Origin of the sequence: Burkholderia sp. HAN2018, from assembly GCF_024704855.1 — a bacterium.
Classification (GTDB): Bacteria; Pseudomonadota; Gammaproteobacteria; order Burkholderiales; family Burkholderiaceae; genus Burkholderia; species Burkholderia cepacia.
This window is the reverse complement of the sequence record NZ_QOBB01000023.1, coordinates 1-57,671: the sequence shown is the minus strand read 5'-3', so window position 1 is coordinate 57,671 and position 57,671 is coordinate 1. Positions and strand designations below refer to the sequence as shown.

Below are 57,671 nucleotides of genomic sequence, written 5' to 3'. Positions count from 1 at the left end.
CGTGCGCGAGCGGTTCCTCGCCGCGCAGCCGCGACACGAGTTGCGCGATCAGCAGCGAATCGCCGCCCGCGGCGAAGAAGTCCTGATCGGGCGTGACGTTGCGCGTATCGAGCACGGCTTCCCACAAGCCGATCAGCCGCGCCAGCAGCGGATCGGCGGCGGCCTGCGCGTGAGCCTGTCGAGCAGCCGCCGGCTCCGGTTCGCGGAGGTCGGCGATGCCGGCCAGCGTGCGGCGATCGATCTTGCCGTTCGCGGTCACGGGCAGGCGGTCGAGCACGCGCAATTGCGACGGCACCATGTAGCCCGGCACGCGCTCCGCGACGCATGCCAGCAGCGCGTCCGGCGCGATGCGCGCCGCACCGCGCTTCACGTGCGCGAGCAGGATGTCGTAGCCGAGTGCGTCGAGCGGCGTGCCGGGTGCCACGCAACCGAGCGCGCGATCGCCGCCCGTCTCTTGCAGCCATTCGAGCCACTGCGCGCGCGGCACGAACAGACGCGCCGATTCGACGCGCGCGTCGTGCGGCGTTTCCATCATCAACCCCTGGCTGATGCTGATCTCCGGATGCTCAGTCGTCAGTTCCTGGATCACCCACCACGCATCGGCCGCCGACAGCGCACGCAATCCGGCGACCAGCGCGACCGTGTCGCGTGCATTGTTCAGCGCGCCGGAGCTGATCGTGATGTCGATCGAATGCGGCGCAATACCCTGCGCGTCGAGCGCCGCGTTCATGTCGAACCGCTCGAACCGCATCCACGGATACGCGGCGAAGCGCTCGCGTGCCGCCGCGAGGAAATAGCTCGACACGTCGCTGAACAGGTAGTCGATCCGCGCGCCCACTTCGACCAGCGGCGCGAGCGCGTCGACGATCGCCCGCGTCGCCGCGGCCGTGCCCGCGCCGATCTCGAGGATGCGCCACGGGCGCTGCGGCTCGCGCGCGACGATCGCACGCACCGCCTGTGCCATTCCGTCATGTAGCGCCCGCGCATGTTCGCCGTCGCTGTACATCGCGTCGGCGATGTGCGACGCGCCTTCCGGGAACATCAGGCCGGCGGGCGACACGGTGCCGTCCACCTGCACGTCGATGCATCCCGCGCTGTCGCGGAAGTAGTCGACGAGGACAGCCGGCCACAGATCGGGCGACGCATCCTGCGCAAACGCGTCCCAGCAGGCATGCGCATCGGCATGGCCGGCATCGGGCCGCCTGCGCCAGCCGCCTTCGGCATCCGCGTGCAGCACGCCGTGCCGGTCAAGCATCGCCAGCCAGTGACGCAGCAGATGCTGTCGCGCCGCCGGCACGCGCAACCGTTCGCACAACGTCGCGAAGTCCGTCGCCGCCTCCTCGGTCAGCGCCCCTGCCGGCACGATCCACGCTGCCAGCGATGCAACGCAGGCCGCTTCGAGCCGGGCAACCGACCGCGCCACGTCCGCATGCGCGGGCCAGCGCGCGGCGTCGAACGCCGTGCGCACGTGCGCCGCGATCTCGTGCAGCGCGTCGTCTTGCTGCGGCGGCTCCGCGCCGTGCAGCGACACGAAGCTCGCGAGCCGGCGCTCCGTGCCGTCGCCGAGCACGATCGTCGCGGCCGCGCCGACGAGCGGATGCGCGGTCAGCGCCGCATCGATCTCGGCCAGCTCGATCCGGTAGCCGCGGATCTTCACCTGATCGTCCTGCCGCCCGAGGAATTCGAGCGAACCGTCGGCGCGCACGCGGCCGAGATCGCCGGTGCGGTAGAGTCGCCGCCCGTCGCCATGACGGATGAAGCGTTCCGCCGTTCGCACGGGATCGTTCGCGTAACCCGTCGCCAGCCCGACGCCGCCGATATGGATCTCGCCGCGCACGCCCGGCGGGCACGGCCGGCCGAGCGCGTCGAGCACCTCCATCGTCTGCCCGGTCAGCGCGCGGCCGTAAGGAATGCTGGCCAGCTGCGTGTCCGACGGACGGATCGGATGCTCGATCGACCAGATCGACGCCTCGGTCGCGCCGCCGAGGCTGAACAGCGCGCTGTCGGGCCAGCGCCGCCACCAGCGGGTGGGCAGCGTCACCGGAATCCAGTCGCCCGACCACAGGACGCGGCGCGGGCCCGGCACATCGAGCGCCGGTTCGCTTTCGACGTAGTCGATCAGCATCTGCCCTTGCGCGGGAACCGAATTCCACAGCGTCACGCGATGGCGCGCCATCAGCGCGGCCCAATGCGACGGATCGTTGCCGCGCGCCGGATCGGGCAGCACGATGCACGCGCCGCGCGCGGTCGCACCGAAGAAGTCGTAGACGGACAGGTCGAAGCTCAACTCGGCCAGGCCGAGCACCACGTCGCCGTCGCCGACTTCATGGCGCGCGCTGATGTCGGCCAGCGTGTTGCACACGGCCGCGTGGCTCAGCATCACGCCCTTGGGTTCGCCGGTGGAGCCCGACGTATAGATCACGTACGCGAGTGCGTCGCCGGCGATATCGCGCGCGGCGCGCGGCGGCCATTGCGGATCGACCGGCACTGCATCGACATCGATGCGCACGCACCCGTCGTGTTCGAACTCGAGCGCCTGCACGCTGACGACCGCACGCACCCGCGCATTGCGCAGGATCGCCTGTTGCCGCAGCGCCGGCTGGCGGCTGTCGACCGGCACGTACGCGGCGCCCGCCTGGACGATCGCGAGCACGGCCACGAGCTGGTGCGCGCACTTCGGCATCAGCACCGCGACGGTATCGCCCGCGGCGACGCCGGCCTGCTCGAGCGCCGACCGCAGCGCCGCCGCGTGCTGCGCGACGTCGCGATACGTGCGCGCCCCCTGCGCATCGATCACCACCGGCGCGTCGGGCGTACGCAACGCCTGCGCGGCGAAGCCGGCCGCGATGTGCGTATCCGCATCCGGATGGATCCCGGCGGCGGGCGCAGCGGACGGCAGCACGATGTCGCCCGCGCGCGACCACCACGCCGCGTCGGCGGCGAGCCGGCCCAGCAGGGCGACGTACGCGTCGAACATCGCCGCGGGCATCCCGTCCGGAAACAGGTCGTCACGCACGTCCCAGCCGATTTCCAGGCCGCCGAACTGATCGGTCACCTGGCAGTCGAGCCACACCTGCGGCGTCTGGCTGATCATGTAGCGCGGCGGCTCGGCGCGGGCCGCGTGCTCGCCGAGCAGCCGGCCGACACTGCCGATGCCGCTCGTGAACACCACCGGCATCAGCGCCGCATCCTTGCCGCGCCGTCGCGCGAGTTCGCGCATCACGTCGACACCGGTAAACGCACGATGGTCGAGGTCGTCGAACATCCGCGCGCCGATCGTGCGGGCACGCTCGACGAAATCGCGCCCGTGCGTCGCGTCGACCGCGAGCAGGCTCAGCGCGGTGAAATCGCCGAGCACCGCGTCGATGCGCGGATGCACGGGCGGCCGGTTCAGCACCGTCAGGTTCAGGCAGAACGCGGGCGACTGGCTCCAGCGGCCGACGACTTCGGCGAACGCAGCCAGCGCGACACTCGCCGCGCTCAAGCCGAAGCGGCTCGCGTGGCCGCTCAGCGCGGCCCATTGCGCACGATCGAGCCGCGCATGCCGGTGCGTGAAGCGCGGCCGTGCGCCGGACGGCATCGCGGGCACCACCGGCAGATCGGGGCGCGGCGGCAGATCGTCGATGCGCGCAAGCCACCACGCCTTGTCGCGTGCATGATCCGCGCGCGTGCCGGCATGGGCTTCATTGACGACGTAGTCGCGGAACGTCGCGTCGAGCGGCTCGGGCTGCCACTGCGGGTCGTCGTAGCGGCGCCGCCATTCGGCGAGCAGCAATTGCAGGCTCGCATAATCGATCAGCGTGAAATCGACCGACAGGTGCAGCACCGCACCGTCCGGCCCGAGGCTCACTTCCGGCTGCAGCACCGGCCAGCGGTCGAGCGCGTGCACCGCATGGTCGAGACGCTCGCGCACGCGCTTCACGTGCGCGTCGAATGCATTCGCGTCGGCATCACGCAGGTCGTGCACCGTGAGCGGCTGCCACGGCACGTCGGGCAGCACGCGTTGCCATGCGTTGTCCTCGACGATCGCGCGCAGCATCGGATGCCGCGCGACGCACGCGTTCCACGCCGCCTCGAAGCGCACGCAGTCGAGATTCGCGGGCTCGCCGTATTCGACGTACAGATGGCACGCATTGCCGCCGAACTCGAACGATTCGTGGCGGCCGAGCACGTACGCGGCCTGCACCGGCGTCAGTGCGAACCGCTCGTGCCGGCGCACCGGATCGCAGCGCCATGCGCCGTCCTGCAGGAAGCGGACGAACGCGTCGCGTTCGGCCTTGATGCGCGCGGCGAGGTCCGCATCGAGCGCACCGGCCGGCGCGCGATAGCGCAACTGGCCGCCGTCGTCGCACCACAGTTCGATCTGGCGTTCGCGGCAAAGATCGAGCACGTCATCGAAGCTCACAGCACGCCCTCCTCGATCGTCGCAACCGGCGTGTCGCCGTCGGCCTGCGAGGCTTGCAGGGCCGGCGCGGCCGGTGCGGCCTCGTCGAGCTGCGCGGCGAGACCCGCGAGCGTCGGCTGCCGGTAGAACGCCGCCATCCCGACCCGCACGCCGAGCCGCTCGCGCAGTTGCGCGAGCAGGCGCGTCGCGAGCAGGCTGTCGCCGCCGAGCGCGAAGAACGTCGCGTCGCGCGCGTTCGCCGGGCGGCCGAGCGCGTGCTCCCAGCATGCGAGCAGCGTCGCCTGCCGTTCGTCGGCCGGCACGAATGCATCGTGGGCGGCCGGTGCGTCGCCGAGCGCGCGCGCGAGTGCCTCGCCCACCGCCCGCCGGTCGATCTTGCCGTTCGCGTTGAGCGGCCAGCGCGCGATGCACCACAGCGCATCGGGGCGCATCGCGTCGGGCAAGCGGTCGCGCAGCCAGTCGGCCAGCGCCGCTTGCGCGGCCGGTTCGCCGGTACGGCGCGCGTCGATGCACGCGAATGCGTTCGAACGCCAGCTTCGGGAGTCGAGCGCAAAACCGCACGCATGCGCGGCGGCGGCGATCGCATCGGGCGTGAACGGCCGCGGCAACGACGCATCACCCGCCACGCTCGCGACGAGTTCACGCAGCGGCGAGTCGCGCAGCACGTCGGCGAACAGCAGGCGGCCATCCTGCGCCAGCAACGCTGCCGCGATCCGGAATGTATCGCGCGGGTCGTCGCGCAGATGCGCGGCCGCGCAACTGATCACGCAATCGAATTCGCCGAGATGCCGCGCGGGCAACAAGCCGTCCTGCATCGCCTGAAGCGCGGGCCTCGTAAGTGTGAAGCGTGCCTGTGCGGTATGCAGCAGCCCCGGCGACACGTCGAACAGCGTCACGTCGAAACGTGGATCGTCGAGCACGCCGAGGCCCGCTTCGAACCATTGCCCGGCGCGGGCGTCGACCACCGCGACCCGCAGCACACCCGTGCGTGCAGCGGCCTGTGCCTCCAGCGCGCCGGCAAACTCGCGCAGCGCGCGGGCGCCGTCCGGCAAACGCGTCGCGAACGCAAGCGGTGCCACGCACGGGTCCAGCGGGACGCGCTGCGCGGCGGTATCCGGATCGGCTGCGAGCGCGCGCAGCGACGCCATCAGATCGTCGAGATCGGTTGCATACCAGTCGAGCCGATCCAGCGCACCGTCGATGGAGATCGACGCATCGCCTTTCGCGTGCCGGTGCGCACGCAACGACGGCGGCAGGCCCGCGCCGCCATCGAGCAGCCGATCGGCGACGGCGCGCGCAACGGCCGCTTCCGCCTGAACCGTATCGGCCAGGTCCGCCTCCGCGAGCGACGACGGCGCTGCATCGGCAACGCAAGCGGCAACGCAATCGGCCGGCACGAACGCGGCGACGATGCGCGCAACTTCGCCATTCACGACACTCGCGCACGCACCGTCGATCTGCGGATGCGCGGCCAGCGCGACCTCGATCTCGCCCAGTTCGATCCGGTGCCCGCGCACCTTCACCTGGCGATCCTCGCGCCCCAGGAATTCGAGCGTGCCGTCGGGCCAGTAGCGGCCACGGTCGCCCGTGCGATACCAGCGGCCCGACGCGTACTGCACGAAGCGCTGCGTGGTCAGCTCGGGATCGTTGCGGTAGCCGCGCGCGAGACTGTCGCCGCCGATCAGCAGTTCGCCCGGCACGTAATCCGGCACATCGCGGCCGTCGGTATCGACGACGCGATAGGCCTGCCCCGGCAACGGCCGGCCATACGGAATCGAACGCCAGTGCGGCGGCACGTCGCGCACCGTCTGCACGTTCGACCAGATGCCGGCCTCGGTCGCGCCGCCGAGCGCATGGAACGCACATGCGTCGCCGCACCGTTCGCGCAGGCGCGCCGGCAGGTCGAGCGCGATCCAGTCGCCGGACAGCAGCGCCGCGCGCACGCTGCGGCATGCGTCGGCCGCGGCGGGCACCGCCAGCGCCATTTCGAGCAGCGCGGGCGCCGAATTCCACAGCGTCACGCGATGCTGCGCGATCAGGTCGATCCAGCGCGCCGCGTCGCGCGCATCGTCCTGGGTCGGCAGCACGAGCTCGGCGCCGGCACCGAGCACGCCGAACAGGTCGTACACCGACAGGTCGAAATCGAGCGCCGATACCGCGAGCAGCCGGTCTTGCGCATGCACGCCGAGCAGTGCATCGATCGCGTCGATCGTGTTGAGCGCCGCCGCGTGCGTCATCTCGACACCCTTCGGCACGCCCGTCGAACCGGACGTGTAGATCACGTACGCGGTGGCCTGCGGCGCCACCGCGAGCGGCGCGGCCAGCGGCGCATGTTTCATCAGCGATGCAACATCGAAACGCGGCAGCGGCGCATCCGCGTGCGCCGTGTCGCCGATCGCGGCCTTCACGCCGGCCGCGCGTTCGATCAGCGTCTTGCGCGCGGCCGGCTGCGCAATGTCGAGCGGCACGTAACACGCGCCGGCGGCCAGTACGCCGAACACCGCGGCCACCTGTTCCGGCCCGCGCGGCAGACTGATCTCGACGGCATCGCCGTGACCGATGCCGGCGGCACGCAGGCCACCCGCGATCGCCAGCGCCTGCGCGGCCAGTTCGCCGCGCGTCACCACGCGCTCGGCGCACCGCAATGCGACGGCCGCCGGCTCGCGCGCGGCCGATGCAAAGAAGTCGGCATGCAGCGTGCGCGGCCGCGCGGGAGCGGGCACCGCGTTGAGCGCATCGCGCACGCGTCGCTGCGCGGACGGCAGCTCGACCGCGATCGGCAGCCGCCAGTCGCGATCGCACAGCGCCTGCACGAGCGCGACATACGCGCCGAACATCGCATCGACCATCCCGTCGGGAAACAGGCCGTCGACGCTGTCCCATGCGAGCAACGCGCCGTCCGGCACGCGATAGAGCTGGTGATCGAGCCACACCTGCGGCGTCTGCGAAATCATGTCGTGCAGATCGCCGAACACGCGCGCGAATGCGTCGGGCACGAACGGCGCGTCGCCGAGATTGCACGAGAACACGACCGGCGCCGCGCGCGGCGCACCCTGCCTGCGCGCATCGCGCAGCACGTCGAGCGCCGGATACGCAGCCTGCGCGATCGCGCCGTGCAGCCGCTGCTGGAACGCGCGTATCGTGTCGGCCGCGCTCGCGTCGGCGCGCACGTCGCATTCGACGAGCAGCAGCGTCGTGAAATCGGCGATCACGCGGCCGAGATCGGGCGCATCGCCGTGCCGGTCGAACAGCGGCACGTTGAGCAGGAACGCCTGCCGGCCGCTCCAGCGCGCGAGCACCGCGGCGAACGCCGCACCGAACACCGACGACAGCGTGACGCCATGCTGCGCGGCCCGCGCCTGCAGGCGCGTCAGTTCGGCCGTGCTCAGCGTATGCGTGACGCGGCTGAAACGCGGCGCGCGGATCGTTTCCGGCGCACGGGCGAGCGGCAGCGCCGGCCCTTCCGGCAGTGTCGCGAGCCGCGCCTGCCATGCGTCGCGCGCCGCGGCCCGCGCATCGCGCGTATCGGCCGCGCGACGCGCGAGCCAGGTCGGAAACCACGTCGACGGCGCGTCGGGCAACGCCGACGGCTCGGCATACGCGGCACCGATCTCCTGCATCAGCAGCCGCACGCTGTCCACGTCGGCCGCGAGCAGGTCGACGCTCAGCCACACGCGATCCTCGCCGCCGGGCATCTGCGCGAGGCCCATCATGAAGACCTGCGCGTGCTCGACGTCGAGACATTCGTGCGACCGGAACGCGCGCAGCGACACCCATTCGGTTTCCGCTTCGGCGAGCGTCCGGTCGCGCCAGTCCGCATGCGCGAACACCGGCGCCTCGGGTGCCGCGACGATCTGCTGGCGGCCGCCGGCAAAGCGCGCACGCAGCATCGGATGGCGTTCGCGCACGAGTCGGCATGCCGCGTCGAGACGAACGGGATCGATCGCGCGGCTGCGAAACTCGAGGAATGCGTGGCAGCTCACGTTGCCGAGCACTTCACCGTCGCCGCGGCCGAGCCAGTACGCCTGCTGCACCGCGGACAGGTCGAACGGCGCATGCACGTCGACATCGCCCCCCTCGGCGGCCTCGACGTCGGGCGCCGCGGATGCGCCGCGCGGCGCATTCGCGAGCAGCTCGGCCCACGCGCCGAGCGTCGGCGTACGCGCGAGCGCATCGAACGTCAGCGCGTAGCCGAGCCGGTTCACGCGCGTCTGCAGATACATCAGCCGGATCGAATCGAGGCCGCAGCTCAGCAGGTCCTCGTCATCGTCGAGCGAGGCGATTTCGTCGACGGGCTCGTCGAGCAGCGCCGCGATCATCGCGACGAGCTGCGAGCGAAAGGCAATGGGAGAAAAACAGGAGGGATCGGAATGATCGATGGTTGAATCGACAGCGGTCTGGCTCATGGGCACGCCTTGTATGGGTCGTTCGATGGCGGATCCGCGCGGCGGCGGCCACCCGTGAATGAGAATCTATCTCATTCACGCCCATGAGCCAGGTCGATTGCTTTAGGCGGCCGGTCAGTTGTTTTAGATTGCCGCGCTCTCCAGTTCGGCATCGTCGATCGCGTTCGACGATGCGCGAATGTCGCTCGGCGAAATGCCGTAGCGCTTGCGGAACGCGATCGAGAAATGCGCGGGGCTGTAGCCGACGCGGTACGCCACGGTCGACACGTTCGCGTCCTCCGCGCACAGCATCGCGTGCGCGGTCCGCAGCCGGTATTCCTGCAGGTACGCATACACGCTCGTGCCGAACACCTTGCGGAAGCCGGCCGTCAGCTTGCGCGAATTCATCCCCACCCGGCCCGCGAGCGCATCGAGCGTCGGCGGCTGCTGGAGTTCGCGCGTGAGGATGTCGCTCGCCGCGTACACGCGCTCGACGTCCGACGACGTGACGCGCACGTCGGCCGGCGCGAACTGCCGCTGCGTCGCCAGCAGCTGCGCACTCAGCGCGGTCAGCTCGAATGCCTTGGCCTTCAGGTAGTACTCGCGCACCGCGCCCTCGAACGGGCACGTCGCGATCTGCACCGCGAGCGCCTGCAGCGCCTTCGATGCCGGGCAACTGACGATGCGCGGATCGCCGCCCGTCGGCGCGAGCATCTTCTCCGGCAACAGGCTCAGGTTGCGGTCGAGCGCATCGAGGCCGAGCTGCACGATCGTGTAGCGCAGCGGCACGTCGCGGTCGTAGATCTGGTGCGTCGTGAATTCGCCGTCGTTGGCGATCACGCACAGGCCCGGCCCCTTGATGCACTGCTCGGGCTGGCCCGGCACGCGGCAGCGCAACTGCCCGCTCTGCACGAGGACGAGCTTCAGCCCTTTTTCGAGCGGCTCCTCGTACCAGTCGCGGCTGTCCGAGCACAGCGTGCCGCTCATGAGTTTCATGCCCGCGTCGATGTGCACCACGCCCGGATGATTGCCGGGCACGAGCACCGGCGGGTGACGTCGTGACGAAGCGAAGGAGGTCGAGCTCATCGGAGGTCCGTTGGTTAGGCGGCACGCGCGGCCCGGCGCGCGCCGGCGGCAACCGGCCGATTCTCCGGCCGGGCCGGGCGGGCGCCGCGCGACAGGCGCCCGATCGAATGAAATTGCCGCGATATCGAAAGAAACGACGTTATCGCGGCACTTGTTACAAATGATAATACCTCTCATTTACATTTTTTGACAACTTGCCGGAACCCAAGGTCAGCGCATGCACTCCTCCCTTCCCTCCGTGGCGCCGGCCATCCCGGCCGACGCGCCCGACTGGCCCGACGACTTCGCGCACCGCTATCGCGACGCCGGCTACTGGCAGGACACGACGTTCTTCGAGGCGCTCGACGCGCAAGCGCAGCGCGCCCCCGACGCGCTCGCGGTCGTTGACGGCACCTGCCGGCTCGGCTATCGCGACCTGCTGGCGCGCATCCGCCAGCTTGCGGGCGGCCTCGCGCGTCTGGGCCTGGCGCGCGGCGACGCGGTCGTCGTCCATCTGCCGAACGGCGCACGCTTCATCGAGACCTGCTTCGCGCTGTTCCAGCTCGGGGTGCGGCCGGTGCTCGCGTTGCCTGCCCACCGGCACTACGAGATCGGCGCGTTCTGCCGCTTCGCCGGCGCGCGCGCGTATCTGTGCGCGGCACAACTCGGCGAGTTCGACTGCCGGCCGCTCGCGGCCGCGTTGCAGGCCGACTGCCCGACGCTCGAGCACGTCGTGATGGACGGCGACGATCACGCGTTCACACCATTCGACGCGCTGTACGACGCGCCGCCGCTGCGCGAATGCGCGGCACGCGCCGACGACATCGCGTGCTTCCAGCTGTCGGGCGGCACGACCGGCACGCCGAAGCTGATCCCGCGCCGCCATCGCGAATACCTGTACAACGTGCGTGCGTGCAGCGTCGCGAGCGGATTCGACGCCGACACCGTCTATCTCGCCGCGCTGCCGATGGCGCACAACTTCACGCTGTGCTGCCCCGGCACGATCGGTGCGCTGCTCGCGGGCGGCCGCGTGGTCGCAACCGGGCGGCCCGAGCCCGAACAGAGCTTCGCGCTGATCGCGCAGGAACGCGTCACGCATACCGCGCTCGTGCCGCCGCTCGCGCTGCTGTGGCTCGACGAACAGCCGCAACGCCGGGCCGACCTGTCGAGCCTGCGCGTGCTGCAGGTCGGCGGCGCGCGGTTGATGGACCACGCGGCCGCGCGCGTGACGCCCGTGCTCGGCTGCCGGCTGCAGCAGGTGTTCGGGATGGCCGAAGGGCTCATCTGCTGCACGCGGCTCGACGATTCGCCCGAACGGATCGCGCATACGCAGGGCCGACCCGTGTCGGACGGCGACGAAGTGCGTATCGTCGACGACGCCGGAGAACCGGTCGCACCCGGCGAGATCGGCGAGTTGCAGGTGCGCGGCCCGTACACGATACGCGGCTACTACCGGCTCGCCGAGCACAACGCAGCCGCGTTCACGGCCGACGGCTTCTATCGCAGCGGCGACCGCGTGCGGCGCACCGCCGACGGCGACCTCGTCGTCGAAGGCCGCGACAAGGACCAGATCAATCGCGGCGGCGAGAAGGTCTCCGCCGAGGAAGTGGAGAACCTGCTGCTCGCGCACCCGCAGGTGCACGACGCGGCGGTGGTCGCGATGCCCGACCCGCTGCTCGGCGAGCGCACGTGCGCGTTCGTCGTCGCACGCGCACCCGCGCCGTCCAGGCTGGTGCTGAAACGCTACCTGCGCGACTGCGGGCTCGCCGCCTTCAAGATTCCCGATCGCATCGAGTTCATGCCGCGCTTCCCGGAAACCGGCATCGGCAAGACCAGCAAGAAATCGCTGCGCGATCTGCTGCGCCGCCAGTTGCAGGCGGCGGCCGCATGAGCGCGCGACCGACCGGTTCGAACTGGATCCGCGAGCTGCGCCTGTCACCGTGCCCGCGCGCGCAGCTCGTGTGTTTCCCGCATGCAGGCGGCACCGCGAATTTCTTTCGCAACTGGAGCCGCGCGCTGCCATGGGACGTCGACCTGCTCGCGCTGCAGTATCCGGGCCGCGAGGAACGCTTCGGCGAACCGTGCCTGACGACGATCGACGCCCTCGCCGGCCCCGCCGCCGACGCGCTGCAACGCTATGCGCACGCGCCGCTCGTGCTGTTCGGGCACAGCCTCGGCGCGGCGCTCGCGTACGAGGTGGCGGCGCGGCTCGAGGCACGCGGCGCGGCCCCGCTTTACCTGGCCGTATCCGCGTTGCCGCCGCCGCATCGTCAGCGCCTGTCCGATCTGCACCTGCAATCCGACGACGCGCTCGTGGCCGATGTCGCGCGGCTGTCCGGCGAGCACGCCGCGCTGCTCGCCGATCCGGAGATGCGCGCGATCTACCTGCCGATGATCCGCCACGACTACCGTGCGATCGAGACGTATCGCCGCGACCGGCCGCCGCGGCTCGACACGCCGCTCGGCGTGATGCTGCCGCTTGCCGATTCCGAGCTCGACGACGACGAAGCGCACGCGTGGCAGGACGTCGCGTCGCGCCCGATCCGCATCGAGACGTTCAGCGGCGACCACTTCTACCTGCGGCACCAGTACCCGGCGCTGATCGCGCATCTGGTCGAACGGATCGACCAATCCCTTCGTTACGGAAAGGAGTACACATGAAAACACCGGACGCCTGCACGGGGCTGCCCGACATTCGCGAAGCCATCGATCGCCTGGACGCCGACATCATCGACGCGCTCGGCCGGCGCATGCAATACGTGAAGGCCGCATCGCGCTTCAAGCCCGACGAAGCGAGCATCGCCGCGCCGGAACGGGTGGCCGCGATGCTGCCCGACCGGCGCCGCTGGGCCGAACAGGCGGGCCTCGACGGCGACTACGTCGAGACGCTGTTCGCCGGCCTGATCGCGTGGTACATCGCGCAGCAAACGCAGCACTGGCGCCGGCAACGGGGGCTCGCATGAACGCCGGCCTCCCGCTGCTGCACGACACGTTCGCCCGTGCGGCCCGCCGCGCCGCCGACACCGGCACGCCGACGCTCGCGTCGGTGTCGGTGCCGGTGCGGCCGCTCGACTTCTTCGACCTGATCGCCGCGTGGGACGACGGGGCCACGCCGTGGTTCTTCCACGAAGCCGGCGATGCATCCGTCACGCTGTTCGGCTGGGGCAACGCGCTCGAACTGACCGCCACCGGCGACACGCGCTTCGCGCAGATCGATGCGCGCTGGCGCACGCTCGTTCGCGATGCCGTGACGGCCGGCCCGCAGCCGCCGCGCGCCGTCGGCGGCTTCCGGTTCGATCCGCGCGGCGCGCGCAGCACGCACTGGGCGCCGTTTCCCGACGCCAGCATGACGGTGGCGACGCTGCTGATCGTGCGCGAAGGCGACGCGCACTGGGCCGTCTGCCAGCACGTCGTCGCCGCGCACGACGATCCGGCCGCGCTCGCGCATGCGTGTCTCGCGCGCATCGAGTCGCTCGGCACGCTCGCGGCCGCCCGCGACGACGCTGCACCGCATCTGCTGCACACGCAGGCGCTGCAGGCGAGCGAATGGCAGCACGAAGTCCGGCGCGCGGTGGACGCGATCCACGGCGGCGCGTTCGGCAAGGTCGTGCTCGCGCGCGACGTGCTCGAACAATACGCGCGGCCCGTTGCCATCGCGCCGCTGCTGCGCCGGCTGCGCAAGCGCGACGCGCACGCGCACCTGTTCGCGGTCCACCGTGAAGGCGCCTGCTTCGTCGGCGCCACGCCGGAACGGCTCGCGCGTGTCGCGGCCGGCGACGTGCGCACGCATGCGCTGGCCGGGACGATCCGGCGCGGCGCCACGCCCGACGACGATCGCGCACTCGGCGCGGCCCTGATGGCTTCCGCCAAGGAGCGGCTCGAACACGCGCTCGTCGTCGACGCGATCCGCGCCGCGCTCACGCCGCTGTCGCGCGCGCTCGACGTGCCCGGGGAACCGTCGCTGCACCGGCTGCCGAGGCTGCAGCACCTGAGCACGCCGATCCGCGCGACGCTGAACGCGGACGCGACGCTCTTGCAGGTCATCGCGGCGCTGCACCCGACGCCGGCGGTGGCCGGCCATCCGCGCGACGCGGCGCTCGACCACATCCGCGCGCATGAAGGATTCGATCGCGGCTGGTATGCGGCGCCCGTCGGCTGGATCGACGCGCACGGCAACGGCGACTTCATCGTCGCGCTGCGCTCCGCGCTGGTCGACGGCGGGGCCTGCCGGCTGTTCGCGGGCTGCGGCATCGTCGCCGATTCCGAGCCGGTCAACGAATATCAGGAGACCGAACTCAAGCTGTCGGGCATGCAGGCGGCGATCCGCGTGCGTGATGTGGAGGCGGGGGTGGAGGCGGCACCGGATGCGCATGACCCGGCACGGGTGTCGGCTTCGTCGACGGTCGAGTGACGCCGCGGCGCGGCGGCCGCACGCATCACAACAGCGGCAGCGTGAGCCGGATATGCTCGGCGAACGCCGCCGTCAGGTGCGACGGCCGCTTGCGATCGAACTTCAGCGTAATGCCCACGGCAGGCAACGGCGGCAGGCGCGGATCGCCGGTGACGATCGCCAGGTCGGCCGGTACCGCCGTCTGCGTCATCACCGCGAACGCCTGCCCCGAACGCACCAGCGCGATCAGCCCCGCGAGACTGCTGCTCGCGTAGGCGACGCGGTAATGACGGCCGGCGCGCTCCAGCGCCTCGCAGGCCGCGATGTGGTCGAGCGTGTCGCGATCGGACAACGCAAGCGGCAGCGGATCGAAATGCCCGGGTTCCAGCCCCGGATAGCCGATCCAGACCAGTTGCTCCCGGCGAATGATGTCGTCGTTCGCGCCGTCGTCCGGCAATGAAATCATCGCCAGGTCGACCGCACGTTTCTCCAGCTGTTCGACGAGCCGCGGCGTCGGCCCGCACACGACCTCGACGATCGCCTGCGGATGCTGGCTCGAAAACTGCCGCAGCAGCGACGGCAGCCACACCTCCGCGTAATCGTCCGGGCACCCGAAGCGGATCGTCCCCGACAACCCCGTGCCGCACAGGTCGGCCATCGCCTCGTCGTGCAACCGCAGGATGCGCTGCGCATGCACGAGCAGCCGCTCGCCCGGATGGGTCAGCACCACGCCGCGCCCGGTGCGCTGGAACAGCGGCTGGTCGACGGCCTCCTCGAGCCGCTTCATCTGCTGGCTGAGCGCGGACTGGGTGCGGCCGACACGCGCGGCCGCGCGACTGAGCGCACGCACCTCCGCGATCACGACGAACGAGCGCAGCAGGTCGATTTCAAGCGAAAGCCCCAAGGTATTAGCTCCTTTTCTACCTTGCATAAGAACTATTCGTTTCCATCAAACCAGACGCACGCCTAGACTGCAAGCGCCCCCTGCCCTTTTACCCGGAGATGCCCGATGTCCCTGAACGACGACCCGACCTTCTGGCGCAACGCCAGGCAGCACCTGGTCCGCTATGGCGGCACGTTCGAGCCGATGATCATCGAGCGCGCGAAAGGCAGCTTCGTCTACGACGCCGACGGCCGCGCGATCCTCGATTTCACGTCGGGCCAGATGAGCGCGGTGCTCGGCCACAGCCATCCGGAGATCGTCTCCGTGATCGGCGAATACGCGGGCAAGCTCGACCATCTGTTCAGCGGGATGCTGTCGCGGCCGGTCGTCGACCTCGCGACGCGCCTCGCCGACATCACGCCCGACGGGCTCGATCGCGCGCTGCTGCTCAGCACCGGCGCGGAATCGAACGAAGCGGCGATCCGGATGGCGAAGCTCGTCACCGGCAAGTACGAGATCGTCGGCTTCGCGCAGTCGTGGCACGGGATGACGGGCGCCGCCGCATCGGCCACGTACAGCGCCGGCCGCAAGGGCGTCGGCCCGGCCGCCGTCGGCTCGTTCGCGATTCCCGCACCGTTCACCTACCGGCCGCGCTTCGAGCGCAACGGCACGTACGACTATCTCGCCGAACTCGACTACGCGTTCGACCTGATCGACCGCCAGTCGAGCGGCAACCTCGCCGCGTTCATCGCGGAGCCGATCCTCAGTTCGGGCGGGATCATCGAGCTGCCGGAAGGCTATATGGCCGCGCTCAAGCGCAAGTGCGAGGAACGCGGGATGCTGCTGATCCTCGACGAAGCGCAGACGGGCGTCGGGCGCACCGGCACGATGTTCGCGTGCCAGCGCGACGGCGTGACGCCCGACATCCTGACGCTGTCGAAGACGCTCGGCGCCGGGCTGCCGCTCGCGGCCATGGTGACGTCCGCGGCGATCGAGGAACGCGCGCACGAACTCGGCTACCTGTTCTACACGACGCACGTGTCGGACCCGCTGCCGGCGGCCGTCGGCCTGCGCGTGCTGGACGTCGTTCAGCGCGACGGGCTCGTCGCTCGGGCGAACGTGATGGGCGACCGGCTGCGGCGCGGCCTGCTCGACCTGATGGAGCGTTTCGACTGCATCGGCGACGTGCGCGGACGCGGGCTGCTGCTCGGTGTCGAGATCGTCAAGGATCGCCGGACGAAGGAACCGGCGGACGGGCTCGGCGCGAAGATCACGCGCGAATGCATGAACCTCGGGCTCAGCATGAACATCGTGCAGTTGCCCGGCATGGGCGGCGTGTTCCGGATCGCGCCGCCGCTGACCGTCAGCGAGGAAGAGATCGATCTTGGCCTGTCGCTGCTGGGGCAGGCGATCGAACGGGCGTTGTAGCGGCGCGCGGTAACGCCCTTCCCCGCATCACGCAATCCGTCGCGCCGGCTCGACCGACCGGCGCGACGAATTTCCGATCGATCAACGCGCCTCGGCCGCCCACGCTTCGGCATCCGCGCCGGCCGGAATGCGCATCGGGCTCGACGGATCGGTCGCCGCGCGCCACACGGCTTCGGCGACGTCCTGCGCATGGGTGATCGGCCCCGATGCATCGAGCATCCGCGCGACGGCCTTCCCGACAAACTCCGCATACGCGTCGTGTTCGAAGCCGTGCATGTGCGCACGCGCGTTGTCGCCGAAACGCGTGTCCGGCGCCCGGCCCGGCAGCACCAGATGCGCGCGCACGCCGAACGGTTCGAGTTCGACGGCCATCGATTCGGTGTATGCATTGACCGCCGCCTTGCTCGCGCGATACGCGCCGACCAGCGGCAACGCCTTCAGCGTGACGCTCGACGTGACGTTCACGACCACCCCGGCCCCACGCTCGCGAAACTGCGGCAGCACGGCCTGCGTGACTGCGATCGTGCCGAGCGTGTTGGTCTCGAACAGCGCACGCACCGTATCGAACGGCATGAGCTCGGCCGGCGCGGCCGCGCCGAAACCCGCGTTGTTGACGAGCACGTCGATCGGGCCCGCCGCGTCGATCGCGGCACGGATGCTGTCCGCGTTCGTCACGTCGAGCGCCAGCACGCGCAGGTGCGCCGAAGGCGGCAGCACGGCCGCGTCCGGCGTGCGCATCGTCGCGACGACCTGCCAGTCGCGTGCGAGGAAATGGCGGGCGATCTCGAGGCCGAAGCCGGAGGAACAGCCGGTGATCAGTACGGTCTTCATGCGAACTCCTGAGGTGTGTTGGGCATGTGTCCGTACGATAGATGGCTGGATCCGTATTCGCTACAATCGGAAATCCGATTTTCTTTTGCGAGCGTCCGGCAATGATCGACCCACTGACCGAAGTCGTGACGCTGCTGCAACCGGGCGCGCGGTACTCCAAGTCCGTTCACGGTGCGAGCCCGTGGTCGATCAGCCGCACGGTCGCCGGCGAGCCGTTCTATTGCGCGATCCTCGATGGCGGGTGCCGGATCGCGATCGACGGGCACGCGCCGATCGAACTGCTGCCCGGCGATTTCGTGCTGATTCCGGCCGCCTACGGCGTCGCGATGTCGAGCCTCGAACCGCCGCCGCCGGGCGTCGAAACCGCGCCGCCGGTCGCGCTCGACAACGGCGAATACCGGATCGGCGATCCGGGCAACCCGGTCGACACGCGGATGATGGCCGGCAACTGCAGCTTCGGTTCACCCGACGCGGCACTGCTGGTGTCGCTGCTGCCGCAATTCGTGCACGTGCGCGGCGAACCGCGGTTGACCACGCTCGTGCAACTGGTGCGCGACGAATCGCGCGCACAGCGGCCCGCGCGCGAAATCGTGCTGGCGCGGCTGCTGGAGGTGCTGCTGATCGAGGCGCTGCGGTTCACGACCGACACGAACGCGTCGCCCGGCCTCATGCGCGGGCTGGCCGACAACCGGCTCGCGGCCGCGCTCCGCGGGATGCACGAACGCCCCGCGCATCCGTGGACGGTCGTCGAACTCGCGAAGGAAGCGGCACTGTCGCGCTCGACTTTCTTCGAACGCTTCAACCGCGCGGTCGGCGTCGCGCCAATGGAATACCTGCTCACGTGGCGCATGGCGCTCGCGAAGAACCTGCTCCGGCGCAATGAAGGCCGCATCGCCGAGATCGCGGGGCGCGTCGGCTACAGTTCGGCGAGCACGTTCACGGTCGCGTTCACGCGCCACGTCGGGCGGCCGCCGGCGCAATACGCGCGGGACGAGCAGGCGGCGGCGAACGACGCGTGAGCGGGCGGCATCGGCGTACACTGCAGGACACGTCACGACGCGGCACGAAACGAGCGATGGAGATGGACACGGCGACGAACGGCAGCGACGCACCCGACCACTGGCTCGTCGCTCGGCGCGATGCGGACACCGGCATCGAAAGCCTGCATGCGCATTTCAGCGGCCATGCATACGATGCGCACGATCACGACGACATGCTGGTCGGCTTCACCGAACAGGGCGTGCAGCAATTCCAGTGCCATCGGTCGGTGCATACGAGCGTGCCGGGCCGCGCGATCCTGATCGAGCCGGGCGCGCTGCACGATGGCCACGCGCCCGAAGCGGGCGGCTTCACGTATGGAATGCTGTACCTCCCGCAGGCATGGGTCGAGCGAGCGGCACGCCGGCTGGATCTGCCGGGCCTCGGCGGCGTCGAAGCCGCGTTCGGCCACACGCTGGTCGACGATCGCGGCCTCGTCGACACGATCCGGCAGGCGTTCGTCGCGCTCCACGGCAACGAGGGCAAGCTCGCACGCGACCAGGCGCTCGACCGCCTGCTGACGCGGCTCGGCGGCGAATTGCGCGCCCCGCTCGCGACCGGCGGCAATGCCGTCGCGCCCGCGATTGCCCGCGCGCGCGATCTGCTGCATGCGCGCATGAGCGACGATATCGGCCTCGACGCACTCGTCGATCTCACCGGAATCGACCGGTTCCGGCTGACGCGGCTGTTCCAGCGCGCGTACGGCACGTCGCCGCACGCGTACCTGGTGCGCCTGCGGCTACGCGCCGCGCGCCGCCTGCTGGCCGCCGGCCGCACGCCCGCACAGGTCGCGGCCGACGTCGGCTTCGCCGACCAGAGCCACCTCGGTCGCTGGTTCCGCCGCGCATACCGGATCACGCCGGCTGCGTACCGGCAAATGTGCACAAACGTTCCAGACTGATCCCACGCGGCATCCGATCATGTGCGCTTCAACGAGGAGCAATCATGTTCGATACCAAGGTGGCGCTGATCGTGCGCGACGATCTCGCGGCGTGGCAGAAACTCAATGTCGTCGCGTTTCTCGCGACGGGCGTCGCGGCTGAAGCGCCCGAAGCGCTCGGCGAGCCTTACGAGGATGCGGCGGGACGCCGCTACGGCCGCATGCTGGGCCAGCCGATGCTGGTGTTCGCGGCCGATTTGAACGGCCTGCAGGCCGCGCACCGGCAGGCGCTGTCGCGCGAACTCACGATCGTGCCCTACGTGCACGCGATGTTTTCGACCGGACACGACGCGGCCAACCGCGAAGTCTTTCGTGCCGGCGATGCGGAGCATCCCGACCTCGTCGGGCTGGCGTTGCGCGGGCCGAAGAAAGCAGTCGACAAGGCCGTGAAGGGGCTGGCATTGCATACGTGATGCATCGGCGTTTCGAGTTGGCGATTCGACACGGTAACGGCTACTGCGCGGCCAGCAACTCCGGCTTGTTCCCGTCGATCCACGCCTTTACGTCAATCAGGAGCGCCGTCGCACTATCGAAACACTCGCGAACCGCTGACGCCTGAACCACATCCCCGGAGTAATCGGACAGGTTGCGCTGCTTGCGCAGCGCGTCCAGTACGATCATGCGCTCGACCGGCAAACCGATTGTCTGTGGAAGCGTCTGGATCGCCGTCTGGTGGTGCCCCGGCCGGCTCGTCAACGTACGAAAACCGTTCGCGTGCAACGCCAGCATCGCGAGTTGCATGATCGCCTTGTACGCCGCATCAAAGCGGTTTTCGTTACTCAATGCCGCGATTTGCGCATCCGCCAGATTTCGTTCCGCCGCAGCCAGCAGGCGCGTCGCTTGTTCCCGGTCCGGCCGGATTGCATCAAGACTAACGCCGAGCAAGTTCTGCAAGGTCATGGTCGCTACCAATCAAGAAAATCTTGGGTTTTCCAAGCACGTCCCGTAAAAATGCGTCCTGCCCGGCGACGCCCTCACGAAACTCGTCCGCCGACAGCACCTTGGGATTGATGTCCCGCCCCAACGTAGCCTGCGCATCGTAGAACAGCCGGACCACCGTTGCAAAGCCGACCGAGCCGATCACCATCACATCGACGTCACTGTCCGCCGTCTCCTGGCCGCGCGCGACGGAACCGAACACGAACGCCACACGGATTTCCTCGGCGCAGGGCAACAGCGCTTCGGATAGCACATCAGCCATACCCGAGGTCTTTCGCATGATCGAAGCCAGTTCCTCGTAGATCGGACAACTTCGATTGGCACGATAGAGCACCTGATTGCCCTGCCGATCCCGGCTCAGGATGCCGGCTTCGGCCAGCTTGCTCAGTTCCTTGTGCAGCGTACCGGGCGTCGTGCCCGTCAAACGGGCGATTTCGCGGACGTGCAACGCCTGATCGGGCCGCAACAGGAGCAGGCCCAGCGCGCGGCGACGATAGTCACCAAACAGGGTCGAGGCAATGGATCGTAGCATGATTGACTACGATTGTAGCTCAATTGACTACAAGGCATAGTCCGAGTTGCCGATTGTGTGCCGATCCAGGCCGATTACCGAAATGTAGCCAATTTGACTACGATCGGAGCGAAATTAGCTACATCCATCCCGCGATCAGCATGCAATCCATCACGTCAAAGTGCTACCGGACACGACGCTGCCAACCGCGAAGTCTTTCGTGCCGGCGATGCGGAGCATCCCGACCTCGTCGGGCTGGCGTTGCGCGGGCCGAAAAAGGCGGTCGACAAGGCCGTGAAGGGGTTGGCGCTGCATACGTGAACACCCCAGCCGCCCCCGCATCCCGTATCAACGATGCGCGAGCACGTTGACGAGCTTGCCGAACGGATCGCGCACGTAAAACCGCCGCACGCCCCAAGGCTCGTCAGCCGGGCCGTATTCGACGGGAATCCCGGCGGCATGCACGCGTGCGAGCGCTTCGTCGACGTTGTCGACCTCGATCGACAGATCGGGCGTCGGCGTACCCGCCCCGCCCTGCGATGCGAAGCTGATCTGCACGTCCATCTGCTCGGCATTGCCATAGGTCGCGATCCAGCCGTGGTCCATCAGCAAGTCGAGGCCGAAGATCCGCTGGTAGAAGCGCTTTGCGTCGTCGATTGATCGTGTTTCGATATTGGCGACGATCCGTTTGACCTTCATCGGAGTCCTTCACAGGTCGTGACAGTACCGCGACGCTACACCGGAATCGCGTGCAGAACCAGCGCATCAGCGCCCGGCCGCTTCCATCCCGGCACGCCGGGCCCGGGTGGCCCGCTCGCCTGGCTTGCCGGCCAGCCACACACCGATCGCGACGACCACGATGCCGAGATAGGTCGACATCGCGATGCTGTCGCCGAACATCCACGCGGCCCAGGTCAGCGTCACCGGCGGCTCGAGATAAACGAGGGTCGCCACGCGCGTCGCGGGCATGCGCTTGAGCAGCGCCCACAGCGACAGGTAGGCCACGAAGGTCGAGAAAACCGTCAGCCACACGACGGACACCCACACGTCCGGCTGGGTCGGTACGTGCAGATCGCCCGTGACGATCCCGCTCGCCGCGAACAGCACCAGGCTCACGCAGCCTTGCACGAACAGCGGCAGGCACAACCCGTCCCCGTTGCTGCGCGCGACCGTCAGCGCGCGGCGCCGCTGGTAGATCGTCGCGATCGACAGCCCCGACGCGGACACCAGTGGCAGCAGGTACATGACGAGCCCGACCGATCCGGCCGGCAGCGCATATTGCCCGCCGATCACGATGCCCACGCCGACGAACCCGACGACGAGGCCGGCCCACTGGCGCGCCCCGCTGCGCTCGCTGCCCTCGAGCGCCGTCATCGCGGCCGTGATGAGCGGCTGCAACGCGGCGACGATCGCGGCGATGCCGGGCGGCAGGCCGTGCTGGATCGCGACGTATACGCAGGCCAGATAGAGAAACTGCGACAGGAAGCCGATCACCGCGTGATAGCGGAGCTTCTCCCGCGTCAGGCGCCCGAGCTGCCGGTTGAGAACGATCGCCAGGCACAGCGTGACGAGCAGGAACCGCCAGAACAGCAGGTTGAACGCACCGGCCGTCTCCGCGCCGAGCTTGGCGCCGATGAAGCCGGAACTCCACGACAACACGAAAACGAGCTGAAGCAGGAATAGCGGCATGGGGCGACGGCTCTCGGAAGGTTGCCGGGGACAGGCGCGGGTTCTTGATCGACGTGAATCATTCCCCGGATACGCGCAACGCACGACCGGCTGCCTGCCGTTGTCTGCCGGTTGGCCTGTCGGTTGACCCGAGAATAGGGAGGCCCAATAATTCCGTCAATCGACATTACCTGAATCACTGATTCGGAATTTCAAAATCATGCCCCGTACCCTGGACGTCGACCTGCTGCGTACCTTCCACGCCGTCGCGAAGCTGGGCCGCTTCAAGGATGCGGCCGCCCAGGTGAATCGCAGCCCGTCGTCGGTCACCGCGCAGATCCAGAAGCTCGAGGAAATGGTCGCGCAGCGCCTGTTCACGCGAAACAACCAGGCGGTCGAACTCACGCAGTTCGGCCACAAGCTGCTGAGCGACACCACGGAGTTTCTGCTGAGCCACGACCGGCTCGTCGAATCGCTGTCGCCGCAGATGCTGACCGGCAAGTTGCGGCTCGGCATTCCCGATTCGTACGCCGCGCACTTCATGGCGGAATTCCTGCCCCGCTTCGCGGCCGATCGGCCGTTGCTCGAACTGACGGTCGAAGCACGTTCCAGCGAGGAACTGCAGCTACTGTTCTCCCGCGGTCAGCTCGACATCACGATTGCCGTGGTGTCGAAGGCGCGGCCGCACGCGGAACTGCTCAGCAAGACCCATCCGGTGTGGGTGGCCGCGCGCACGTTCAAGTTCAATCCCGATGCGCCGCTGCCGATCGCCGTGCAACTGCAGGGATGTCCGTACCGCGACACCGCGTTGAACGCGCTGAAGAAGGCAAAGATCGCACACCGGTTGCTGCTCGAGAGCGCGAGTTCGCCTGCGGTCGAAGCGTGCATCGCGAATGGCCTCGCGGTCGGCATCATCGAGCACGAGCGCGTGTCCGGCAACCTGACGAGCAACGTCGCGGGGATCGCACTGCCCGATCTTCCGCCGCACCTGATCACGATCCTGACGGACGACGGCAATCGCGCCGCGCTGCATTTGCGCGACGTGCTGAAAAGTACGTTCAGGATCGGCTAGGGTAGAAAAGTCATCGGCAGGTCGAGGTCGAGGTCGAGGCCGAACCGCTGCCGATAGCGGTGTTTCGCGTCGTCGCCAGGCGTAGACCGCCGGCCCGTTGCAGGCCGGCGGCTTTCCGGCGTCAACCGCCGAGATACGCCTGCTTGATCCGGTCGTTCGCGAGCAGGTTCGCGCCCGTATCCGCGAGCACCACGCGCCCCGTTTCGAGCACGTAGCCGCGATCGGCCACGCCGAGCGCCTTGTTCGCGTTCTGCTCGACGAGGAACACCGTGACGCCTTCGTCGCGGATCGTCCGGATGATGTCGAAGATCTGCGCGATCACGAGCGGCGCGAGGCCGAGCGTCGGCTCGTCGAGCAGCAGCAGGCGCGGCTTGCTCATCAGCGCGCGGCCGATCGCCAGCATCTGCTGCTCGCCGCCCGACATCGTGCCGGCCCGCTGCGTCGCGCGCTCCTTCAGGCGCGGAAACAGCTTGAACACGTGCTCGATGCCGTCGTCGATCTCGTGACGGCTCGCGAAGAAGCCGCCCATCTTCAGGTTCTCGAGCACCGTCAGGCTCGGGAACACGCGCCGCCCTTCCGGCGAGATCGCCATCCCCTGCCGCATGATCTGGTGCGTCGACATCGCGGTAATGTCGTTGCCCTCGAACAGCACGCGGCCCGACGATGCGCGCGGCGTGCCGCACACGGTCATCATCAGCGTCGTCTTGCCGGCACCGTTGCTGCCGATCAGCGTGACGATCTCGCCCTTGTTCACCCCGATCGACACGCCCGCGAGCGCCTCGACCGCGCCGTAGTGCGTATGGACCTGTTCCAGCTTCAGCATCACTCTTCCCCCAGATACGCCTTGATCACGCGCGGGTCGTTGCGGACCGCTTCCGGCGTGCCGATCACGATCGGCCGGCCGTGCTCCATCACGAGGATGCGGTCGGACACGCCCATCACGAGGCTCATGTCGTGTTCGATCAGCAGCACCGACACGCCGAACTCGTGGCGCAACTTGTCGATCAGGTGCTGCAGTTCGACCTTCTCCTGCGGGTTGAGGCCGGCCGCCGGCTCGTCGAGCATCAGCAGGCGCGGCTCGGTGATCATGCAGCGTGCAATCTCCAGGCGCCGCTGGTGCCCGTACGACAGCGTGCCGGCCGGCCGGTTGGCGACCGACGTCAGCCCCATCCGGTCGAGCCACACCGCCGCGCGCTCGAGAGCTTCCTTCTCGGCACGGCGATACGCGGGCGTCGAGAACAGGCCCGGCAGCAACCCCGCCTTCACCTTGCGGTGCTGCGCGACGAGCAGGTTCTCGACGACGGTCAGCGACTTGAACAGGCGGATGTTCTGGAACGTCCGCACGAGGCCCTTCAACGCGATCTTGTGGCTCGGCAGCCCTGCGATCGCGTGGCCGTCGAGCACGACGTCGCCGCCGGTCGGCTTGTAGAAACCGCCGACGCAGTTGAACACCGTGGTCTTGCCCGCGCCGTTCGGCCCGATGATCGCGAACACTTCATCGCGGCGCACGTCGAAATCGATCCCGTCCACCGCGAGCAACCCGCCGAAGCGCATCTGCAGCCCGGCGACCTTCAACAGTTCTGCATGTGCGCTCATTGCGGCAGCTCCACGTGGGGACGGCTCGCGGGCAGCAGGCCCTGCGGACGCCACATCATCATCAACACCATCACCAGACCGAAGATCAGCATCCGGTACTCGGCGAAGCCGCGCGCGACTTCCGGCAGCACGGTCAGCAGGATCGCCGCGAGAATCACGCCGAGCTGCGAACCCATCCCGCCGAGCACGACGATCGCGAGGATCAGCGCCGATTCGATGAAGGTGAACGATTCAGGATTCACGAGGCCCTGGCGCGCCGCGAAGAACGCGCCGCCGATGCCCGCGAACGCCGCGCCGAGCGTGAACGCCGACAGCTTGATGCGCGTCGGGTTCAGGCCCAGCGAACGGCACGCGATCTCGTCGTCGCGCAGCGCTTCCCACGCACGGCCCATCGGCATGCGGATCAGGCGGCTCGTGACGAACAGCGTGAAGCCGACCAGCACGAGCGCGAGCAGGTACAGGAAGATCACCACGTGGTCGCCGCTGTATTCCAGCCCGATCAGTTCGTGGAACGTCTTCGCACCCTCGACGCTCGCGCTGCGCGTCATCTCGTAGCCGAACACGGTCGGCTTCGGGATGCCCGAGATGCCGTCCGGGCCGCCCGTGAGGCTCGTCAGGTTGTTCGCGAGCAGGCGGATGATTTCGCCGAAGCCGAGCGTGACGATCGCGAGATAGTCGCCGCGCAGCCGCAGCACCGGGAAGCCGAGCAGGAAGCCGAACGTCGCGGCCGCGATCGCGGCGAGCGGCAGGCACTCCCAGAACGACAGCCCGAAGTACTGGTTCAGCATCGCGTACGTGTAGCCGCCGACCGCGTAGAACCCGACGTAGCCGAGATCCAGCAGCCCCGCGAAACCGACCACGATGTTCAGCCCGAGGCCGAGGATCACGTAGATCAGCGCGAGCGTCGCGACGTCCACCGCGCCGCGCGAGCCGAAGAACGGCCACACGAGCCCGACCGCGAGCAGCACCCATACGACCGCGCGCTGCTGCCGCGCGCCCATCGCGGGCATCGCCGGCAGCTTCACCGCCGATTTCGCGCGCACGAGCCACGGCTTGAACAACTGGAACAGGAACACGGCCGCGACCGCGATCCACACCGGCCGCCAGTGCGGCGTGAGCACCACCTGATAGCCGTCGAGCTTCAGTTGCAGCCCGAGCACCGGAATCGTGAGGATCGCCGTCAGGAACGCGGCGGCCACGGCATTTTTCAGCGCCTGGCCGATCGAAGCGTCGGCGGCCGGGCGGCGAACGGAAATGACTGTACTCATCTGCGTCTCCCTCAAACCTTTTCGATGTCCGACTTGCCGAGCAGGCCGGTCGGGCGGAAGAGCAGGATCAGCACGAGCAGGCCGAACGCAACGACGTCCTTGTACTCGGCCGGCATGTAGCCTGCGGCGAAGGTTTCAGCGAGGCCCAGCAGCACGCCGCCGAGCATCGCGCCCGGGATGCTGCCGATCCCGCCGAGCACCGCGGCCGTGAACGCCTTGATACCCGCGACGAAGCCGATATACGGGTTCAGCTTGCCGATCGTCAGCCCGATCAGCACGCCGCCGACGGCCGCCAGCATCGCGCCGAGCACGAACGTGAACGAGATCACGCGGTTCGTGTCGATGCCGAGCAGGTTCGCCATCTTCATGTCCTCGGCGCACGCGCGGCAGGCACGGCCCATCCGCGAATGCGAGATGAACAGCGTGAGCGCGATCATCAGCACGACCGTCACGCAGACGATCAGCAGGCGCGCATACGGAACCGTCACGTCGAAGTCGCCGCCGAGATGAATGTCGAACGCGCCGGAGATCAGCACCGGCACCGACACGTCGCGCGCGCCCTGGCCGATCTGCACGTAGTTCTGCAGGAAGATCGACATGCCGATCGCGGAGATCAGCGGCACGAGGCGCGGGCCGCCGCGCAGCGGCCGATACGCGACGCGCTCGACCGCGAAACCGTACAGCCCGGTGACGATCACCGACACGATCAGTGCGGCGCCGAGCACGAGCGGCAGCGGATAACCGGCGGAGATGCCGATGGCCGTGAGGGTGACGAGGCCCACGTACGCGCCGATCATGTAGATCTCGCCGTGGGCGAAGTTGATCATGCCGATGATGCCGTAGACCATCGAATAGCCGATGGCGATCAACGCATAGATCGCACCCAGCGTCAGGCCGTTGACCAGTTGCTGGGCGAATTGCGGAAAGAAGTCAGTCATGTGCGGGAAGCTCCCGTTGGCGCTGTGTCGCGTACCGCGCCGGATCACGGCATTCGGCCGCGCGCAACGCACGGTGTCGTCTCGGGCCGCCTGCCGGCCGCGCACTGGGGACACGCGCGGCGCGAATGCACACCCGCCCCGTCCGGGTTTCGGACAGGGCGGATGCGTGGGCGGGTACTCCGTATTACTTGGCGGCGGTCTTCGTCGCGTCCTTGTGCCACGTGTACACGACGAACTTGAACGCCTTCAGGTCGCCCTGCGCGTCATACGCGACCTTGCCGATCGGCGTGTCGAACGTCGTCTTGTGCATGTACGCGGCGACCTTGGTCGGGTCGGTCGTCTTCGCGCCGGCGATCGCGTCGGCGATGATCTTCACCGCGGCGTACGACGGCATCTGGAACGGGCCGTTCGGATCGCGCTTCTTGTCCGCGAACGCCTTCACGAGCGCTGCGTTGGCCGGATCGGCCGAGAAGTCGGCCGGCAGCGTGACGAGCATGCCTTCCGAGGCCGGGCCGGCGATTGCCGTCACGTCCTTGTTGCCCACGCCTTCAGGCCCCATGAACGTGGCCTTCACGCCCTGCTCGCGCGCCTGGCGCAGCAGCAGGCCCATTTCCGGGTGGTAGCCGCCGAAGTAGACGAAATCGACGCCTTGCGACTTCAGCTTCGTGATGATCGCCGAGTAGTCCGAATCGCCGGCGTTGATGCCTTCGAACAGCACGACCGGGATCTTCGCGGCTTCGAGGTCCTTCTTCACCGACGACGCGATGCCCTGGCCGTACGACTGCTTGTCGTGCAGCACCGCGACCTTCTTCGGCTTCACGTTGTTGATGATGAAGTGCGCGGCGGCCGGGCCTTGCTGGTCGTCACGGCCGATCGTGCGGAAGATGAAGTGACGCTTCTTGCCTTCCGTCAGCTGCGGTGCGGTGGCCGACGGCGTGACCATCACGATGCCTTCGTTCTCGTAGATGTCGGAGGCCGGGATCGTCGACCCCGAGCACACGTGGCCGATCACGTATTTGATCTTCTGACTGACGATCTTGTTGGCGACAGCGACGGCCTGCTTCGGTTCGCATGCGTCGTCCATCATCACGACTTCGAACTTGTTGCCGCCCGCACCGCCTGCTGCGTTGACCTGCTCGATCGCGGTCAGCGCGCCGGCCTTCACCATGTCGCCGTATTGGGCGACCGAGCCGCTCATCGGACCAGCGATGGCGATCTTCACGGTTTCCGCTTGCGCGGTGGCCGCGCCGGCGGCGAACAGCACGGCGGCGACGGAAATGGACGTAAGACGGGACAGCGTCATCTGGGAGCTCCTCGATGTTGTTTAGTCATACGGGCAAAGGCGGCATGACTTGCGCAATCGAACAGCACCCGGGGCGAGGACATGGGACACGCCCGAGACACATAGAAGACGGAACTCCAGCGGAATGTTGCGTAGCGGGGCCCGGCTCTTGCAGTCCCCGAAGGGGACGTCTGGTTCGGAAAGACATCGTGATGCGTCTTGCATTGCGCAAGCGTTTCGCCTGCCCCGCTTGCCAAACCGCTTGATCGGAGGGGTGGTCCGACAGCCGTTGGCAAGGCAGTCGAAATTATATGGGCGTTTTTAAATCGTCTGTCAAAAATGCCGGTCTACCGAGGGAAAACACGTAGAGAGGTTGTGACAGTCGGTAGCAATGACGGCGCAACCTCGGGGCGCTGGGGGCGGGGGCTGGGAGTGCAATCTGGTTGCTATTGGCGGGGGTTTTTCGGCGCTGTGCCTTGTCGGGATTGGGATCGGGTGATAGGCGATTTTTCGTAGAGTGTGGCGGAGCCGCAAAGGGTCGCATCGTCGTCCTTCAATCGACTGATGATTGGTTTGCCGAGCACCATTGCAGTGCGTTGGGTGGAGGCGCTAAAGCCTTCTATTTGCCGACGATTTTCGATCATTAGAAAGGCGATTGTTAATGATGTGAAATAATACGAATTCGCCTCTGCAATCCAGCCAGCCTTCCTGCGAGACGCGTCCACCGCGCCTCGCAGTCGCTTCAGGGCCACTTCAACGCCCGCCCGTCGCCCAGCCGCCAGCCAGTGATCTGCCGTTTTTTTCATTGCACATCACCTGATTGGGATCGCTCATGAATCATCCGTTTCGCCTTTCCTCCGCCGCCGCGATCGCGTGCGCGCTCTCCGTTTCCACCGCCAATGCGTCCGGCCGCGATACGCTGACCGATCGGTCGGCCGGTGCCAATGTCTTTCGTTCCGAACGGCGCGCTGCCATTCGCGATGATGGACATACGGCACGCATGAACCGCCGCCGCTCGCAGTACGCCGCGCCCGTGGAACGTAGTCCGTTCGATACGCCGGATACGCGGCCGTTGCGTGTAACGGGCGATGCGCTTGTGGCAGCGCCGCCTTCGTCGGAGCACGAACCCGATTTGGTATTGCCCGCGAATCGGGTCGCGCTCGGGGCGGGTGGCAGCGATAGTTTTGGCCGCGCGGTGCCTGGATACGAGCAGCGTGAGCAGAACTGGAATGAATACCTGCGGGCGAATGGCTCACGGCCGGCGGGTAGTGGCGGATCGTATGCGGCGCAGCGGCCGTACGACGCGCCGCGCGGGCCGCATGGTGCGCCGAATCCGTTCGATCCATCCGTGCCGCAGCCGGAGACGCGGACGTTCTATGACAATGGAGCGGGGACGCATTGCACGGCTACCGGCGGTGCGGGGACGTCGCGGTCGTCTTGCAATATTGCCTGGTGATGCGTCGGGGCGGGTGGTAGCAGCAGCCCTGCCCAGCGCGCTGCGCGAGTTCGCGCAGCGCGGCCGCATCCTGCGGCGTTGCCTTTTATAACTGCGTGATGATCAGGCTGCCGGGCTCGATCAGGACTTGTCCTTTGCGGCGCGGGACAAAACACGCGTCGTTGATCAGCCATATTCCACCGATCTTTATGTACGGCTAGAACTTTTCCGGCCTGGGGTCCATTCTTTTCGGGGAACCCCACATTTGACGGATTCGGCTACAAAATACACCAATGCACTGTTCGTTAGATAGTTCCCGCTTGAGCCGTCGAACTGCGCTGCAGCATCTGGCCCGGCAAAAAAGCGAGTTTCCGATTCTTCACTTACAACTCCAGTCTCGGGGTTGACCAAGTATGTTTTCTGTGAAAATTTCTTTAATATTTTCCAGACCGCTTTAACAAAAGCATCCATGGCTGGCTCAGCGTTAGGATCATAGGATGCCGTCAACCTTCCGTCACGTAGAGATTGAGGGGCATAACCAGCTTCTCTTGATCGAAGAACCTGAATCATTCCAGGTCCGACGTTTCCCCCCATATAACTACCGCCTCCCGGGTGAGGAGCAACAAACTCTCGCGCGTACCGCTCGACAGTGCAAATCGCTTCGTCAAGGATCACGACATTTGAGAATGGGTGTCCATGACATTCCGCCATGCTGTCATGAGCAGCCGGAACCGGGGAACTCCAAAGAAATGAGTCGATAAACTTGATACTTGGTATATGTGCCTTCAACAGACCCGAGAACACCGCTTCATCGACATCAGTCATGAATATCTGCAACGTCGGCATCTTGGTGGTCAAAACACCCTCCTTCTTTCAACGGCAGTGACGGCAGGCAGCATTGTCTATTGTATTCAAGTATCCAGGTTGCAAGAGCCCCCTTAAAAACCATGAATCGCACTCGAATCCTGTTGAGTGATTCAATTAGCGTTCACCCGATCCCACTGAAACTTCCACTCACCAACCCATTGTATGCACCACGCCTGTACGCGCCATGCTAATGTCGAGTCGATGTTCGCATCATCGGAAAACGCAATTATTCGACAACTTCAACATCTTGATTTAATTTCCGGTAAATACCGACAGCCTCCGATCCGATATTTGAAATTGAACGAATTCCACACGGCTCGAATCTCTCACACACTTCATTATTCTCATCAACATAGCGCCTCCTCAGCCTATCATAAAAGCAGTGATTCTGGAAAATATCCATATCCGAATCATCAAGGCGCCTTACGTTCTCAAAGCCCCCCTTTTCCCGCCAATCCATTGCCGAGACAAGCGCGGGAGGTGCGATCATATTATCCTTATTCAGTATAAATTGCGATTTTTTAGAATCCGAAATTTCATTGTAGAGATAGATTATACAAAGCCGTTCCACACCATACTTGAAATCATCCTTCACAACGAGGCCAGGTATGAATCCGACTCCCTTTATATGCATAACAAATAGATCCCCCCTCTCTGGATTCGACTTCCTCCCACCCTCCAGGAGATTTAGCACCTCCTCCATTTTCACCTTTCTCATTCGAACAGATTCCCTCAACCGTTATCTTTCACCATGACGAACCAGCGGCGAACGCCGTGAACATGCAAAATTCTCAAATCGTGACGCGATCACCGATTTCCAGCCACCCTCGACTAGATCAACGATCTCCTGAACAGAATTTCGCTCAGCGAGGGGCAGTAATACAGTTCAAGGATACCCACATGCTCAGAGAGGCGCCCATCGATTGATTGACCAGCATAAGTAATGCTTATTCGGCCAGGCTCTTAAAGACCGTACGCGGGTACCCAGGAGCATCGAGCGGCATTCCCGACCGTCTCCACGGGTCAATCCACGAGAACGGATTGGGACGCATGTTAATAAAAGTTGTACCCACCGGCGAGCCCGATAGGGTCCGGATCGATGAATCGCCCGATGTCCGGGTCGTAAAACCGGAAAACGGGAGCCACATTTACGGTGCCCGTGCGACCCACTCTTCCTTTACTGCGTTGCCCCATATCTTATAGCGCGTCTTCCAGATCAGTTCCCCGTCAGGGTCAGTCAATTCTTCCGGCAACCCCAAGCGCCGTAACGGAAATAGTAGACAATGCATCTTGCATCAACTTAGTTCGCAGCCGCCACGCCCCAGTCAATGGGCGCAATCATCATATAACATCCGAGTTAGAGAATCGTTAAGAATGGCGAAAATTATTTCACACCCAACAATCAAACCATAAATTCATAATCTTCTCGACAATATTTAATTTAATCGACAAACCACTTTACACCCCATTCCAATCAACCTTACCCTTTAAAAGGCACTCCAATTGATTTACCAAAATCCAGAATCTCAGATTGTAATTTCCAACGAACTTCGGCATCTCCACACCTTCTCCGCCCAGATAAATTTCATCACCCTCCAGATCTTTAAGGAAATCCCACGCGACGTAGAAAAATCTTACCTCTTCTGGAGCGCCTCTCCACGAATCAATATCTGCATAAATCACCTCTTTCCCGGAAGCGATGGAATGCACCCAATCAACTCAATGAGATAATTATAAACTTGCACAATCTCACTCACATTGAGCACTTACAATAGTCATCGCTCTGCGTTTTCCTCTCGCCGCATCCTTCGCATGATAATCGTGACGCCTTCAATTGTGACCCACCGAGGCAACTGGGAACAGTAGATCACACTCACAATCCATCAATTTATATCAAACGCAATTTATTCAAATAAAGATCAGAATTATCTTTATACCTATCACCCTTACCCTTCATACCCTCAAAAAACTCAACTGCAAGCCGCCTCATTTCAGAGACAAACTCTGATCGCTCCACAACCACCTTCACAGTTTCATGAACGGTCACAGCAACAACCACTTTACTTCCCTGAATACCGAAACTTATCTCGACAGGTTGATCCGGAAAGTAAGTTTTAAACCCCTCCCCCCTAGCAACGCATATTACGCCCTCCGCCAAATACGCCCACAATTGATCTACATAATCCCACATTTCCTTATTAATAATCTCAACCCCATTTATAGAAAGCTCAATAGCACCCTCAATGTAGTCAGGATCTGGGATTTTTCCATTGAAATCGTAAAAATTCACAAATTTCTTCTTGATTTTGAGATAAGTATTTGCAACTATCATTCCATCTACTCTTTATAGAATTGACCAACCCTTCCGTTATTCAAACCGAGCACATAATCGGCACCGTCATATGTACCCTTTATCTGATACATGCCCTGAGCACCCTTCGCTTCTAGCAAGCCGCTATTTTGCTTCATGACACTACCAATAGCATCACTGACATCATCAATAGACATCTTCGAATCGAAGAAACTTTGCTTAGCCTTAACCGATCCATCCCAATACTCTGGATGATGACGCTCCAGTATGTGTTTCATTCCGCTCTTCTCCAACTTGAAAGTCTCGGAGCCAAAACGGAAATTACGGCTTCTGAAATCTTTCAAATCGTTGACGACTTTCTGCGGACGCGCGGCCTTTGTGGGTCCACATGACAATCCCCAAGGATCGATCCACGAGATGGGATTCGGTGCGTATTGATAGAGATTGGTCCCGCCGACCAATCCAATCGGGTCTGGACTAATGAACCGTCCAATATCGGGATCGTAATACCGAAACAGGTTGTAGTGCAGCCCTGTCTCCCGGTCCAGATACTCCCCCTGGAAACGCAGGTTCTGTGGCCTTGGTACATGAACTGGCGTCGGCGTCGCTTCCTGCATCGCCCCCCATGCCGGTATGAGGCGCTGCGGCTCCCTCGCAACCCACTCCTCCTGCACCGCGTTGCCCCAAACCTTGTAGCGGGCCTGCCAGACCAGATCTCCACCTGCGTCGGTTAACTCCTCCGGCAGCCCCGAAACATCGTTGTGGAAATAATAGACCGCATCCCTCGCCTCGGCATCGTTAGCCGCAGCCCTCCCCTGATCGATCCGCGCAAGCGGCACATAGCTATTAGCCTCATACAAATACGTCAGCGCTTCCTCACCCTGACGGTCATGATACGTCTCCTGCACCAACCGCATGCCGTCCCACAGGAAATCCGTACTCGCATAACTGCCATTGAGCTTCCGAACCCGCCGGCCGAACGCGTCGTACTCGAAATGCGTCGTCGAGATTCCAAGCCGGTCCTTCGTTACGACAGTCTTGAGCTGGTTCCAATCGTCGTATTCAAGCGCCAGCTCTTTAGCCGGCCCATGACCACTCACCTTGCGAACCAGCCGACCATAAACGTCATACTCGAAGCGCTTGTCCTCGAACATCTTGAGCCGGTTGTGCTCGACGTAGCCACCCGGGTGATCGCTCGACACCAGGTTAGCCGCCGCATCCCAGCGAAACACCTCCGACGGCAATCCCGGCCCCGCCGCCTGTTCAATGCGACCCGTCGGGTCATACCGATAGTTCGTCGTGCCATAACGCTGATCGCGCTTCTGGATCACGTCGCCCGCTGCGTCGTATTGCCACTGCTTCGCAAGCAGGTCATCAGCCGCATGGCCCCGCTGCGCAGCGTGCCGTGCACGACGGCCTACCGCGTCATATCCGAAATGACTGGTCAGCTTGCCCTGCGTTCGCAGCACCTCGCGATGCAGATCATCGCGTTCCATGTCGGCGACCGCAGCACCGTCAACGCGAATCTGGTGCACATGTCCCGACCCGTAATGCAGCCAGTCGATCGTGCGCTCACCGGAGATCGTGGTGCTGACGCGATTGCCGAGTTCATCATAGGTATGCGCGAGCCAGCCGGTCGGTGTGTATTCCTCGACGACCTCACCGCGAGCGCCGTATTTCAAGCTGACCCGATTCTTCAGCGACGGGCCGCGAGCAGCCAGCGTGTACAACTCGGCGGATGTGATTCGGCTCGCCTTGTCGTACAGGTATTCACACCGCTCATGCGCGGCTTGCTTCGCCGTCAGTCGACCGATCGCGTCGCGCTCGTATCGCGTCTCGACCTGTCCATCCCGGACACTCGTGCCTTGGCCACACACGTCATATTCGTACGTACGCTTGTGACCATCCAGTCCGATCTGCGCAGAAACCAGATCGCGACGGTCATACTGGAAGCGATACGTCTCGCGATTCTCGTTGGTCAAACTCGCCAACCGGAACGCATCGTCGTACCCGAATCGCACGACACGATCAGCCGCATCCGTACGTGATACCAGCAATCCCCGCGGATTGAGTTCATAACGCGTGCTGCGCTGATTCGCATCAACGACCTCGACGAGCCGCCCGGCCGCATCGTATCGAAACATCTGCCGCGCACCGTCGGCCGTCCCGATCCCCGTGACCCTCCCCATTGCATCCGTTTCATAGACGGTGGACTGGCCCATCGCGTCGGTCACGCGCGCAAGCGTACCTCGCGCATCGTATGCAAACCGCGTGACCTTGCCTGAACAATCCGTGTACGAGGTCAACTGCGCGCGGCCATTCCATTCGAGGAACTTGTAACCACCCCGCGCATCGCGGATCGTGTGTACCAACCCGCGTTCATCCCGGTGATACTCGGTCGCGAAGCCCGCCGGATCGCGCATCATCGTCAGGTTGCCGCGATCGTCGTAGCGGTAGATCCAGCGCGAGTTGGCCGGATCGGTTTCCGCGACGGGCAGGTCGTAGTGCCCATTCCATTCGGTGCGCTCAACCTGACCGAGTGCGTCTATGCGCTGCGTCTGCCGCCCGCGCTCGTCATATTCGAAGCGGGTCGTGTTCCCTGCCGGATCAGTCGTACTGACCAACTGCCGCTTCGCGTTCCACTCCAACCGCCACACATGGCCTTCGGCATCCGTATGACTCGTCGGCTGCTGATCCTCGTTCCACGTCCACTGCGTCACGCGGCCGATCTGATCGGTGATCGTCACCGTACGCTGCGCGAGATCCGCGTTGAACGTATACGCTTCGCCGTCGTTGGTCCAGTGGCGCACGACACGCGCATCGCGCCCAACACCCTCCCACGCATAGAAACACTGCAAGCCGCCGCGCAACGTGTGCTGAACCATCAGCCCACGCTCGTACGCGAAACGTCGCGCGATATAGCCGCTGCGGTCGGTAACGGCAACCAGCTCGCCAGCATCGTTGTACGCGTAACGCACCAGCGTGTCGGGTTGCTCACCGTCCACGCCACGCGTCAGCTCGATCGCGGCGATGCGTCGAGGGTGCGACTTGTCGTAGGCGAACGCCACGACGCGCCCAGCGCTGTCATGCAGTCGTGCCGGCCGCACGACCTCACCGGCCGCTTCCTGCTCCACCTCGATCCAGTTGCCATTGCGATCCTCGAGACGCCACAGCTTGAGCGTCTCGTCACCCGCATCGCTCCGGGCACGACCGAAATCGCGATACACACCATCGACCGTCTCGACCACATAGTGGCCACCCGCGGTGCAGATCAGGTAAATGCCTTCAGGCACGCTGAAGTGACTCTCACCCGGCGACACGGCCGGGAACACGATATCGCGCCCCTGCTCGTCCCAGTAAGTGATCGACTGAACCTCGCCGTGTTCACGCGCGAGCCGCAGTTCGACGTTGATCGGCACGCTCCATCCCGTCCCGAACAGGCTGTCGGCACGATCATCGAGGCTGCTATAGAAACGCTGCCACACGATCGGCAACGGCCCGGGCAGTACGAAGTCGGTATCGTCCGTGCCGTCGAGAACCTTGCTGCCGGTAATGACATTGACCGGATGCCCTGCCGACGGCCTCGCAAGGCTACCCAGCCAGGTACCGAACGCACCCGCCGCAAAATTCACCGCAAGACACGGCACCTTGCTCTTCAGGAACTGCCCCCAGCTCATCTTCCCGCGCCCGCAAACCGCGAGCGCAATTCCCAGCGCCGCTCCCAGCCATCCGAGCCGGGTAGCCGACTTCACGTCCCTCACCCGCTGCGTGCCGCCGCCGATGAAAACGTTGTCCGAACCTTCGGCAATCGTCCCGTCGCAAGTGGTCTTGTCCCCGACCCGCGCGGCCGGTTGATCGTTGATGTAAACACTCCCCGACCCATCGGCAATCATCTGCGGCCCGGGATGATCGGTACACGCAACGGTATCGAGATCGCCCGGCTTCGCCGCCCGCGCCGCCTTCTTGTTGTTGACGTAAACGTTCCCCGATCCGCTTGCGATCTTGCCCTTGATCTCGGGCGGCACCATCGAATTGGCCAGCGCCTTCGCGCCGTCGTCGATGGCTTCGTTCATCCCGCTCGCTTCCATCAGCGCGCCCGAGCCAACGGCCACGCCGACGCCGATCGCGATGACGAGCGGCGTCGCCAGCCCGGCCGTGCCGATCTCGAGCGCGGCGAGGCCGGCGAATATCAGCCCCTCCATCGCCTCCGCCACCAATGCGCCGACGATGGCACCGCCGACCACCGACCCGACCGTACCGACCAGCTCACCCAGAAACGACGTGTGCTGGATCGGATCTTCGAAGCGAGCGGCCGCGAAGTTTTCCGCGCTCACGACGCGTCACCCGGCCCGAGCAGGGTCGGTCGCGCCGCGCGCGGCTGGAAACTGGCCAGCATGCGGTCGGCGATCGCCTGCTGCTCGTCGGTCAGCGGTGCCGCGCTGGTCAACGTCATCACCAGCACGCGGCCGGCGTCGTCCGACGGAAACATGGTCTGCACCTGATGCCAGAGCCGGCCGTCCCGTTCGTGCGTGGAGTCGATCTGGACGCCCGCACGACCCGCCACCGTCACGGGCCGGCGTGCTTTCTCGGTCAGCATCCTGGCATCGCGCGACGCCACTTCCCATTCGCGCGCGACGAACGCGTCGAGATTCTCCCCGTCACGCAAGCGCCCGCGAGCGATCACGAGATTGAGGCCGCCGGGGCCGGCGTTCATCATCAGGATGTTGACCGTACGATCAAGCGCCGCGTCCGGCAGTTCAAAAGTGCCTTCGTGAATTGCGTAGTGCATGGCTGGTTTCGTTCGTTTTATTTGTTGAGATCGATGCGCTTGCCGTTGACCATCACGCCGTCGTCGGTCATCAGGATCACGGAGCCCTTGTGTTCGAGGCGAATGCCTTCCGGCGCAAGCGAGATCGAGCTGTCCATCACCTTCAGCAGGATGCCTCGCTCGGCCATGTAAACCTGCGTGCCGCCGCCCCCGTCCTTGGCCGGCGTCGTCACCTCGACGGTGGTCGCGGTCGTGCTGCGCTTCTCGGCGATCGTCTCGGTCAGGTTGCCCTGCGGAATCTGCTTCTCTTCGCTGCCGGTGGCCACCAGCACGGTACGCATCGGCCCCAGCACCTTGTGCGTCTCGTTGTTCTCGACGACGGTGTTCATGTCCTTCTGCGCGTGCATGAAGAATTCCTGCATGCCGTTCGTGTCGGTCATGCGGATCTCGTTCGACCCCTGCCCCTTGTGCGTCTGGCTCTTGATCCCCATCGTCTGGCCGGCCGCGCCGTGATACGGGTTGCCTTGCTCGCCGTTGAACACGCGGCCGACGATCACCGGGTTGTCCGGATCGCCCTGGTTGAACGCGACGAGCACCTCCTGCTTGATCCGCGGAATCGCGGCCGCACCCCAGCCGTCGCCGGCCCACGGTTGCGACACGCGCACCCACATCGAATCGGACCCGTCCTTCTTGCCGCGCCGGTCCCACGGAAAATGCACCTTCACCGCGCTGCCGTTGGTATAGATTTCCTCGCCCTTCGGCCCGACGACGATCGCCGACTGCGTGCCGTGAATCACCGGCTTCGGCGTGCCGCGCGGCGCGCGATACGGCACCTTCTTCGGCAGCAGCGCGAAGCTGTTGCGGTAAGGCAGCTTCGCGCTGTGCTGCGTGTAGTCGTTCACCGCCTCGTGACGCACGTGCAGGATCACGTACTCCTGGTTGTTCTCGAGCACCGGGTGATTCGCCACGGTGACCGCGCCCGCCGTGGTCATGCGCCACGCGTAGCCGCCGCCGGTATAGCGGTGGGCCTGCGCCTCCTCGGCCTCCATCGCAAAACGGGCGTAACGGTTGCCGTCATCGCCGTGGTCGTACAGCGACTGGTGCTCGAACCGCTCGGTCGCGTCGAGCCGCGCATGCTTGAGGTTCTGCGGCCCGGCCTCCACTAGCATCAGCGGCGACGACGGGTTCTGGTGGTTGAAGTCGCGGAACGTGACCTTGCCGACGCCGAAGCGCCGGCCTTCGTGCAACTGATCGATCCCGCTGTCCTCACTCGCCTCGGTCGCCGCGAACGGCACCGTGGCGAGCCCGTCGATCGGGCGGAACAGCAGGTTCGAATCGCCGATCACCAGGAAGTGCTTGTCCTTCTCGTAGCGGTGCGTCCAGACGAGCCCCTCCTGCTCCATCAGCCGCGCGCAGAAGTTGTAGTAGCTCTCCTGGTACATCACGACATACTCGAGCGGCTTCTGGCTCGTCCGGATATCGAACACGAAGTCGGAAAACCCGTGCTCCTGGAAGATCTCGGTGAGGACGTCCTGCGCGGTCTTGTTCTGGAAGATCCGGCAGTCGGTCGAGCGCGTCAGGAACCAGAACCACGGCACCGCCGTCAGGTGATACTGCGTGACGTTCCCGGGGTTGCCCGCGCGGTCGAACGACGCCACGTAGCCGTCGAAGTAGCGGTCGTTGTCGCCGGTACCCGATGCGACGACGCGCTCGAGCGTCGACAGGCGCGCCTGCTGGTCGAACCGGATCTTGACCTGCTGGCCGATCAGGTCTTCCGGGCGCAGGTCGTGGCGATGGGACAGCAGGTCGAGGTGGATCTCGGGCAACCGGTTCACGTGCTCGTCGACGACGGCGGCGCTGACCAGCAGCACATCCGGGCCGAGCGGCGTATCGAGCGTCACGTAGCGGTTGAGCTGGGTCAGGCGCGCGGGGTTGGCGGCGCCGTTGATCGCCTCGGCGATCGCGCCGGGCGTCTTGTCCATCAGCGAGAAGCCGGTCTGCGCGAGCTGCATCGCGCGCTGGACGGTGTCGACGTGCCCGGCCAGCCCCGCGAGCGGCCCGAGGCTGCCGGCGACACTCGACGCAACCGGGCCTGCCAGGCCGCCGAGCGCGCTCAACGAGCCCAGCCCGCCGCCGCCCAAACCATTGGGAATACCCCCGTTCGGAGCGAAACTCATTCTTGTTCCTTGCGTATGATCTCAGGTTCCGTAGGCCGGCTGGCCGGCCCGAAGCCCCGATAATGTAGGACAAATTCCGACAGCGCGGAAGCCACTCGCAAACGTTTACGCTCGCGCCCCGAAAATCGGGAAACCAGGCTGGCAGCGGGATTCCGGGGCAGGATCGCCCTCGACGCCCCATGGCGAGGAAGTATTCGAGGAGCCGGCGGGGCGATTTCGTCCGGGCACGTGAAAGCACCGGCTCGAATGCGTCGAGCAGCGCCATCCGGTCGTCGAAGACTGCTTCACCCGGTAATGCGCCACGTCAGCATGTCAGGGGCATGACGATCGGCTGTTCGCGGGGAGCGAACGCCCGGCATTCCGCGGCACGCGCCGCGCCGCCCCGCCGAAACGAAGCCTCATCGCGGCGAAACCACGATCGCCGCCCGCCGGTTCTGCGCGCGGCCCGCCGGTGTCCGGTTGTCGCCCACCGGGTCGAGCTTCCCTTTCCCGACGACCGCGATGCGCTTCGGGTCCAGCCCGAGATCGACGAGTTCGATCGCCACCACCTCGGCACGCCGACGCGACAACTCGACGTCGTAGTCGTCCACGCCCTCTTCGTCCGTATAACCATAGACCCGCACCCCGTTGATCCCCGCCGAATGGAGCGTGCGCCCGATCCGCTCGACGATCCGCCGCACATCGGGCTTGAGGTTGTAGCGATCGAAATCGAACAGGATCGGCCCGGTCGAGCCGAATTCGAAACCCTGCTGGGTTTCCTGGAAACCGGCCGACTTGAGCGCCGTGACCTGCGTCTGCGTCAGCCCGCGATGAAGCGGTGGCGTCTTGCAGCCGCCCAGCAGCATGCACAGCAGCAGCGCACCCCAGGCGCACGCACGCCTGATGCCCACAGGAAACGAGTGGTTCATTTCGCATCCCCTTCGAGTGCGCCCGCGCCGGACGCGCTTGTTGTCATCCGCGGCTGCGGCCTCGCCCGCAGCGCGAAGCAATCGATCAAACCGGTCCCGCGACACCTTCGGCCAGCTGCCACGAGCCTGGCCGGGCGCGCTTGGCCCGGTACATCGCTGCATCCGCCGCGCGCAGCAAACCGCTCGCGTCCGATGCGTGGTCGGGATACAGCGCTACGCCGGCACTCATCATGGTGGCCACCATGCGGCCGTCGGACAGCTCGATCGACGGCGCCATGCCGGACAATATCTCGTCGGCGATCCGGCACACGCTGCCCGCTTCGGGCACGCCCGCCAGCATCACCGCAAATTCGTCGCCGCCGAGGCGGGCAACCAGATCGGTCTCGCGCACCTGCGTGCGCAGCCGCGACGCGACGCCGATCAGCACCGCGTCGCCGGCATCGTGACCGAGACAATCGTTGATCTCCTTGAAGCGGTCGCAGTCGAGATACAGGATCGCGACCCGCTGGCCCGTCGCATTCGCGTCGCCGAGCGCGCGCGCCAGGCGCGACTCGAACTGCACGCGATTGGGCAGCCCGGTGAGCGCATCGTGCGTCGCCTTGTGTTCGAGCGACGCGTTTTCGTCGCGCAGCGTGTTCTGCCAGTCTTCGAATTCGTCGAGCAGCGCATTGAAGTCGTCGCCGAGCTCGTTCAGTTCCGCGATCGCCGCCGGTTCGACGCGCCGCGCGAATGCCCGTTCGCGCCGCACCGCGTGCGCGACGCCGGCGAGCGCACGCAGCGGTGCGACGATGTTGCGCAGCAGGCGTTTCGAGCTCACATACGCGCCGAACACGCTGACGGCCAGGCAACCGAGAATGCCGCCGATGCCGCCGAGCAGGAAGCCGAAGAACTGGTGCCCGCGGCCGCGCACGACGACCTGCCCGACGACGATGCCGTCATGCACGACCGGCACCGCCACGGGCCCGGGCAGCGCGACGTCGGCCACGATGCGCTCGAGCCGCGCGATCCCGTTGCCGGCCGGCAGCTGCCACGTCGCGAACGGCTGGCCGTTGCTGTCGGTGACGACGACCTGCGCGACGTCTTCCTCGCTCGCGATCATCCCGATCGCCTCGTTCGCCGCGACGCGATCGCCGAACACGAGCGCCGCCTCGACCGTATAACCGAGCGAGCGGGCCAGCAGGTTCAGGTTGTTGCCGGCATACGCACGCAACGCGATCACGGCGACGACGATCAACGACACGGCCGCCATCGCGACGGCGACGAACGCGAGGCGCAGGTGCGCGCGGCGCAGCACGCTTTGCAGCGTGGGGCGCGGCATGCGCGAAGGGGGCAGGTGGAGCAAGGGCCGCATCATGGCGCCCCCGGCCGTCGTGCGAGATTCAGCACGTTCGGATGCACGCGCACGCCGCTGCGCGCCACCGCATCGAGATTGATGTCGAACGACACGCGATCGCCGTCGACATTGAGACAGAACATGCCGCCCGCGGTGCAGGACGGATCGTGCTCCGCGATCGTCAGGACCGGATGGCCGGCCAGCGCGCTCCTGACGCGCGTTCTCTCGTCGTTGTTCAAGGTGCCGAGATACACGACGTCGCACGCGATGCCGAGCGACGGATCGTCGAAGCGGACGTGCTGCACGTCGAGCAGCGTCGAGCCGGCCTGCAGCGTATCGGTCAGGCCGCGCGCGTAGTCGGGGCGGCCGGTGACGCACAGGTGCAGACGAACGGGCATGGTCGGCCAGCGCGTGAAGCTGACGATGCCGAGCACGACCTGACGCACGGCGGAGTCGTGTGACAAAACGGCGTGATCGGGTGTCGCCGCGGAATCGGCAGGGCTTGCGGCGGCGGCGATGTGCATAGTGTCGGGCAGACTGTCCGCGTCGGCGGGAACCCCCGCGAGCACGGCCGGCGCCGCCCCCAGAACGCAAACGATTGCGAGAAGTGCGTGGCGCAGTGAAGCGGTACGGCCGGGCCGGCCCGTCTTCCGCGCGGCGATCGCCGCCGCGCACGTTGGCGTCGTTGCCGTCGCAAAACCGGCAGCCGCCGCGCACACTTTCGCATCCATGATGGCAACATCCGCTGGCGTCGCTCCGGCGCTGCCTCCCGCCTCCCTCCGTGCGCGAGCAGGCACCGTATCACGCGCACGATTGCTTCATCTTAGGTAAAAATCCGCGTGATCCACCAGTGGGAAACACCCGCTGGGAAGCGGGGCAAGCACGCTGAATGCGGCTTGCTCGCGACGCTGCGCGTGACTGCGAACATCGTCTTCGATTCAGCGTCGGCGCCGCAGCATTGATCGGCGGATTGGCGCACCGGTTGCATCGTGGATTGCCTCGGTACGAACGGACCGGCCGCAACGGGATGTCTTGCGATGCGCCGTTCGCAATGGCGTAGCGAGCACGCGACGCACGCGGCCGGGCATTCGCTCGAACGCGGGCCGTCGCATCCGGTGACGGCCCGCTGCCGAGAAAGCCACTGACGTAGAATGGCCGGCACCGTCGATTCTTCCGACGAAACTGCACGTCATCTCACCTCGCTGATTCCAATGAACCTCATCGCCAGGATTTTCGGCGCGCGGCCACCGTCCACGGCGCCCTCGCACACGGTCTACTTGCAGCAAGGCCAGGCGATGCCGCTCGCCGACGCGCTGCAGAAGATCGCCGCGAGCCGCGACGTCGCGCTGCTCACGCAGGCGATCGGTCATTACTCGGGCTATGTTCGCGAAGCGGCGATCGCCCGCGCGGTCGAGCTTGGCGACAGCGCGCTGCTCGAACCGATTGCCGCACGCATCAACGACTGGGTGCCCGAAGTGCGGCGCGCCGCGACGAACGCACTCGTCACACTGCTCGCGACCGTGCCGCCCAGGTACTTCGCCGCACTGCTTCCGTCGTTGCGCCAGCTCACATCGGCCACGCGCGAAGATCACGGTCCATGGCTGCACGCATTCGAACAGCGGCTGGTGCAGACAGGCGGCGTCGATACGATCGTCGACGCGATGCACGCCCCGGACTTCCAGCTTCGACGCATCGCTTGCCTCGTGGCATTCGATCACCGGATCCTGCCGGCTGCCGAACTGGTCACGCACGGCCTGACCTCCGGCGACATCGTGCTCGCCCGACGGGCGGTGGCGATGCTCGACGACGTGCCGGCAAGCGATCGCATGCGCTGCATCGATCTCGCGGCCGACTCCCCGTTCGGCCCGGTTCGCCGCGCCGCACTCGCTTACATGATCGACCAAGGCATCGACGACGGCGCCGAGGCGTTCCTGTGGCGGTCAACGCTCGATTCGCAAAGCAGCTTGCGCGCCGCGGCGGCCCGGTTGCTCACCGAACTCGGCCGGAATGTCGCGGACCGCTGCGTTGCGCTGCTCGATACGGGCACGTTGTCCGGTACCCGGGTTCGCGCGGCGCTGTCGTTGCTCGCCGAACTGCGCGCGCCCGCCGCGATAGCGACGATGGAGCGGTTCTCGACGGATGCGCGCAGCCCGGTTCGTGCGCACGCACTCGTGCTGCTGGCTCGGCTGTCGCCATCGATCCGGGACGAGGTGGCCGCGCGCGCGCTGCTGGACCCCGCCCGCAGGATTCGCAAAACCGCGGTGCGCCTGTGCGAGCAAGGTGCATTCGTCTCGCTCGCGCAAATCGAACAGGTGCTCGAGCGATACGGCGATCGCCATGCCGCACGTGCGATCTGCTCACGGGATCAGTGGGACAGTCTCGTGTGCATCGTGCTGATTGCCGCGCGCAATGAGCAACCGGACGATCCGGACGACGCGCTGACGCGCGACCTGCAAACGTGGCTGCGCAATCCCGTCTCGATGTGGACGCGCCCCGGCGCGGCGCAGCGCGCGATGCTCGACACGCCGCAAGCAACACGCCTGCTGGCGACGGTTGCACGCGATCATCGCGAGGAGCTGCGCACCCGGCTCCTGGAACACGGAATCGAGATCTGACGCGCGAGCGGCCGACAACTCGCAGCCCGCAACACGCCCCGCGCCGTCGCGAGTATGCTTGCAGTTCGAACGAATTCCCGTTCGGGCGAAACAACCGCCACGATCTCGCGCTCGCCCGGCTAACCGTCACTCACCACCACCCATGGACTTCGACGTCATCGTTCTCGGCGCCGGCATCGTCGGCGTCTCCGTCGCACTGCACCTGCAGGATCGCGGACGCAAGGTCGCCCTCGTCGATCGCGGCGCGCCCGGCGAAGGCACGAGCTTCGGCAACGCGGGGCTGATCGAGCGCTCGTCGGTCGAGCCGTATCCGTTCCCGCGCAGCCCGTTCACGCTGATGCGCTACGCGCTGAACCGCTCGACCGATCTCTACTGGCACAGCGCGTCGCTGCCCGCGTTCGCGCCGTGGCTCGCGCGTTTCTGGTGGGAATCGGCGCCGCTGCGCCACGCGGCAGCTTCACGCGACATGCTGCCGCTGATCGAACGCTGCATCGTCGAGCACGACGCGCTGATCGCACGGGCCGGTGCCGGCGAACTGATCCGCGCGAACGGCTGGCTGGAAGCGTTCCGCACGCCCGCCGCATTCGAACGCGGCGTCGCCGATGCCGGCCTTACCGCGCGCCGCCACGGGCTCGGCATCACGCCGCTCGATGCCGCCGCGCTGCTCGCGCACGAACCGAGCCTCGCCCCCGGCTTCTGCGGCGCGTTGCACTGGCTCGATCCGAAAAGCGTCGTCGATCCGGCCGCGCTCGTCAAAGCGTATGCGCATCTGTTCGTGCAAGGCGGCGGCACGCTGCTGACCGGCGACGCCGCTAGCCTCGACGCACGCTCGCCCGGCTGGCAAGTGAACACGCAGGACGGCACGGCCGCCGCGCCGGCTGTCGTCGTCGCGCTCGGCCCGTGGTCCGACACCGTGTTCGGCAAGTTCGGCTACAAGATCCCGCTGCGCGAGAAGCGCGGCTATCACATGCATTACGCGCCGTCCGCGCGCGGCGTGCCGTCGGCGCCGATCGTCGATCGCGAATACGGCTACGTGATTGCGCCGATGAAGCGCGGGCTGCGGCTGACGACCGGTGTCGAGATCGCGCGCCGCCGCGTGCCGCCGACCGGCGTGCAGCTCGAACGGGCGGAACGCGTCGCGCGCCCCGTGTTCGGTTTCGGCGAGCGGCTCGACCCGCAACCGTGGCTCGGCTTCCGGCCGTGCACGCCCGACATGCGCCCGGTGATCGGCCCCGCGCCCGCGCATCGCGGGCTGTGGTTCGCGTTCGGGCACAACCATCACGGGCTGACGCTCGGCCCCGTCACGGGCCGCCTGCTGGCCGAGATGATGACGGGCGAAGCGCCGTTCACCGATCCGGCGCCGTATCGCGCGGATCGCTTCTGACCGCGCAGCGCATCGACGCGCGCTCAGTCGAGCGCGCGCCCGAAGATGCGGATCACTTCGTCGAGGTGCTCGGCCATCGCGCGGCGCGCGGCGTCCGGGTCGCGCGCGCGGATCGCATCGAGGATCGCGCGGTGTTCCAGTTCCGATCGGTGCGGCATGTCGTTCGGCATGTACAGCGACTGCAGCCGCTGGAACATCAGGTCGTACTTGTGCGCGAGCAGCTGCTTGATCATCAGCGCGTACGCGGCGTTGTCGCTCGCTTCCGCGATGCGGATATGAAACAGCCGGTCGCCCGGATGCGTGAGCGAACCGCTGCGGTTGTCTTCCTGGTTGCGCAGGAACGCCTCGTGGATGCCTTCGATCTGCTCGTCGGAGCCATGCTTCGCGGCAAGTGACGCGGCTTCCGGCTCGATCAGCCGGCGCGCCTGCAACAGCGCGAACGGCGGGATTTCGGTATCGAGATCGAGTGCGATGCCGAGTTCGGGATCGATCTCGATGACCGTGAACGGCGCGGCCTTCGCTGCCAGGTCGGGCGCGGGTTCGGGTGCGGCGGCCGTTTCGGGGTGGCGCACCTTCACGCCGTCGCCGACGCGCACGCTGACGAGCCCGCTCACTTCGAGCGCGATCAGCGCTTCACGCACCGACGTGCGCGACACGCCGAACTGTTCGGCCAGTTCGCGCTCGGGCGGCAGGTAGCTGCCCGGCGGAAAATCGCCGGACTCGATCATCGCACTGAGCTTGTCGGCGATCTGCTGGTACAGGCGGCGGTTCTGGATCGGCTGGATGGACATACGTTGATGCTGGTGATCGGTTGCATTGCGGACGGCCCGGCGAAGCGCACGGGCCGTTCGCGCCTATTTTATATGCCGCGCTTCGCGTCGCCCGGCACCGCGTAACAACGCGCCGCCGTCCCGCCCCACAGCGCGCTGCGCTCGGCCGCCGACAGCCGCGACTCGGCCCAACGCTCGACGATCGATGCGACTTCGTCATACGACGCGGCCAGCAGGCACACCGGCCAGTCCGAACCGAACATCAGCCGCTGCGGGCCGAACGCGTCGAGCGCCGCGTCGAGGCACTGCTCGATATGCCGGACGTCCTTCCCGCGCAGGCCGCGCGTCCAGTCCGCTTCCGTCACGAGCCCCGACAGCTTGCACGCGACGTGCGGCAGCGCGCCCAGCTCGCGCAACGCGGCGCGCCAGCGCGCGAGCGCCGATTCGTCGCGCTCGAATTCGGCCAGCGCGGGCTTGCCGGCGTGATCGAGCACGAGCCAGTGCGCGTCGTGCCGTGCACAGAACGCCTGCACGTCCGGCAACTGGCGCTCGAACACGAGCACGTCGTACACGTAACCGTTCGCCTGCAGCCACGCGATGCCGCGGTTGAAGTCGGGATCGGCGACGAACGCGCCGGCGTCGGCTTCGTCCTGCAGCTGGTGCCGGAAGCCGCGCAGCTTCGGGCTGCGCCATTCGGCGACGCGCTCGGCAAGCTGCGGCGCGGCGAGATCCTCCCAGCCGACCACCGCCGCGATGTGCGTATCGTCGCGGGCGAGATCGAGCAGGAACGCGGTCTCGTCGCGCCCGGCGCGCGCCTGCACCGCGATCGATGCGCCGAGCGCCTGCGCATGCATCAGCGGCCGCAACGCGTCGGGCAGGTAGTCGTGCGCGAGCACCTCCATGCCGGGGCCGATCCACGGATAGTCGGCCGCGCGATAACGCCAGAAGTGCTGATGGGAATCGATACGCACTGCGCCCATGGTGTCCTCGTGTTCTGCTCCGGCCGCCCGCCCGCGCCGCCGCACACGCTACGCGCCGCGCGCGGCGGCGCCGTGGCACGGCGTTCAGTCGTACAGCACCGCCGCGATCTTCGGATCGTCGATATTGGTCTTGTCGTACCAGTAGAAACCGGTGTCGATGACCTTCGGCAGCTTCTCGCCCTTGATCGCCTTCACGGCCGCCTCGACCGTCTTGTAGCCGATCCCGATCGGGTTCTGCGTGATCGCGCCGGCCATCAGCCCGCTGCGGATCGCGTCCTTCTGCTGCTTGCCCGAATCGTAGCCGACGATCACGACCTTGCGCTTCATTTCACGCACGCCGTTGACCACGCCGATCGCCGAGCCTTCGTTGGTGCCGAACAGCCCCTTGAGCTTCGGGTACCCCTGCAGGATCGACTTCGTCACCTCGGTCGACTTCAGCTGGTCGCCTTCGCCGTACTGCACGGTCACGACCTGCACCTTCGGGTGCGCCGCTTTCATCCGCTCGAGAAAACCGTCGCGGCGGTCGATGCCGGTGCGGCTCGTCTGGTCGTGCGCGACCACGGCCACTTCGCCCTCGTCGCCGATCAGCGCGGCGAGCTTGTCGGCGGCCAGCGCGGCGGCGGCCTTGTTGTTGGTCGCGGCCGTCGTCACCGGGATGTCGCTGTCGACGCCCGAGTCGAACGCGATCACCGGGATCTTCTCGGCCTGCGCCTTCTTCAGGAGCGGCAGCGCGGCCTTGCTGTCGAGTGCCGCGAAGCCGAGCGCGGCCGGCTTCTTCGCGATCGCGGCCGACAGCATGTCGATCTGCTTGTCGACCATCGCCTCGGTTTCCGGCCCTTCGAACGTCACCTTCACCTTGTAGTCCTTCGCGGCCTGCGTCGCGCCCGATTTCACGGCCTGCCAGAACTGATGCTGGAAGCCCTTCGAGATCAGCGGGATGTAGGCTTCCTGCGCGTGCGCACCGGCCGTGACGCCGACGGCGAACGTCAGCCCGACGATCGCGTTCAACACCTTGCTCCTGATCACTTCGCGTCTCCTTTTTTCGTATCGACTGGAACGACTGGAACGCCGGCCGGAACCGGCAGTGAAGCACATGCCTGCGTGCATACGTGTGTCAGCGGCGCCGCCGGCGCAGGATGTCGACGTAGACGGCCAGGATGATGATCACGCCCGTCACGACCGTCTGCCATTCCTGCGCGACCGACATGATGCGCAGGCCGTTGGTCAGCACGCTCATGATGAACGCGCCGATGATGGTGCCGACGATGCTGCCCGCGCCGCCCGACAGCGACGTGCCGCCGATCACGACGGCCGCGATCGCATCGAGCTCGTAGCCCTGCCCGAGCGCCGGCTGCGCGGAGTTCAGCCGCGACGCGATCAGCAGCCCGGCGATCCCGCACACCGCGCCGCTGAACGTGTACACCGCGATCTTCCACGCATCGACGTTCACGCCGGACAGCCGCAGCGCCTCCTCGTTGCTGCCGAGCGCGAACGTGTAACGGCCGAAGATCGTGCGGTTCAGCACGATCGATGCGCCGATCGCGACGAGGAACAGGATCAGCACCGCATTCGGGATCGGCAGCGCGGGAATGAGGTTGCCGATCAGCGAATCCTGCGCGATCGACGTGAAGCCCGGCGTGTCGTTGAAGTAGATCGGCCGCGTGCCCGAAATCACCAGCGACAGCCCCTTGAGCAGCATCATCATGCCAAGCGTCGCGATGAACGGCGGCACCTTCATCTTCGCGATCACGAAGCCCGATACGCAACCCGACAGCGCGCCGAAAAACAGCGCGGCCAGGATCCCGAGCGGCAGCGGCATGCCCCACTTCGTCAGCACGACGCCGGCCATCACCGCGCAGAACGTCATCAGCGTGCCGACCGACAGGTCGATGCCCGACGTGATGATCACGTAGGTGCACGCGACCGCCAGCACGCCGTTCACGGCGGTGGCCTGCAGGATCGTGACGAGGTTGTCGACTTCGAGGAAGTTCGGCGACGCGAAGCTGAAGAACACGATCAGCAGCACGAGGCTCGCGAACGCGAGCAGCTTCTGGCGCGCGGCGGGGTTGAAGAAGCGCGACTTCAGGCTCGATGCGCCGGCAGGCGTATCGGCGGACGCGAGGGGCGGAACGGGATGCGTATCGTTGGACATGATCGGATAGGCGTATGGATCGGCGTCTGAATCAGGACAACACGGTCGACTCGCGCTGCGTCGCGAGCTGCATGATCTTTTCCTGCGTGGCGTCGGCCGCGCGCAGCTCGCCGGTCACGCGCCCCTCGCACATCACGAGAATCCGGTGGCTCATGCGCAGCACCTCGGGCAGTTCCGACGAGATCATCACGATCGCCTTGCCGTCGGCGGCCAGCGCGTCGAGCAGCTTGTAGATCTCGCTCTTCGCGCCGACGTCGATGCCGCGCGTCGGCTCGTCGAAGAACAGGATGTCGCAGTCGCGCAGCAGCCACTTCGCGATCACGATTTTCTGCTGGTTGCCGCCCGACAAAAGGCGCGCGGGCTGCGCGACCGACGGCGTGCGGATCGCGAGCTGCCGCACATACGCGTGTGCGGTGTCGCGCATCGCGCGCGCGTCGAGAAACACGCCACGGCGCACGAAACGACGCATGCTCGACATGGCGATGTTGTTCTGCACGTCCATCCCGACCGCGAGCCCGAAGTGCTTGCGATCCTCGGACAGATAGCCGATGCCGTGCTTCACCGCATCAGCCGGCGTGCGGATCGTCACGGTCTTGCCGTGCACGCGGATCTCGCCGGCGTCGATCGGGTCGGCGCCGAACACCGCGCGCGCGACTTCGGTGCGGCCTGCGCCCATCAGCCCCGCGAAGCCGAGGATCTCGCCGCGCCGCAGCGTGAAGCCGACGTCGCGGATCGCGCGGCCGCGCGACAGCCCGCGCACTTCGAGCGCGACGTCGTTCGCGGACGTATCGGGCGGCGTGCGGAATTCCGTCGCGAGCTGGCGGCCGACCATCATCGCGATGATCGCGTCCATCGACGTATCCGCCATCGGCACGGTCGCGACGTACTTGCCGTCGCGCATCACGGTCACGCGATCGGCGATCTGGCGCAGCTCGTCCATCTTGTGCGAGATATAGACGATGCCGACACCGTTCGCGCGCAGGTCGCGGATGATGCGAAACAGCTCGGCGATCTCCGCGTTGTTGAGCGCGGCGGTCGGCTCGTCCATGATCAGCACGCGCGAGTCGAACGACAGCGCCTTCGCGATCTCGACCATCTGCTGCTTCGCAACCGTCAGCCGGCCGACCGGCGTGCGCGGGTCGAGATCGAGCCGCATCCGCTGGAAGATCGCGGCGGCATCGCGATTCAGCGTGTCTTCGTCGACGAACACGCCGAAGCGGCCGCGCGGCTCGCGGCCGATGAAGATGTTCTGCGCGACGCTCAGGTGGTTCATCAGGTTCAGTTCCTGATGGATGATGCCGATCCCGAGCGCCTGCGCGGCGCGCGGATCGGCGATTTCCACCGCATGGCCGTCCATCCGGATCTCGCCGTCGTCGCGCTGGTACACGCCCGCGAGGATCTTCATCAGCGTCGACTTGCCGGCGCCGTTCTCGCCCATCAGCGCATGCACTTCGCCGGCACGCAGGTCGAAACGGCAATCGTCGAGCGCCTGCACGCCCGGGAAGCGCTTGCCGATGCCGGTCAATGCGATCAGCGGCGGCGCGGCAGTCAGGTTCGGGTCGGGTTGCATGGAGCGCTGCCCTCAGCTGATCGCACGGTCGAGATGCGTATAACCGCCGTCGACGAACAGCCACTGGCCCGTCGTGTGCGATGCGCGTGCCGACAGCAGGAATACGGCCGTGTCGGCGATCTCGTCGGCCGTCGTGAAGCGTTTTCCGAGCGGCACCTTGCCCGCGATGCCCGCCAGCTTCGCGTCGGGGTCGTCGAAACCGGCGAGCCAGTTGCGGTAAAGCGGCGTCATCACCTCGGCCGGAATCACCGCGTTCACGCGCACGCCGTCGTCGCGCAACGCGACGGCCCATTCGCGTGTCAGCGCGAGTTGCGCGCCCTTCGACGCGCAATAGCCGCTCGTGTTGCCCTGGCCGGTCACGGCCGTCTTCGACGAGAGGTTGACGATCGCGCCGCGCGTCGCCTTCAGGTGCGGCACGCAGTAGTGCGCCATCACGTAGTAGTGGATCAGGTTGCGCTCGAGCGACGCGACGAACGCATCGCGACCGGCATCGAGCCCGACGCCGTCGTTGACGCCGGCGTTGTTGACGAGGCCGTCGAGACGACCGAAGCGCGCGACGGTCTGCGCAACCGCGTCGCGGCACTGTGCGTCGTCCTGCAACTCGACCGACATGCACGCGGCCTGCGGCTGCTTCTGCACGAGTGCGCGCCAGAACGCATCGTCGGGCGCGTGGCGCGCGAACACCACCGGAATCGCGCCTTCTTCGGCAAGCCGCGTCGAGATCGCGGCACCGATGCCCGACGCGCCGCCGGTCACGATCACGACCTTGTGTTGCAGATTAAGATCCACTTCGCGTCTCCGTCGTTCATGTTGTCGGCACGCTCAACGCGTGTCAGCCCCGGAACCGGTATTGCTCCAGCGATTCGGGTTTCATCTCGATCGAAAAACCGGGTGCCGTCGGCGGCATGTAGGCCGCGCCGCGCACGATGCACGGTTCGACGAAATGCTCGTGCAGGTGATCGACGTACTCCGTCACGCGCCCTTCCTTCGTGCCGGAAATGCACACGTAGTCGATCATCGACAGATGCTGCACGTATTCGCACAACCCGACGCCGCCCGCATGCGGGCAGACGGGCAGCCCGTACTTCGCGGCCATCAGCATCACCGCGAGAATCTCGTTCACGCCGCCGAGGCGGCACGCATCGATCTGCACGACGTCGATCGCGCCGCGCGCGATGAACTGCTTGAACAGGACGCGGTTCTGGCACATCTCGCCGGTCGCGACCTGCACGGGCGCAATCGCTTCGCGGATCGTGCGATGCCCTTCGACATCGTCGGGGCTCGTCGGCTCCTCGATGAACCACGGCCGCGCGAACGCCAGCTCGCGCACCCAGTCGATTGCCTCGTCCACTTCCCACACCTGGTTCGCATCGATCATCAGCTTGCGGTCCGGGCCGATCACTTCCCGCGCGATCGTCACGCGGCGGATATCGTCTTCCAGGTTCGCGCCGACTTTCAGCTTCACGTGGTCGAACCCGGCTTCGACGGCTTCGCGGCACAGCCGCCGCAGCTTGTCGTCGCTGTAGCCGAGCCAGCCGGCCGACGTCGTGTAGCACGGGTAGCCGTCGCGCTCCAGAATCGCGATCCGTTCGGCCTTGCCCGGCGCCTGCCTGCGCAGCAGGTCGAGCGCTTCGTCCGGCGTCAGGCAGTCCGTCAGGTAGCGGAAGTCGATCGCGCGCACCAGTTCCTCGGGGCTCAGGTCGGCAACGAGCCGCCATAGCGGCTTGCGTTCGGCTTTCGCCCACAGATCCCACACCGCGTTGACGACGGCCCCCGTCGCCAGATGAATCGCCCCCTTGTCGGGGCCGATCCAGCGCAACTGGCTGTCCGACGTGACGTGCCGCCAGAAGCGCCCCATGTCCGCGCGAATCCAGTCGAGGTCGAGGCCGACGACGAGGTGACGCATCGCGTCGATCGCCGCGCAGCAGATCTCGTTGCCGCGCCCGATGGTGAACGTGAGGCCGTGACCTTCGAGCCCGTCGCGGTCGGTTTCGAGCACGACGTACGCGGCCGAATAATCGGGGTCCGGGTTCATCGCATCGGAGCCGTCGAGCTGGCGCGAGGTCGGGAAGCGCACGTCGAGGACGCGCATCGATCGAATGATAGGCATGACGAATCGTCCGCGAAAGGGAATCAGGCCTGCACGGTGCGCTGGCGTTGCTCGCCGAGCCCGTCGATACCGAGCGTGATCACCTGCCCGGCGCGCAGATAGACGGGCGGCTTCTGCCCGAGGCCGACACCCGGCGGCGTGCCGGTCGAGATCACGTCGCCCGGCTGCAGGCTCATGAAGCGGCTCAGGTAGCTGATCAGGTGCGGCACGCGGAACACCATCGTCGCGGTCGTGCCGTTCTGGTAGCGATGACCGTCGACGTCGAGCCACAGCCGCAGCGCATGCGGATCGGGCACTTCGTCGGCCGTCACGAGCCACGGGCCGAGCGGCCCGAACGTGTCGTTGCCCTTGCCCTTGTCCCACGTGCCGCCGCGTTCGAGCTGGAATTCACGCTCCGACACGTCGTTCACGACGCAGTAGCCCGCCACGTGCGACAGCGCGTCGGCTTCCGCGATATAACGACCGCCCTGGCCGATCACCACGCCGAGTTCGACCTCCCAGTCGGTCTTCTCCGAGCCGCGCGGAATCTCGACGTCGTCGTTCGGCCCCGAGATCGCGCTCGTCCACTTGCCGAACACGACGGGTTCCTTCGGCACCTCCATCCCCGATTCGGCCGCGTGGTCGGAATAGTTGAGCCCGATGCAGATGAACTTGCCGACGCGGCCGACGCACGCGCCGAGCCGCGGCGTGCCTTCGACCCGTGGCAGCGACGACGGCGGAATGTCGCGCAACCGCGCGAGCGAGGCCGGCGCCAGCGCATCGCCGGCGAGATCGTCGATCACGCCCGACAGGTCGCGGATGTGGCCTTGTGCATCGAGCAGGCCCGGTTTTTCATGGTGCTTGTCGCCAAATCTCAGCAGTTTCATATCGTCTTGAACGGAAATGGAAAGTAGCGGGGAAAGGCGCGGTCAGTTCGACCAGCCGCCGTCGATCAGGTGGATCGCGCCGGTCGTGAACGACGCTTCGTCGGACGCAAGGTACAGCGCGAGCGCGGCCACTTCGTCCGCGGTGCCGATGCGGCCGATCGGCTGGCGCGCGACGAACGCCTGGCGCACCTCGTCGGCCGACACGTCGCGCATGCGCGCCTGGTCGGCGATCCGCTGCTCCAGCGACGGCGATTCGATCGTGCCCGGGCAGATCGCGTTGCAGCGGATGCCGCGTTCGACGAAATCGGCGGCCACCGCCTTGGTCAAGCCGATCACGGCCGCCTTGGTCGTGCCGTAGACGAAGCGGTTCGGCACGCCCTTCACGCTCGACGCGGCCGACGCCATGTTGATGATCGACGCGCCGCCCGCTTCGAGCATCGCGGGCAGCAGCGCGCGAATCAGCCGGTACATCGACGTGACGTTCAGGTTCAGCGAGAACGCCCATGCGTCGTCGTCGCAGTCGAGGATCGAGCCGTGGTGGACATAGCCCGCGCAGTTGAACAGCACGTCGAACGCGCGCTCGTTCGCGGCAAGCGCCGCGACGTCCTGCGCATCGGTGACGTCGAGCCGCCGCGTGGCCAGCCGGCTGCCCGCGCGTTCGGCGTCGGCCTCGAGCCGCACGAGCGCGGCTTCGTTGATGTCGGTCGCCAGCACGTCGGCGCCCTCGCTCGCGAACCGCAGCGCGGTCGCGCGGCCGATACCCTGCCCGGCCGCCGTCACCAGCGCGCGTTTGCCCTGCAATCTCATGAGCGACTCTCCCGAAAAAAACCGGCCACCCGTCGGCCGATTGGCACAAAGGACTAAAGGTCCAACCAATCATAGGAGTCGACTTCGCGTTTGTCACGAAATCGGGATTCAGTATTTACCCGGGCGTGGAAATCGGGCGATCGAGCAAGCATCCCGCATTCGACGGCACGCGGGAGCCCGTCCCGGGATCCGCGCACTCCCAATACCGGCGGGCCATCCAGCCGTTTCTTCACGCATGCCCGGCGCCACGCCGCGCCAAACTGGCGAAAAAGTCATGTTCGCGTCAGGGTCTCAACGGGATGCGCGCGCCATCATGACGTACCGGACTGCGCTACCGGTCCATCGCCACCCCGCCCGCGTTCGATCCCTGCGGGCACCTCCGTCCCCCGGCGATGGGCTCCGTGACTGGGCGAGCAGACACGGCGCGCAGGCCGATTTCCCGCCCCGGACTTCATGTCCGGGGCGTTTTTGTCTGTGGTTTTCCCAAGAAAATAAGCGTGGATTGTTTCTAAATCGGCAAAAGGTAATTTGAGCCAGACAGGATGTTTTTTCCGGTCACAGACGCTTACATTTAGCGCACCACTCATGGAAACCGCTACGGATTCGCCATCGGGTAGTGACATCCACTGCCACGGACGAACCGCACGAGCTTTAGGAAACGGCAAAATGAAGGCCTCCAAATCCCTGCCTGTGCTCGATCCCGCCGACGTCCACGTCGAAATCCTCGAACGTTCCGATACGCTGCTCGTCGTCCGCTGGGTCGAGCCCGGCCGCTGTCACTACGGTGAACAGCGCTGGCGCCGCCGCTTCGCGCAACGCACCGGCACGTGCGCGCTGTCGCGCCAGGTCATCCAGCGCGGCGACGAAGTCTTCCGCCCGGCCGAACGCCCGGCGCCCGCGAACGCGGCGGCGATGATCTCCGCCGCCGAAGTGCTCGCGCTGGCCGGCGGCAGGTAAATCCTGCCGGCCGCGCATCGCGGCACGCGGTGCCGCACGACGATGCGCGAGCCCTAGAAGCGCCGGTCTAATTCCCCTGCTTGCCTGCCACGACCACGCGCACTATCGTTACACCACTCGATGTAACGATTACGTGCCGCGGCCACCCGGTCGCGCCGATGGAGGCAGACATGCATGCATGGAGCGCGCGCCACGTCCCGGCGCAGGGCGGCAAGGTCGCGGTCGTGACCGGTGCCAATAGCGGGCTCGGCTGGCAACTCGCGGAAACGCTGGCCGCGAAAGGCGCGACCGTCGTGATGGGCTGCCGCGACGCGGCCCGCGCCGCACAGGCCGCCGATGCGATCCGCCGGCTCCATCCCGATGCCCGCGTCGAAGTCGACGCGCTCGACCTCGCCGATCTCGCCTCGATCGCACGCTTCGCGGCCGATGTGGCCGAACGCCATGGCCGCGTCGATATCCTCTGCAACAACGCCGGCGTGATGTTCCTGCCGCTGCGCCATACGCGCGACGGCTTCGAGATGCAGTTCGGCACCAACCACCTCGGCCATTTCGCGCTGACCGGCCGTCTGCTGCCCGCGCTGCGCGCCGCGCGCCGGCCGCGGGTCGTGACGATGTCGAGCGGCCTCAACCGCGGCGGCCGGATCCGCGTCGACGACCTGCGCGCCGAGCGCCGCTACAACCGTTATCTCGCCTATTGCGACAGCAAGCTCGCGAACCTCGTGTTCGCGATCGAACTTCAGCGCCGTTTCGAGCGCGCGGCGTTCGCCGGAATCAGCGTCGCCGCGCACCCGGGCTACGCGGCAACCAACCTGCAGTTCGCGGGCCCGGCGATGGACAGCTCGCCCGCGCGCGCCGCGCTGATGCGGGCCGCGAACCGTTATCTCGCGCAGCCGGCCGACCAGGGGGCGCTGCCCGCGATTCATGCGGCGACCGCGCCCGATCTCGCGGGCGGCGCGTATATCGGGCCGTCCGGCTGGTTCGAGTCGCGCGGGCTGCCGGCGCCCGCGAGCGTGCCACGCGCG

Annotated in this window: 50 protein-coding genes and 1 pseudogene (1 of these 51 running past the window's edge); 15 read left to right on the top strand and 36 right to left on the bottom strand. The window is 66.4% G+C overall.

Translation table 11 applies throughout. The annotated features are described in order from the left end of the window. The 3 genes from DPV74_RS08295 to DPV74_RS08285 all read right to left on the bottom strand — a co-directional run. Positions 1-4,405 carry part of the coding region annotated (locus DPV74_RS08295) for a non-ribosomal peptide synthetase (RefSeq protein ID WP_205571897.1) on the bottom strand (this coding region is incomplete at its 3' end). The annotated region extends 147 nt beyond the left edge of the window, so 4,405 of the 4,552 annotated nt are shown. Beyond that, complete coding sequence (locus DPV74_RS08290) at positions 4,402-8,811, bottom strand: non-ribosomal peptide synthetase (protein WP_119336955.1); 4,410 nt, start codon at positions 8,809-8,811, stop codon at positions 4,402-4,404. The genes DPV74_RS08295 and DPV74_RS08290, both read right to left, overlap by 4 nt. 123 nt (positions 8,812-8,934) lie before the next feature. Next, positions 8,935-9,876: a helix-turn-helix transcriptional regulator gene (locus DPV74_RS08285; RefSeq protein ID WP_021163802.1), complete on the bottom strand. Its 942-nt coding sequence runs from the start codon at positions 9,874-9,876 to the stop codon at positions 8,935-8,937. A 217-nt stretch (positions 9,877-10,093) separates the two neighbouring features. Between DPV74_RS08285 and DPV74_RS08280 the strand changes: the two genes are divergently transcribed. From DPV74_RS08280 to DPV74_RS08265, 4 genes are read left to right on the top strand one after another with little or no spacing between them, the layout of a single operon-like run. Next, entirely contained in the window at positions 10,094-11,746 is a 1,653-nt protein-coding gene (locus DPV74_RS08280) for a (2,3-dihydroxybenzoyl)adenylate synthase (protein ID WP_119336954.1), read from the top strand. After that, the gene (locus DPV74_RS08275; protein WP_060312723.1) at positions 11,743-12,516 is read left to right on the top strand and encodes a thioesterase II family protein; all 774 of its coding nucleotides are present in this window, start codon (positions 11,743-11,745) and stop codon (positions 12,514-12,516) included. The genes DPV74_RS08280 and DPV74_RS08275 overlap by 4 nt, the downstream gene beginning before the upstream one ends. Continuing rightward, a complete protein-coding gene (locus tag DPV74_RS08270; RefSeq protein WP_021163799.1) occupies positions 12,513-12,818 on the top strand; it encodes an isochorismate lyase in 306 nt (101 codons plus the stop codon). The genes DPV74_RS08275 and DPV74_RS08270 overlap by 4 nt, the downstream gene beginning before the upstream one ends. Beyond that, positions 12,815-14,266, top strand: coding sequence for an isochorismate synthase (locus tag DPV74_RS08265; RefSeq protein ID WP_119336953.1), 1,452 nt, complete (start codon positions 12,815-12,817; stop codon positions 14,264-14,266). The genes DPV74_RS08270 and DPV74_RS08265 overlap by 4 nt, the downstream gene beginning before the upstream one ends. A 25-nt stretch (positions 14,267-14,291) precedes the next feature. On the opposite strand, the gene DPV74_RS08260 is transcribed toward DPV74_RS08265, so the two are convergent. Next, positions 14,292-15,176 (bottom strand): LysR family transcriptional regulator, encoded by an 885-nt coding sequence (locus DPV74_RS08260; RefSeq protein WP_081064767.1) that lies wholly within the window; start codon positions 15,174-15,176, stop codon positions 14,292-14,294. A gap of 78 nt (positions 15,177-15,254) precedes the next feature. On the opposite strand from DPV74_RS08260, the gene DPV74_RS08255 reads away from it, so the two are divergent. Further along, positions 15,255-16,556 carry an aspartate aminotransferase family protein gene (locus DPV74_RS08255; protein ID WP_119336952.1) on the top strand — a complete coding sequence of 434 codons (1,302 nt, stop codon included), beginning with the start codon at positions 15,255-15,257 and terminating at the stop codon, positions 16,554-16,556. 81 nt (positions 16,557-16,637) lie between these two features. Here the strand turns inward: DPV74_RS08255 and DPV74_RS08250 are convergent, their stop codons facing one another. Continuing rightward, complete coding sequence (locus DPV74_RS08250) at positions 16,638-17,387, bottom strand: SDR family oxidoreductase (RefSeq protein WP_059698358.1); 750 nt, start codon at positions 17,385-17,387, stop codon at positions 16,638-16,640. Between the two features lie 41 nt (positions 17,388-17,428). On the opposite strand from DPV74_RS08250, the gene DPV74_RS08245 reads away from it, so the two are divergent. From DPV74_RS08245 to DPV74_RS08235, 3 genes are all read left to right on the top strand, one after another. Then, positions 17,429-18,406 (top strand): AraC family transcriptional regulator, encoded by a 978-nt coding sequence (locus DPV74_RS08245; RefSeq protein ID WP_059698359.1) that lies wholly within the window; start codon positions 17,429-17,431, stop codon positions 18,404-18,406. A 62-nt stretch (positions 18,407-18,468) separates the two neighbouring features. Beyond that, a complete protein-coding gene (locus tag DPV74_RS08240; protein ID WP_119336957.1) occupies positions 18,469-19,326 on the top strand; it encodes an AraC family transcriptional regulator in 858 nt (285 codons plus the stop codon). A gap of 44 nt (positions 19,327-19,370) precedes the next feature. Further along, positions 19,371-19,778: a DUF2000 domain-containing protein gene (locus DPV74_RS08235; RefSeq protein WP_021161420.1), complete on the top strand. Its 408-nt coding sequence runs from the start codon at positions 19,371-19,373 to the stop codon at positions 19,776-19,778. Positions 19,779-19,818: 40 nt separating this feature from the next. Here the strand turns inward: DPV74_RS08235 and DPV74_RS08230 are convergent, their stop codons facing one another. Both DPV74_RS08230 and DPV74_RS08225 read right to left on the bottom strand, forming a co-directional pair. Further along, the gene (locus DPV74_RS08230) at positions 19,819-20,265 is read right to left on the bottom strand and encodes a hypothetical protein (protein ID WP_027789666.1); all 447 of its coding nucleotides are present in this window, start codon (positions 20,263-20,265) and stop codon (positions 19,819-19,821) included. After that, entirely contained in the window at positions 20,237-20,836 is a 600-nt protein-coding gene (locus DPV74_RS08225) for a nucleotidyltransferase domain-containing protein (RefSeq protein WP_027789667.1), read from the bottom strand. The genes DPV74_RS08230 and DPV74_RS08225 overlap by 29 nt, the downstream gene beginning before the upstream one ends. A 162-nt stretch (positions 20,837-20,998) precedes the next feature. On the opposite strand from DPV74_RS08225, the pseudogene DPV74_RS08220 reads away from it, so the two are divergent. Beyond that, positions 20,999-21,136, top strand: a pseudogene (locus tag DPV74_RS08220) (DUF2000 family protein); the annotation flags it as partial. 27 nt (positions 21,137-21,163) lie between these two features. On the opposite strand, the gene DPV74_RS08215 reads toward DPV74_RS08220, so the two are convergent. Further along, entirely contained in the window at positions 21,164-21,514 is a 351-nt protein-coding gene (locus DPV74_RS08215; RefSeq protein WP_119336951.1) for a VOC family protein, read from the bottom strand. Between the two features lie 66 nt (positions 21,515-21,580). Then, complete coding sequence (locus DPV74_RS08210) at positions 21,581-22,504, bottom strand: DMT family transporter (RefSeq protein WP_119336950.1); 924 nt, start codon at positions 22,502-22,504, stop codon at positions 21,581-21,583. Positions 22,505-22,703: 199 nt separating this feature from the next. Between DPV74_RS08210 and DPV74_RS08205 the strand changes: the two genes are divergently transcribed. Then, on the top strand, positions 22,704-23,555 hold the full coding sequence (locus DPV74_RS08205) for a LysR substrate-binding domain-containing protein (protein ID WP_059698365.1): 852 nt from the start codon (positions 22,704-22,706) through the stop codon (positions 23,553-23,555). A gap of 121 nt (positions 23,556-23,676) precedes the next feature. Here DPV74_RS08205 and DPV74_RS08200 read toward each other — a convergent pair whose 3' ends face one another. The 6 genes from DPV74_RS08200 to DPV74_RS08175 form a co-directional block, all read right to left on the bottom strand. Then, a complete protein-coding gene (locus tag DPV74_RS08200; RefSeq protein WP_119336949.1) occupies positions 23,677-24,378 on the bottom strand; it encodes an ABC transporter ATP-binding protein in 702 nt (233 codons plus the stop codon). Beyond that, complete coding sequence (livG, locus tag DPV74_RS08195; protein WP_119336948.1) at positions 24,378-25,151, bottom strand: high-affinity branched-chain amino acid ABC transporter ATP-binding protein LivG; 774 nt, start codon at positions 25,149-25,151, stop codon at positions 24,378-24,380. The genes DPV74_RS08200 and livG overlap by 1 nt, the downstream gene beginning before the upstream one ends. Beyond that, positions 25,148-26,419 carry a high-affinity branched-chain amino acid ABC transporter permease LivM gene (locus DPV74_RS08190; protein ID WP_060086185.1) on the bottom strand — a complete coding sequence of 424 codons (1,272 nt, stop codon included), beginning with the start codon at positions 26,417-26,419 and terminating at the stop codon, positions 25,148-25,150. The genes livG and DPV74_RS08190 overlap by 4 nt, the downstream gene beginning before the upstream one ends. 11 nt (positions 26,420-26,430) lie before the next feature. Next, the gene (livH, locus tag DPV74_RS08185; RefSeq protein WP_119336947.1) at positions 26,431-27,357 is read right to left on the bottom strand and encodes a high-affinity branched-chain amino acid ABC transporter permease LivH; all 927 of its coding nucleotides are present in this window, start codon (positions 27,355-27,357) and stop codon (positions 26,431-26,433) included. A gap of 184 nt (positions 27,358-27,541) precedes the next feature. Beyond that, positions 27,542-28,660 (bottom strand): branched-chain amino acid ABC transporter substrate-binding protein, encoded by a 1,119-nt coding sequence (locus tag DPV74_RS08180; RefSeq protein WP_027789675.1) that lies wholly within the window; start codon positions 28,658-28,660, stop codon positions 27,542-27,544. Positions 28,661-29,085: 425 nt separating this feature from the next. Further along, a complete protein-coding gene (locus DPV74_RS08175; RefSeq protein WP_162922986.1) occupies positions 29,086-29,445 on the bottom strand; it encodes a hypothetical protein in 360 nt (119 codons plus the stop codon). Positions 29,446-29,471: 26 nt separating this feature from the next. On the opposite strand from DPV74_RS08175, the gene DPV74_RS08170 reads away from it, so the two are divergent. Then, entirely contained in the window at positions 29,472-30,095 is a 624-nt protein-coding gene (locus DPV74_RS08170) for a hypothetical protein (RefSeq protein WP_119336946.1), read from the top strand. A 186-nt stretch (positions 30,096-30,281) separates the two neighbouring features. Here the strand turns inward: DPV74_RS08170 and DPV74_RS08165 are convergent, their stop codons facing one another. The 12 genes from DPV74_RS08165 to DPV74_RS08120 form a co-directional block, all read right to left on the bottom strand. Beyond that, on the bottom strand, positions 30,282-30,932 hold the full coding sequence (locus DPV74_RS08165; RefSeq protein ID WP_119336945.1) for a hypothetical protein: 651 nt from the start codon (positions 30,930-30,932) through the stop codon (positions 30,282-30,284). Between the two features lie 235 nt (positions 30,933-31,167). Further along, positions 31,168-31,659: a hypothetical protein gene (locus DPV74_RS08160; protein WP_162922985.1), complete on the bottom strand. Its 492-nt coding sequence runs from the start codon at positions 31,657-31,659 to the stop codon at positions 31,168-31,170. Positions 31,660-31,994: 335 nt separating this feature from the next. Then, positions 31,995-32,135, bottom strand: a complete 141-nt coding sequence (locus DPV74_RS42095) for an RHS repeat-associated core domain-containing protein (protein ID WP_119336944.1) — start codon at positions 32,133-32,135, stop codon at positions 31,995-31,997. Then, positions 32,090-32,230 (bottom strand): RHS domain-containing protein, encoded by a 141-nt coding sequence (locus DPV74_RS42090; RefSeq protein ID WP_081072857.1) that lies wholly within the window; start codon positions 32,228-32,230, stop codon positions 32,090-32,092. The genes DPV74_RS42095 and DPV74_RS42090 overlap by 46 nt, the downstream gene beginning before the upstream one ends. 169 nt (positions 32,231-32,399) lie before the next feature. After that, positions 32,400-32,651 (bottom strand): hypothetical protein, encoded by a 252-nt coding sequence (locus DPV74_RS08155; protein WP_162922982.1) that lies wholly within the window; start codon positions 32,649-32,651, stop codon positions 32,400-32,402. Between the two features lie 178 nt (positions 32,652-32,829). Next, a complete protein-coding gene (locus tag DPV74_RS08150) occupies positions 32,830-33,273 on the bottom strand; it encodes a hypothetical protein (RefSeq protein WP_155637963.1) in 444 nt (147 codons plus the stop codon). Between the two features lie 5 nt (positions 33,274-33,278). Beyond that, positions 33,279-37,586 (bottom strand): RHS repeat-associated core domain-containing protein, encoded by a 4,308-nt coding sequence (locus DPV74_RS08145; protein WP_240439942.1) that lies wholly within the window; start codon positions 37,584-37,586, stop codon positions 33,279-33,281. Then, positions 37,583-38,041 carry a DcrB-related protein gene (locus DPV74_RS08140; RefSeq protein ID WP_059497124.1) on the bottom strand — a complete coding sequence of 153 codons (459 nt, stop codon included), beginning with the start codon at positions 38,039-38,041 and terminating at the stop codon, positions 37,583-37,585. Before DPV74_RS08140 ends, DPV74_RS08145 begins: the two co-directional genes overlap by 4 nt. 17 nt (positions 38,042-38,058) lie before the next feature. Then, positions 38,059-40,197, bottom strand: coding sequence for a type VI secretion system Vgr family protein (locus DPV74_RS08135; protein WP_119336943.1), 2,139 nt, complete (start codon positions 40,195-40,197; stop codon positions 38,059-38,061). A gap of 398 nt (positions 40,198-40,595) precedes the next feature. Next, positions 40,596-41,105: an OmpA family protein gene (locus DPV74_RS08130; RefSeq protein ID WP_119336942.1), complete on the bottom strand. Its 510-nt coding sequence runs from the start codon at positions 41,103-41,105 to the stop codon at positions 40,596-40,598. Positions 41,106-41,190: 85 nt separating this feature from the next. Next, a complete protein-coding gene (locus DPV74_RS08125; RefSeq protein WP_226186953.1) occupies positions 41,191-42,423 on the bottom strand; it encodes a diguanylate cyclase domain-containing protein in 1,233 nt (410 codons plus the stop codon). A 32-nt stretch (positions 42,424-42,455) separates the two neighbouring features. Beyond that, complete coding sequence (locus DPV74_RS08120) at positions 42,456-43,169, bottom strand: YfiR family protein (protein ID WP_119336941.1); 714 nt, start codon at positions 43,167-43,169, stop codon at positions 42,456-42,458. A gap of 546 nt (positions 43,170-43,715) precedes the next feature. Between DPV74_RS08120 and DPV74_RS08115 the strand changes: the two genes are divergently transcribed. Continuing rightward, positions 43,716-45,053: a hypothetical protein gene (locus DPV74_RS08115; protein ID WP_257943021.1), complete on the top strand. Its 1,338-nt coding sequence runs from the start codon at positions 43,716-43,718 to the stop codon at positions 45,051-45,053. Positions 45,054-45,195: 142 nt separating this feature from the next. Next, on the top strand, positions 45,196-46,437 hold the full coding sequence (locus DPV74_RS08110) for an FAD-binding oxidoreductase (protein WP_119336940.1): 1,242 nt from the start codon (positions 45,196-45,198) through the stop codon (positions 46,435-46,437). A 23-nt stretch (positions 46,438-46,460) separates the two neighbouring features. On the opposite strand, the gene DPV74_RS08105 is transcribed toward DPV74_RS08110, so the two are convergent. The 9 genes from DPV74_RS08105 to DPV74_RS08065 form a co-directional block, all read right to left on the bottom strand. Next, positions 46,461-47,228 (bottom strand): FadR/GntR family transcriptional regulator, encoded by a 768-nt coding sequence (locus DPV74_RS08105; protein ID WP_027789687.1) that lies wholly within the window; start codon positions 47,226-47,228, stop codon positions 46,461-46,463. A gap of 68 nt (positions 47,229-47,296) precedes the next feature. Next, on the bottom strand, positions 47,297-48,187 hold the full coding sequence (locus DPV74_RS08100; RefSeq protein ID WP_119336939.1) for an amidohydrolase: 891 nt from the start codon (positions 48,185-48,187) through the stop codon (positions 47,297-47,299). A gap of 84 nt (positions 48,188-48,271) precedes the next feature. After that, on the bottom strand, positions 48,272-49,213 hold the full coding sequence (locus tag DPV74_RS08095; RefSeq protein WP_021161439.1) for an ABC transporter substrate-binding protein: 942 nt from the start codon (positions 49,211-49,213) through the stop codon (positions 48,272-48,274). Positions 49,214-49,301: 88 nt separating this feature from the next. Then, positions 49,302-50,339 (bottom strand): ABC transporter permease, encoded by a 1,038-nt coding sequence (locus DPV74_RS08090; protein WP_027789689.1) that lies wholly within the window; start codon positions 50,337-50,339, stop codon positions 49,302-49,304. 31 nt (positions 50,340-50,370) lie between these two features. Next, entirely contained in the window at positions 50,371-51,909 is a 1,539-nt protein-coding gene (locus DPV74_RS08085; protein WP_119336938.1) for a sugar ABC transporter ATP-binding protein, read from the bottom strand. 12 nt (positions 51,910-51,921) lie between these two features. Next, on the bottom strand, positions 51,922-52,698 hold the full coding sequence (locus DPV74_RS08080) for an SDR family oxidoreductase (RefSeq protein ID WP_060173679.1): 777 nt from the start codon (positions 52,696-52,698) through the stop codon (positions 51,922-51,924). 43 nt (positions 52,699-52,741) lie between these two features. Further along, positions 52,742-54,019, bottom strand: coding sequence for an L-fuconate dehydratase (locus tag DPV74_RS08075; protein ID WP_021161443.1), 1,278 nt, complete (start codon positions 54,017-54,019; stop codon positions 52,742-52,744). A 23-nt stretch (positions 54,020-54,042) separates the two neighbouring features. Then, complete coding sequence (locus DPV74_RS08070; protein WP_027789693.1) at positions 54,043-54,885, bottom strand: ureidoglycolate lyase; 843 nt, start codon at positions 54,883-54,885, stop codon at positions 54,043-54,045. Positions 54,886-54,927: 42 nt separating this feature from the next. Further along, positions 54,928-55,692 (bottom strand): SDR family oxidoreductase, encoded by a 765-nt coding sequence (locus DPV74_RS08065; RefSeq protein ID WP_021161445.1) that lies wholly within the window; start codon positions 55,690-55,692, stop codon positions 54,928-54,930. 666 nt (positions 55,693-56,358) lie between these two features. Here DPV74_RS08065 and DPV74_RS08060 point away from each other — a divergent pair. Together DPV74_RS08060 and DPV74_RS08055 are read left to right on the top strand one after the other, a co-directional pair. Beyond that, the gene (locus tag DPV74_RS08060) at positions 56,359-56,649 is read left to right on the top strand and encodes a DUF3331 domain-containing protein (protein WP_021161446.1); all 291 of its coding nucleotides are present in this window, start codon (positions 56,359-56,361) and stop codon (positions 56,647-56,649) included. Positions 56,650-56,819: 170 nt separating this feature from the next. After that, positions 56,820-57,671 (top strand): oxidoreductase (locus DPV74_RS08055; RefSeq protein ID WP_119336956.1); only part of this gene is annotated, 852 nt, incomplete at its 3' end.

What these genes read in the sequence shown, in the direction of transcription:
- DPV74_RS42095 (WP_119336944.1), bottom strand. Translation starts at nt 32,135, where the DNA reads ATGGGGCAACGCAGTAAAGGAAGAGTGGGTCGCACGGGCACCGTAAAT.
- DPV74_RS08130 (WP_119336942.1), bottom strand. Translation starts at nt 41,105, where the DNA reads ATGAACCACTCGTTTCCTGTGGGCATCAGGCGTGCGTGCGCCTGGGGT.
- DPV74_RS08140 (WP_059497124.1), bottom strand. Translation starts at nt 38,041, where the DNA reads ATGCACTACGCAATTCACGAAGGCACTTTTGAACTGCCGGACGCGGCG.
- DPV74_RS08105 (WP_027789687.1), bottom strand. Translation starts at nt 47,228, where the DNA reads ATGTCCATCCAGCCGATCCAGAACCGCCGCCTGTACCAGCAGATCGCC.
- DPV74_RS08125 (WP_226186953.1), bottom strand. Translation starts at nt 42,423, where the DNA reads ATGCCGCGCCCCACGCTGCAAAGCGTGCTGCGCCGCGCGCACCTGCGC.
- DPV74_RS08150 (WP_155637963.1), bottom strand. Translation starts at nt 33,273, where the DNA reads ATGATAGTTGCAAATACTTATCTCAAAATCAAGAAGAAATTTGTGAAT.
- DPV74_RS08190 (WP_060086185.1), bottom strand. Translation starts at nt 26,419, where the DNA reads ATGAGTACAGTCATTTCCGTTCGCCGCCCGGCCGCCGACGCTTCGATC.
- DPV74_RS08255 (WP_119336952.1), top strand. Translation starts at nt 15,255, where the DNA reads ATGTCCCTGAACGACGACCCGACCTTCTGGCGCAACGCCAGGCAGCAC.
- DPV74_RS08290 (WP_119336955.1), bottom strand. Translation starts at nt 8,811, where the DNA reads ATGAGCCAGACCGCTGTCGATTCAACCATCGATCATTCCGATCCCTCC.
- DPV74_RS08160 (WP_162922985.1), bottom strand. Translation starts at nt 31,659, where the DNA reads ATGAGAAAGGTGAAAATGGAGGAGGTGCTAAATCTCCTGGAGGGTGGG.
- DPV74_RS08205 (WP_059698365.1), top strand. Translation starts at nt 22,704, where the DNA reads ATGCCCCGTACCCTGGACGTCGACCTGCTGCGTACCTTCCACGCCGTC.
- DPV74_RS08120 (WP_119336941.1), bottom strand. Translation starts at nt 43,169, where the DNA reads ATGGATGCGAAAGTGTGCGCGGCGGCTGCCGGTTTTGCGACGGCAACG.
- DPV74_RS08240 (WP_119336957.1), top strand. Translation starts at nt 18,469, where the DNA reads ATGGACACGGCGACGAACGGCAGCGACGCACCCGACCACTGGCTCGTC.
- DPV74_RS08260 (WP_081064767.1), bottom strand. Translation starts at nt 15,176, where the DNA reads ATGCAAGGTAGAAAAGGAGCTAATACCTTGGGGCTTTCGCTTGAAATC.
- DPV74_RS08215 (WP_119336951.1), bottom strand. Translation starts at nt 21,514, where the DNA reads ATGAAGGTCAAACGGATCGTCGCCAATATCGAAACACGATCAATCGAC.
- DPV74_RS08170 (WP_119336946.1), top strand. Translation starts at nt 29,472, where the DNA reads ATGAATCATCCGTTTCGCCTTTCCTCCGCCGCCGCGATCGCGTGCGCG.
- DPV74_RS08110 (WP_119336940.1), top strand. Translation starts at nt 45,196, where the DNA reads ATGGACTTCGACGTCATCGTTCTCGGCGCCGGCATCGTCGGCGTCTCC.
- DPV74_RS08085 (WP_119336938.1), bottom strand. Translation starts at nt 51,909, where the DNA reads ATGCAACCCGACCCGAACCTGACTGCCGCGCCGCCGCTGATCGCATTG.
- DPV74_RS08175 (WP_162922986.1), bottom strand. Translation starts at nt 29,445, where the DNA reads ATGAAAAAAACGGCAGATCACTGGCTGGCGGCTGGGCGACGGGCGGGC.
- DPV74_RS08090 (WP_027789689.1), bottom strand. Translation starts at nt 50,339, where the DNA reads ATGTCCAACGATACGCATCCCGTTCCGCCCCTCGCGTCCGCCGATACG.
- DPV74_RS08210 (WP_119336950.1), bottom strand. Translation starts at nt 22,504, where the DNA reads ATGCCGCTATTCCTGCTTCAGCTCGTTTTCGTGTTGTCGTGGAGTTCC.
- DPV74_RS08070 (WP_027789693.1), bottom strand. Translation starts at nt 54,885, where the DNA reads ATGAAACTGCTGAGATTTGGCGACAAGCACCATGAAAAACCGGGCCTG.
- DPV74_RS08280 (WP_119336954.1), top strand. Translation starts at nt 10,094, where the DNA reads ATGCACTCCTCCCTTCCCTCCGTGGCGCCGGCCATCCCGGCCGACGCG.
- DPV74_RS08135 (WP_119336943.1), bottom strand. Translation starts at nt 40,197, where the DNA reads ATGAGTTTCGCTCCGAACGGGGGTATTCCCAATGGTTTGGGCGGCGGC.
- DPV74_RS08275 (WP_060312723.1), top strand. Translation starts at nt 11,743, where the DNA reads ATGAGCGCGCGACCGACCGGTTCGAACTGGATCCGCGAGCTGCGCCTG.
- DPV74_RS08075 (WP_021161443.1), bottom strand. Translation starts at nt 54,019, where the DNA reads ATGCCTATCATTCGATCGATGCGCGTCCTCGACGTGCGCTTCCCGACC.
- DPV74_RS08245 (WP_059698359.1), top strand. Translation starts at nt 17,429, where the DNA reads ATGGCTGGATCCGTATTCGCTACAATCGGAAATCCGATTTTCTTTTGC.
- DPV74_RS08230 (WP_027789666.1), bottom strand. Translation starts at nt 20,265, where the DNA reads ATGACCTTGCAGAACTTGCTCGGCGTTAGTCTTGATGCAATCCGGCCG.
- livH (WP_119336947.1), bottom strand. Translation starts at nt 27,357, where the DNA reads ATGACTGACTTCTTTCCGCAATTCGCCCAGCAACTGGTCAACGGCCTG.
- DPV74_RS08200 (WP_119336949.1), bottom strand. Translation starts at nt 24,378, where the DNA reads ATGCTGAAGCTGGAACAGGTCCATACGCACTACGGCGCGGTCGAGGCG.
- DPV74_RS08060 (WP_021161446.1), top strand. Translation starts at nt 56,359, where the DNA reads ATGAAGGCCTCCAAATCCCTGCCTGTGCTCGATCCCGCCGACGTCCAC.
- livG (WP_119336948.1), bottom strand. Translation starts at nt 25,151, where the DNA reads ATGAGCGCACATGCAGAACTGTTGAAGGTCGCCGGGCTGCAGATGCGC.
- DPV74_RS08265 (WP_119336953.1), top strand. Translation starts at nt 12,815, where the DNA reads ATGAACGCCGGCCTCCCGCTGCTGCACGACACGTTCGCCCGTGCGGCC.
- DPV74_RS08285 (WP_021163802.1), bottom strand. Translation starts at nt 9,876, where the DNA reads ATGAGCTCGACCTCCTTCGCTTCGTCACGACGTCACCCGCCGGTGCTC.
- DPV74_RS08100 (WP_119336939.1), bottom strand. Translation starts at nt 48,187, where the DNA reads ATGGGCGCAGTGCGTATCGATTCCCATCAGCACTTCTGGCGTTATCGC.
- DPV74_RS08250 (WP_059698358.1), bottom strand. Translation starts at nt 17,387, where the DNA reads ATGAAGACCGTACTGATCACCGGCTGTTCCTCCGGCTTCGGCCTCGAG.
- DPV74_RS42090 (WP_081072857.1), bottom strand. Translation starts at nt 32,230, where the DNA reads ATGCATTGTCTACTATTTCCGTTACGGCGCTTGGGGTTGCCGGAAGAA.
- DPV74_RS08065 (WP_021161445.1), bottom strand. Translation starts at nt 55,692, where the DNA reads ATGAGATTGCAGGGCAAACGCGCGCTGGTGACGGCGGCCGGGCAGGGT.
- DPV74_RS08235 (WP_021161420.1), top strand. Translation starts at nt 19,371, where the DNA reads ATGTTCGATACCAAGGTGGCGCTGATCGTGCGCGACGATCTCGCGGCG.
- DPV74_RS08180 (WP_027789675.1), bottom strand. Translation starts at nt 28,660, where the DNA reads ATGACGCTGTCCCGTCTTACGTCCATTTCCGTCGCCGCCGTGCTGTTC.
- DPV74_RS08270 (WP_021163799.1), top strand. Translation starts at nt 12,513, where the DNA reads ATGAAAACACCGGACGCCTGCACGGGGCTGCCCGACATTCGCGAAGCC.
- DPV74_RS08225 (WP_027789667.1), bottom strand. Translation starts at nt 20,836, where the DNA reads ATGCTACGATCCATTGCCTCGACCCTGTTTGGTGACTATCGTCGCCGC.